Here is a 49,690-nt window from a genome sequence, read left to right on the forward strand (position 1 = left end):
GATGACGAACACCACCGGGCGACGGGAAACGGCGCGGCCGATAAAAGCGAACATGAGGCTCCTTGGTGCAGATTATTTTCCGAGTTGACGTGACGGGCGAGGGCTGGGTGCGGTCCTGATCGATGGCGTGAACCATTGGAGCGAGGGATCAGGATGATGACAGGATGATGATGTGCGCGACCGGGTGATCGGCGCTCCGGCGGGCGGGTCCCGGACCAGTGGCGTGTCCTGACCGGAGACTCGTGTGCACACTGCGGTGAGAGAACTGCTTGCACGCATCGTCATGGGCTTATTCCAAGTTGGCATGTCGGGCCCGCATCATCTCGACGCTCTGGGACATCGCGTCACGCAGCAGCATGACGAGAGCGTCACAGGTGAGCCAGGCCATCTGCTCGAAGAGGGATCCTGAGAACTGTTCGGACACGACGGGCGTGTCGACCTGCTCTGCCAGATGGGTTCTTCCCGGCAGGACGATGCGGTGGGACGCCATTTGGGCTATGGGACCCTGTGGGTTGAGCGTGATCGTTGCGAGTGCGGCGTTCTGGGCGCATGCCTTCTCCGCCATGACACGCAGGCCGGCTGTGGCCCCCGAGCCGGAGATGATGATCAACAGATCGTCGGCTGTGATGGGTGGAGTCGTCGGTTCCCCGACGAACGAGACGTTGATCCCGAGGTGGAGCAGGCGGTTCGACAACGCGCGGGCGACGAACCCCGACCGTCCGGCGCCGCAGACGAAAACGCCTTTTGCGCTCTGACAGGCTTCGCACAACTCGATGACTTGTCCTTGGTCGACATGCGCCGAGGCCCGGGTCAGCTCGTCGATGATGATGGTGAGTTCGGGTAATGGCATGCTGGTGCCTCATGAGGGCGTGTTGACGAGGGCTTCGTGCAGACAGCGGGCTGTCGCCACAGGATCCTTGGAATGGGTGATGCTGGATCCGACGATGATGACTTCCGGTCCGAGCCCGGCGTAGGAGGACACGGTGGCGGGAGAAATTCCACCTGCGACTGCGATCTTGGAGTGTTTGGCGCACTCCGTCAGCACTGCGAGATCTTCGAGGGGGGTGCGTCCCTGCGCTTGTTGATCGACTCCGGTGTGGACTCCCAGACAACGCACTCCGATGTCCTCCAGCTCTGCGACGCGGCCGGGTATGTCGAACTGACAGATCATGTCAACATACACGTGGCGGTGATGTGCTGCCGCGGCTTCGACGCACCCCCTGATGGTGCTGGTGTCCGTGACGCTCAGCACAGTGCAGTAATCGGCCCCCGCCTCGTAGGCGAGGGTCGCCACGTACGCGCCGACGTCCATGATCTTCGTGTCGGCCAGTATTTCAAGATGTGGGAATTCCTTGCGGTAGTGACGCACTGGTTCCAGCCCGTACCTGGTGATCATGGGTGTGCCGACCTCAATGATGTCTATGAACTCCTGAACTGCGGTGATCAGCGCTGTCGCGTCGCCGAAATCCATGTCATCCAATGCGAGCTGGAGCTTCATGATAGTCCTTTCGGGGGTGTTTGACGTATCAGAAGAATACGCAGGTTTCGGTTATCGGTGTAACCGGCAAGTGAACCTACAAGCTGCAATATGAACGCGTCAAGAGGCTTCGCCTGATTTAAAACAAGGGAAAATTGAGGGTTGCGGTAATTCTTCAATAGTGTTACAATGAAGCTTTCCCGAAGTTCCGCGATTGCAAGACTTCTCCCGGGAAGGCGCGTTCGGGCGAGTTTTTGATGATTTTGATGGAAAATTGGTGGAAAAGACGCGGATCATGTTGGGCGGGCCGCCCGGGGAGCCGCATGGGCGAGGAACGGGCACCTGCCGAGGGGGCGCCCTGGGGAGGCTCATGGCCGTCACTAAGGGAAACGTATTAGGGGGGAATCGGGGTCCGGGAGCCGGGCCCGGGTCCTCGGGGGCGCATGGTTGTCGGCTCTTCGCGCTCAGGAGCGCTGGAGCCGATTGTGGGTCCGCCGGTGTGGAGAGGGGGCCGCGGGCGGTGCGGCGTGCCCAGGGAGGAGCCCGCCCCTGTGGCTCCGCCGGGTCCGGGCCTCGTGCGGAGCACGGCGGCGGGTCTTGTCCGAGGCCCCGGACCCGGCGGCCTTGGCGGGACCCGGTGGCAGGTGCACCGGTGCGGGCCATCGGGGTGCAGGCCGCCCCCGCCGCTCACGCCGCCGGGGCCGAACAGGCGCCCTTTCCCAGGGTGACGCGGTCGAAGACGGCCAGCGCCGTCGAGGTGGCGATGAACACGGTGATGGCCGCGTAGGAGCCGGCCAGTGCCGTGTCCCATCCGGTGGACAGCATCGAGTAGAAGATGGCGGTGGTGACCGCGTTGCCGATGGCCGTGGCCATGCGTTCGGTGGTGGACTTCACACCGCCTGCGACGCCACCCTCGGTGGAGGGGATCTCGCTCATGGACAGGGTCTGGTTGCAGCCGGTCATGCAACCACTGCCGAAGCCGATGAGCGTCAGCGGGAGAACCAGCCACCAGAAGCGGGCGTGGGCCGCTTCGATGATGTGGGCGGTGACGGCTGCGCCGATCACGCCGATGGTCATGCACGACAGCCCGGCGATGACGATGTTGCGGCCTCTGGCGAGCGCCATGCGCCCGGTCAGGAGCGAGGTGACCGCCGTGATGACCGCGTAGGGGAAGCCGAGCATGCCGGTCGCCAGGGCCGAGGCGCCCATGCCGTTCTGGAGGAACAGGGCGGCCAGGATGAGCACGGACGTGCTACCGAGGAATTGCGTGCCGCTGATGGCGGTGCCATGGGTGAAGGAGCGGTGGCGGAAGATCGCCAGGTCGACCATGGGCTGGCGTCCGCGGGCCTTGTAGGCGCGCTCCCAGCGCACCCACAGGAGCAACAGGGCGATGGCCAGGACGAGCAGGCCGAACGAGGGGCCCGTCTTGAGGATGAACGGCAGCATGACGCACAGCACGGCGGCCATGAGCAGGACGACGGCCACCGGGTCCAGGTCGAGGCGCTGGGCCCGGGCGGCGCCCGCGCGTCTGTCGCTGGCACGGCGTCGTTCGGTCTCGAAGGGGAACCATCGCGTGGCGAGGGCGACGCCGATGATGCCCAGCGGGAAGGTCCAGATGAAGCTGGCGCGCCAGCCGATGTCCGGTCCCGCTGCGCGGATGATGAGGCCGGTCAGCAGCGGGCCGGCGGTCACCGATGCTGAGATGACCAGGCCGAAGACGCTGAAGGCCTTGGCCCGGGCCTGACCCTTGAAGTACTGCTGGATCATGCCGATCGTCTGCGGGTTGTAGATGCCGGCGCCGAAGCCCTGGACGAGTCGGGCGAGGTTGAGCAGTTGCGGACTGGCGGCCAGGCCGCAGGCCAGTGAGCCGAGGCTGAAGATCGTCATGCCGGTGATCCACACCGACCCGCGTCCCAGCGCGTCGCCGATGCGTCCGGCGGCGACCAGGACCATGCCGAAGGCGAGGGCATAGCCGGAGAGCATCCACTGCACCGAGGCGTTCGAGGCGCCGATCGAGGCCTCGATCGTCGGCAGGGCGACGCTGATGGAGGAGATGGCCATCACGGCCATGGCGAGCGGGACCATCAGCACGGTGAGTACCTTGATGCGGTTGAAGACGCGAGGCTGGCCCTCGACACGGATGAGATTGTTCTCGGTGGTAAGGGTCATGGTTTCCTCCGTCGTGCTGTTGTCGGGGCGCACCGCACCGCTCGGGCCCGCCCGGCTGCCGGCCGAACGGCAAGCGGTCCTCTGGGCCGCAGCGGTACATATTCTTACCGAAGAACAGCCGTGTCTAGGGTGTTCGCAGAATATGGGACGGTCAGTGGAGCCGCCCGTCCCACCATTTCCTGAGTTCGGCGGTGGCGCGCTCGACGCCCAGCGGGCCCTCGTCCATGCGCAGGCCGAGCAGGTGCCTGTAGGCCATGCCGACCTCGCGGCCCGGGCCGATGCCGAGGATCTGCATGATCTGGTTGCCGTTCAGGTCCGGGCGCATCGCGTCGAGCTCCTCCTGAGCGCTCAGCTCGTCGATGCGCGTCTCCAGCTCGTCGTAGGCGCGGCGCAGGCGCTCGGCCTTGCGCCGGTTGCGCGTGGTGCAGTCGCTGCGGGTGAGGATGTGCAGGTGCTCCAGCTGGTCGCCGGCGTCGCGGACGTAGCGGCGCACGGCCGAGTCGGTCCAGGACTGGTCCCCGTAGCCGTGGAAGCGCAGATGCTGTTCGATGAGCTGGCTGACCGCTTGGACCACGTTCTTCGGGTAGCGCAGGGCCCGCAGGCGCTTGCGGGCGAGCTTGGCGCCGACGATGTCGTGGTGGTGGAAGGTGACCTTGCCGTCCTCCAGGGCGCGGGTGGCGGGTTTGCCGATGTCGTGCAGCAGCGCGGCCAGACGGATGACCAGATCGGGTTCGTGGTCCGGGTTGGATCGTCCGTCCTTGCAGTCGCGGGCCTTCTCCAGCGCGATCGCCTGGTCGAGCACGGTCAGGGAGTGCTCGTAGACGTCCTTGTGCCGGAAGTGCTCGTCGCGCTCCAGGCGCATTGCCGGAAGTTCGGGCAGAATGACGTCGGCCAGTCCCGAACCGACGAGCAGGTTCAGGCCCGGGCGGGGAGTATCGGCCAGCAGCAGTCTGCTCAGCTCGTCGCGCACGCGTTCGGCCGAGACGATCGAGATGCGTTCGTGCATGCCGGTCATCGCGTTGAAGGCGGCGGGCTCGATGCTGAAGCCGAGCTGGGCGGCGAAACGGGCCGCGCGCATCATGCGCAGCGGGTCGTCGCTGAAGCTGACCTGCGGGGTACTCGGCGTGCGGAGCACCTTGGCGGCCAGGTCCTGCAGGCCGCCGTGCGGGTCCACGAAGGTCTTGCCCACGACGTCGACGGCCATCGCGTTGACGGTGAAATCGCGGCGGACGAGATCTTCGGCGATGTTGTCGCCGAAGGCCACGACGGGCTTCCGGGACTCCGGGGAGTAGGCGTCGGCCCGGAAGGTGGTGACCTCGACGACCCACTCGCGTCCGTCCGACCTCTTGCTGGCGCCGACGGTACCGAACTCCTTGCCGACCGTCCAGACCGAGTGGCTGAAGGAGCGCAGCAGCTCCTCCGTGCGATCGGGCCCGGCCGAGGTGGTGAAGTCGAGGTCGTGCCCCAGGCGACCGAGCAGCGCGTCGCGTACCGAGCCGCCGACCAGGTAGAGCTCCTCGCCGGCCTTCTCGAAGAGCCGGCCCAGTTCGTCGGTCAGCGGCGTGATGCGCAGCAGCTCGGCGACGGCGTGGCGCTGGGTCTGCGACAGGGCGGCATGGTCGGACACATCGGTCCAGTCTAACCGGGGCGGGCCGCATGGCAGCGGCCGAGGCCAGCCGCGCTCACCGGTGCCGGGGTCCTGACCCTGGTCCTGCTCAGCCGTCGACGCTGTCGACGCGCGGCAGCTGATGGGTCGAGTCGGACTGGCCCGCTCCTGCGGACGCCTGATCGGCCTCCACGGGCGAACCGCTCTGCGCGCCACTGCGGGGGGTCTTCCGTGCGCTGCCCCGAGAAGAGGACGCCTGGGCGGCCGGACGACGGCGGGTGGTCCTGGGGCGGTGCTCGGTCTCCTCGGCGACGGTCGAGGGGTCCAGGGCGATCGTCTTCTCGGCGGCCATGTTGTGGCCGGTGTCGCCGGCCGAGACCCAGCGCACCTGGCTGTTGGCCGAATCCTCCAGCCACTGGCGGGCACGAGCGACGGCCGGTGCGGAAGCGGCAGGGACCTCCTTCTGCTCGGCCTGCCCGGCAGTGGCGGCCGACCCCGGTTCGGCCGGAGGGCGTCCTCCGGTGCGCCGCCCGTCCGTCCCACCGCCCGTACGGGGGGCTGCCATCGCCTGGGCGGCCTGCTCGGCGCGATGGTCGCGGGCGGCCTTGCTGAGCGGGTGGCGCTTCTGCCCGGGCTGGGCCGGCGCGGGCTCCTCGTTCTTGGGCGGCAGCGCCAGGATCGCCTGACGCGGGGTGCGTATGCCGGCGCGTCGCATGGCCGCCAGGATGCGGCTGCGGATCTCGCGTTCGACGGCCCACTGCTTGTTCGCCGGGCAGGAGATGAGGATCTGGTAGAGGGCGGCGTTCTCGTCCAGCGAGTTCAGGCCGAGCACGTTCGGGGCCTCGAGCATCTGGTTGTGCCAGTCGGGCTCGGCGTCCATGCGGGCGCAGGTGCGCCGCAGCAGCTTGATGACGGCCGCCGGGTTCTCGTCGATGCTGACGGGGATGTCGATCGTCGACTTCGAGAAGCCCTGGGAGACATTGCACACGGTGGTGACCTCGCCGTTGCGCAGGTACCAGACTTGGCCGTTGAAATCCTGCACCTCGGTGACGCGGAAGCCGACGGCCCGCACGGTGCCCTTGATGTCGTCGACCTCGATGATGTCGCCCACGCCGTACTGGTCCTCCATGATCATGCAGATGCCGTTGAAGAAGTCCTTGACCAGGCTCTGCGCGCCGAAGGCGATGGCGATGCCGACGACGCCGGCCGACGCGATGGCCGGCATCACGTTGATGTTGATCGAGTTGAGCACCATCAGCACGACCACGATGATGATGAGCACGTCGGTGATCGACTTCAAGACGGTGCCGAGTGTCCTGGCCCGTTGCGCGGCCCGGTTCGTGTTGATGCCGTCGGTGGTGATGTCGTGACCGGCGCGCTCGGACTGCCGTTGGCCCGCATGCTTGATGAACTGGTCGATCAGACGGCGCAGCACGAAGCGGATCACGACCGCCAGCGCGAGGGTGACGGCTATCTCGATGAGAGTGTTCGGCCAGACGAACTCGATGTTCAGCGGCAGCACGCGTGTCCTCCTGAACTGATTGGCTGTGCGCCCGGCGGGTCAGTGGTGCGCCCGCCGGTCCGCAACCATTGTTGCGCGGTCGGCTGCGCACCGATCGCGGAGACTCCAGGACGAGGGGTGAACCCAGGGCGATCTGGGCCCGTGGCGGCAGAGGGGCGGGGTGATTCGCCCGGACCTCGGTGCATCCCGGCCCCGCGAGCCCGGCCCCCTCGAGGCCCCCGGCTGGCTTCCCCGCCGTTGCGCGATGATCGGTGACGGAGCGCTCCGGCAGGCGTTCGGGCTGGACGCGGGTCCGGTCCCGATGCCGTTGGCGTCGTCGTGGCATCGCTGGGCGGGACTCGGCGCGAGGGCGTACGACGTCGTCGATCTGTCAGTATTGACATGACTAAGGGCATAGCTAGATATCAGTAGAAGCGTGTACACGTCTACAAGGTTGCACTGCGACGCGGCAGGGGCCGTGGGCTCGCCGACCGCTGCACGCCCGGGCCCCGCCCGCCGGCTCGGCCCGTGCGGCGGGCCGTTCACCTTGCCAGCCTGCCAGCGATTACCGGCGCCCTCACCGCGGGAGACGACGGCCCCGGACCGACTGCGGACAGGGGCGGGGTGTCATGCCCGCAGCGAACGGCATGGATTCGCCGCACCCGTTCGGCCTGGATCGATCGGGTGCTCCGGTGCGAGCGTGCGGGGTCTCCCGATCGGATGGCCTTCTCGCGTAGGCTTGTACCCATCGGCGCCACGTATGACGTCGGCCCCAACGGTGGGGCCAGATCAACCAGCATGGAGGTCGACAATGAATCAGCAACAGCAGGAGCGCATGGGCAGCGGCCGGGGTTTCATCGCGGCTCTCGACCAGTCGGGCGGCTCCACTCCCAAGGCGCTGCGGCTCTACGGCATCGACGAGAGCGCCTGGGGCACCGAGGAGCAGATGTTCGACCTGGTGCACCAGATGCGCACCCGCATCATCACGAGCCCCTCGTTCACCAGCGAGCACATCCTTGCCGCGATCCTGTTCGAGCGCACCATGGAGAGTGCCGTCGAATCCATTCCGACGGCCCAGTTCCTGTGGGAGCGCAAGGGCATCGTGCCGATCCTCAAGGTGGACAAGGGCCTGGCCGACGAGGCCGACGGTGTGAGGCTCATGAAGCCGATGCCGGAGCTCGACGGACTGCTCGACCGGGCGGTGGCCAACGGGGTCTTCGGCACGAAGATGCGCTCGGTGATCGCCGGATGCAATGAGGCGGGCATCAGGGCCATCGCCGCCCAGCAGTTCCAGATCGCCCAGCAGATCCTGGCCAAGGGCCTGGTGCCCATCATCGAGCCCGAGGCCGACATCCACGCCGAGGACCGCGAGGCCTCCGAGCAGATCCTCCACGACGAGCTGAGGGCCCATCTCGACGACCTGTCCGAAGGCCAGCAGGTGATGTTCAAACTGTCCATCCCCGTCAGGGACGACCTCTACGCCGACCTCATCGCCGACCCGCGCGTGCTGCGCGTCGTCGCGCTGTCGGGCGGCTACACCCGTGAGGAGGCCTGCGAGCATCTGGCCCGTAATACCGGGGTGATCGCCAGCTTCTCGCGCGCCCTGTCCGAGGGCCTGTCGGTGAACGACACCCGGGAGGAGTTCGACGCGAAGCTCAAGGAGTCCATCGAGGAGATCGCGGCCGCTTCGGCCACCTGATACCGGGCTGGGGACCGCCTGATTCTGCTGGGGAACGCACCCTCGGCACGTGGTCAGGTCAGCGCGCTCTGCTGCTGCCAGCTGTCCCAGTCGTAGGTCCAGCAGCCCACGCCGTCACCGGGCTGGAAGGCCAGGTACGAACCACCGGGAGTGGTGCCGTTGAAGACGACCGGGTCGCCGATGTGGGTGATCGTCATGAGCCATGCGGCGTCATCCGGGCTGAGGTTGGTGCAGCCGTGGCTGGTGGGCGTCACGCCCTGGGAGGCGACCGACCAGCTGGCGGCGTGCAGGAACTCACCGCTCCAGGTGACGCGCTGGCAGTTGGGCACCTCGGTCTTGTAGCCCTCGGACGAGTCGGCCGGCACGCCGTAGGTGGACGAGTCCATGGTGAAGGTGTCGTACTTCTGCATGATCACCTTGGTGCCCGAGTAGGTTTCGTGCCCCACCTTGCCAGTGCTCACCGGGCAGGTGCGCAGGAGGGAACCGTCCTGATAGACGTCCATGTGCTGGGTGCCGAGGTCGCAGATCATCTCGACCCTGGTGCCGGCGATACTGATCGAGTAATCGGTGTCATCGGCCAGGTACTGCGAGTCGCCGACCTTGACGCCGGCGAAGGCCAGATGGATGTCGACGGTGGTGCCGGGGGTCCAGTACTCCTGCGGGCGCCACATGAGGATGCGGTTCTCGACCCACCCCCACGAGCCGGTCTGCTCGGGGGTGACGGTCACGCTGGCCTGCTTCTCGATGGCGGCGCGGTGCTCGGCCTGGTCCACCGTGTCGGAGAACTGGATGTACACCGGCATGGCCACGCCGAGGTCGTCCTGGGCGTAGACCGGCTCGTAGACGAGCGTGTCGACGTAGGCGGTGGTGATCGACTGGGTGAGGGTGACAGCCTGGTTCCTCGAGTCGGTGACGTCGACGGCCACCGTGTACTGCGTCTCGGGCCAGAAGGCCCGGTCGCCCTTCCAGGTGGTGCCGTCGAGCTGGCCGGTGTAGACGGCGCCGTCCGAGTCGGTGACCTTGACCGCCACGGGCGTGCCGTTGGTGACGTCGATGGTGAGCGCGTCGTCGGGCAGGACGGCATCGGTGCCGTGCGCGCTGGTGACGGTGACGGTGGGTGAGGCCGTGCCTCCGGCCCCCGCCGATCCGCCCGAGGCGCCGTCCGGGCTGGCGGCGCACGACGACAGGCCGATCGCGCCTGCACCGGCGGCCGCCGCAGCGATGACACCGCGGCGGGTAAGACGCGGATCAGTGTGCTGTGTGGTGGGCATCCGAACTCCGAATCGACGGTCTCCTCGCGCCGCCGGCGTTGCAGCTGGCCGGGCACGGGCGCACCGTGGGATGGGCCACGTGCACCGTCAGTGATGATAACCCGCGGATTTGTCGAGAAAGGCGCGTTCGACCGCAGTTTATTGACCGTTCAGGCAGTGTAAGGGTTTTCCCGCTCGTCGAAGCCATATCCCTCAGCGAAAACTCAGGGTATTTTAAAGAATTTTTAAAGGAGGCGCGACGGCATGTCTCCACCGTTCGAGGGCTCGGCGGGGGACAGCGCGTGGGAGACCCAGCGCGTTCCCGCGGAGTCAACGCGGCCCACGCCCGAGGTGAGCGCGGCGATCGTCCCGATGGTCGTCGTGGTGTCGGCGGGGCAGGCGACGTGCACCGTTGGGCCGGCCGGATCGTCCCAGACGGTATCCAGCACTTCCAGGGTGCCGCGCAGGACGGCCTCCAGACGTCCGGCGTCGGCCGGCGGCAGGTGGACGTCGAGCAGGGCGCGCTGCTCATGGAGGAGCATCGGGGTCAGGCGCAGAGCCTGCGTGACGGCTCCGCCGTAGGCGCGCGTCAGGCCCCCGGCCCCGAGCTTGACGCCGCCGAAGTAGCGCACGACGACGGCCAGGACGTTCGACAGGTCCGCCTGCCCGGTGGCGGTGACGTGGTTCGACAGGGCCTGCATGATCGGTGCTCCGGCCGTTCCGGCGGGCTCGCCGTCATCACTGGAGTGCGCGCTGTCGCGCCCGGCCCCCAGCAGATAGGCGTTGCAGCAGTGCCGGGCGTCGTGGAACTCATGACGCAGATCGCTCAGGCGGACGCGGGCCTGCCCTTCGTCCTCCACGGGGAGGATGCAGGCGATGAACCGCGAGCGCTTGACGCCGACCTCGTGGCGACTGGGGCCGGCGGGGGACACGTAGCGGTCGGCGGGCATGGCCCCAATCCTGCCATCGACCGAGGGGCCGGTTCGTGGCTAACGTGGTGGCATGAACGAAATGACTCCCCTTCTTTCCGGGCGATGGAGCCCGCGGGGCTTCGACCAGACGCATGTGCTGGGTTCCGAGCAGGTCGAGTGCATGCTGCAGGCCGCGCGCTGGGCGCCGTCGGCCATGAACCGTCAGCCATGGGCCTTCGTCGTGGGACGCCGGGGCGAACCGGTCTACGAACGCCTTGAGAAGGTGATCAGGGGCGTGTCCGACTGGGCCCTTGGCGCGTCCGCCCTCGTCCTGGCCGTTTACCGCACGGAGGGCAGTGAGCCCGACTACGCCCTGTACGACCTGGGCGGGGCAGTGGCCCATATGAGCATCCAGGCCGAGGCGATGGGGCTGCACGTGCGCCAGTTCGCCAGCTACGACCACGAGGGGGCGCGCACCGAGTTCGGCATCGGCCGGGATTGGACGCCCGTCACCGTGCTCGCCGTGGGCATCCCGGCGCCGGAGGCGGCTCCGGTCGGGCGCGAACGCAAGGCTGTGGCCGATCTCACGCCCTGGCAGTGAGCCGAGAGCGGCGGACCGGGCATGCACCCGGCCCGCCGCCCGGGGCCGGTCCCGGTCAGGCGTTGTACTGATACAAGTTGTAACTGCTCATGATGTTGATCACCTTCGTGGAGTAGTTCGGATCGGTCGCGTAACCGGCTCTGGCCACCTGACGGATGAACTCGTCGGGGTCCCCGCTGTAGTTGAAGGCGTTCGCGTAGCGACTGTTGTGCGTCAGGAAGTAGCCGTGGTCCAGGAACGAGTCGGTCGCCGAAGTGTAGGTACGGAAGCTGCTCGACAGGATCTGGTACGAGGAATTGATGTACTCGCCGCTGTTCATGTTGACGCAGCCGGCCTGGTACGGACTCGAGGTGCTGCACTTGATGCCGAAGTAGTTGTTGTACCGGCTCGCCAGGGTGCTGCCGCCCCAGCCGGACTCGAGGATCGACTGGCCCAGCGCGACCGAGACCGGCACGTTGTACTGCAGTGACTCGGCGACGGCTGCCGGCAGGGCCGACCGGAGGTAGGACTGTTGCTGATCGTTCAGCCCTGATGGGTTCATGGCAATCGCCTTCGTAACATTGCTCGACGAGCTCCAGACTATGGCCCCGTTCTGGAAAAGCTGATAGGCGCCCGAGCCGGAGGTCAACTCGTCACTGGTGGGGTAGCCCAGGGAACCGTTCTCGAACCCCGTGTTCTGCCACATCCACCGGATGGCGCCGACGCTGATGTGGGCTCCGGTGGCCTGGTTCCAGAGGATGGCTCCGCCCTGGTAGTTCTGGTAGCAGCCGCCGTCCTTGAGGTCGCAGATCTCGTCGGTGGTGGGGTAGCCGAGGCGGCCGTTCTCCCAGCCGGTGGCCTCCCACTCGTCCTTGATCGCGCCATGGGTCGCATGGGCGTTCGTCGCGGTCGACCAGTGGATGGTCCCGCCCTGGAAGCCCTGGTAGCAGCCGCCGTCCTTGAGCGTGCAGACCTCGTTCGAGGTCGGTAGACCCAGGTAGCTGTGTTCATGGCCCAGGGCCGCGTATTCGTATCCGATGCCCCCGTGGACGGTGTAAATGGTGCCGTTGGTCGAGACGTAGATCGAGCCGTGCGCGAAATTCGTCTGGCGTCCGCCCGTGACACCGTGCTCCATCTCGTAGACGACGCCGTAAGCGCCGCTCTCACCACCGGCCGCCCGCCAGGTGTCGTAGATGGTGGAGTACGTCTTGCCGCTGACCCGGGCCGCGACGGCATTGCGGATCTCGGCCATGCGATTGGTCACATTCGTGCCGGGGCACTCGGTGCTCATCACGTCGCCGTGACGGAAGATGACGTTGATCGTCCTGCCACCGAGGCCGACCGTGCCGAGCGGGTTGAGGTAGTTGTTGGCTATCTTCCAGGCGATCAAGTCCTCCAGCGAGTTCAGCATGGAGCTGGAGGGCTGCGCCGTGTTGGAATTCATCATCAGGCTGACGCCGACGGTCTCCCAATTCCAAGTGGTGGCGTGGGCGCCGTGCACAGGATAGGTCGGGCCGCCGCCCTTGCCCTCGAAGATCTGGCCGTACTGGTCGACGAGGAAATTGTAGCCGATGTCGCACCAGCCCAGCGTCACCTCGTGGTAGTACTGGATGCCGCGCACGATGGATGCGGATTGGCCGGCCGTGTAGTCATTGCTTCCAGCAGTGTGGTGCACCGCCACGGCACGGATCGTGTCGGAGTTCGCCTCGCAGCCGTCCTGGGCGATGGCGCCCCACTGGCTGCGGGTGATCATGTTCGGCTGGGACACCGAGCCGTTCGTCGACATGACGGTGTTCCTGGCAGCGCTGCCGGATACCGATGAGGTGCCGACCCTCGTGGTCGGATCGGTGCTCTGGGCGGGTGTGTTGATGAGCACGGCCTCCATGCCCTCGGCTCTGGCGCCGGCCTGGCCCGTCGCCTGGACCTCGACGGCGGTGGAGTCCTCGACGTAGATGGCGCCGGTGGCCTTCTGCTCGGTCTCCTCCTGGTCGGGGGTGATGTCGTACCACTCGCTCCAGCCGTCGGCCGTCAGGGTGCGCACGTGCAGGCCGAGGCCATCGCCGTCCAAGGCGTTCCACGTCACGCCGACCATCGAGAAATCACCTGCACCGCCGGTCCGGATGTCCTCCAGAACGGTGGTGCCATCGGCGGTAGTGGGCGTGGATGAGGCGTTCGGGCCCACTGGGGCCGATGCCGTTCCAGTGGGCCCGGTGGTCGGCTCCGCCGAACCACTGGCAGTGGCGCTCGGGCTCTGGGGGGCTCCGGCCTGGCTTGCGGAGCCCTCGCCGGTGGTCTCGCTCGATGCGTCGGGCGGGGCCGGGGACGAGGAGCTGGTCATGCTGCTCGGGTCCTTGATGGCGATCTCGTCCGAAGGGTTCGCGATGGTTGTCGACGTGACCAGCCCTGAACTGTTCGTCCCGGTGATGACGGCCTCGGCGGTGTCGATGTTCTCCAGCGGCTCCGAGCCCTCGGCCGGGATCTCGCCGGCCTGGCCGGAGACGTCCTCGGCGGTCCCGGTCTGGGAGCCGGGGGATGCGGTTGAATTCTGGTCAGCGGGCGTCGCGGTGGGATCGGCCGATGCCAGTGGTGCGGCCGTCATGGTGACGGCCGCGAACACCGAGAGGGATACCGCCCACCTGCGCCGCAGAGTTGTCCTGCCCGACATGAAACTCCTTGTTCGTGCTTCTTGAGAAGTACGCCCGGCCGGGGGCGGCACCGGGCCAGGGTAGTTTCAGTCAACGAATCAACCTGTGCAAAAGAAGGTCTGAACCCTCACCTGAGGGTTCAGACCCCGTCGGGGCGGTCATCCGCACACGTCCGGCACCGGGGCGCCGGGGCCAGTGGTTCAGACCCCGTCGGGGCGGTCATCCGGGGCCGGCTCAGCCGCAGCCTGTGATGCGGTAGAGGACCGCATGGCCCTCGCGGGCGACGACCTCGAAGCCGGGGCTGTGCGCCAGTGAGCTGAAACCGGGGTATTTCGACGCGAGAGCGCCGTGGTTCACCTCCCGCCTTCCGAAGTCGAGCGCGTAGTCGACACCCAAGTCGTTCAGGGCGGTGCAGACCTCGGGGTCAGTGGCCACCTCGTCCAGGTGCTTGTTGATGACCGTGATGTCAGCGGTCCATGTGTAGGTGATGTGCGTTGTCGTGGTCGTTACGTTCTCCAGCGCATAAGCCATGGAGGCGCCGTTGTACGGCGTGGTGGCGACCACTGCTCCGGGTGGGAGCAGATCGGGCAGGCGCTCGATGAGCGCGAGCTCCTGGGAGTCCACCAGTTGCGCATTGCTCGTCATCTGGTACTGGAGTCTCCCGTGGCCCACGGCCTGTCTCACCGCCGTGCCCGAGCACTGGGTGAGGCCGAACAGGATCGCCACCTCGACGATGATCAAGACCGGTTCGATCCATGTCGTGGGCTGGTGTCCCCGTGCGGTCCACGTCCTGGTGGCCCGGACCACCAGGACGGTGCCGAGCCGTGAGGCGCCGAGGACCGCTAGGGGCAGTGTGGTGACCGGCAGCGTGTCCGCGATGCGGTGGGGATCGCTGTAGAAGCCGCCTACGAGACTGGTGCGCAGGGGGTTCCGTTCCCAGGAGGAGATGACCACCCAGAAGAAGACGACGACCGCGTGCGCGGCGAGCATCCAGACGTGACGCCTGGTTGTGACCACTCGCACCGCACCGGCCACGGCCAACGCCCCGATGACCCATGCCGGAGTCGATCCCAGCGGGGCGGCGAGGAGCGCCTCGCCCAAGGCCTGGGCCGTCGACTGGATGGGCGGCCAGGCGTCGCGATCGGCGGTGGGTTGCAGCAACGGCCACAGCACCACCACCACCGCCGTTGTGACGAGGAAGATCACCGGTGGGGCCCAGATCTCCAGTCTTCTTCGCCCGCGCCATCCGTGCACGACCCGTATCAGCGTCCAGACCAGCATGGCGGGCAGGAGTACGAGGCAGTAGGACAGGAAGGAGCTCGGATGCGTCAGCGCGACGCCGCCGGCGGCGAGCGTGCAGAGCACGACCCCTCGTCCTGCGGGGACCCTCCCGGTCCCCAGGCCGAGCACTTGGATCGTGATCGTTACGGCTCCCGGCAGCAGGGCGATCCCGAAGAAATTCGGGTAGAGGACCCCGAAGCTGATCGGGTCGAACGGGAAGCTGGGGAACCCCGCGCTGATGAAACCGGCGGCAACCACTCCCAGGGAGGAGCAGCGGAGCGCCGCGTTTGCGAGGCACAGGCAGCCGATGATCCATACGACGGCTCCGACCGCCAGGACCGCGGCATTGGTACCGACCTCGACCTCCGAGGAATGCAGGGTGAGCAGCCCCAGGGAGACCGTGTCGTGCCAGGCCATGGGATAGAATGATGGGGCCTGGTCGCCGGACGTCATGGTGATGGTCAGCGACGAGCCATTGAGATGATCGATGATCCACCGGACGGCGTTCAGGTGGAACACGTTGTCATAGGTCTGTGAGAAACTCCTCGGGTTTCCGAGGAGGATCATCAGGTTGACCGTGGTCAGCGCCGCCGCGCCGACGAAGGTGAGGAACCACAGGAGCCGGCGGGAGATCCTCACCCGGCCCAGGAGGACATCCGTCTGCCCGCTGCGGTGCGGGGTCTCAGGGGGCCGCGCGTCGTGCTTCGGCGCCTCATCGGAGGAGGCCCTGCGGGCCCGGAGGCCCCTCAGCCAGTCGTGGCCCCCGAACCCCAGGAGGAGAACGGCGGCGAGGATCGCCGTGAGGATGAGCACCGGGACGGGCCCCCACGCCAACCCCGCCTTGTCGGCGAGGATCGCTGCCAGGCTGATGACGAACGCCGAGATGGGTGCTGCCGCGCTGAGCGCGGGCACCCGCCGCAGCCTCGCGCACCGGCAGATGATGTAGCCGGGCGCGAGCAGCCATGCGATCATGACGGCCGCAAACGGGGCCAAGCCGATCCATCTCATCCGCGACCTCGACTTCCTCTGTTCTCCCGAGCGGCGCCGTGGGCCGGGCGCCCGGCCCTCCCGGCGGCGTGCCCGACCGGTCGGTGCTCATGGATACCATGCCGGACCCGGGGAGGGGCGGCTGGGACACGGGCTGCCGCCGGGATGCAGGGCCCCGCCTCCCCTGCACGGGGAGTCCTCTGCGGATGTCTGCTCCCCGGGGACGAGTGCTGGGCCACGGTCAGTCGGGCTCGGAGTCGAAGAGCTGGTTGGGGTCCGGTGCCCGGGCGATCGCCACGGCCCTGGCGAGCTGGGTGATGTCGCGGTTCTGGCTGATCGCGGTGCGCCGGGCCGCGATCATGTTCCCCACGACGAGCACGACCAGCGCGTAGAGCACCAGATCGGCGCCGCGGCCGATGCCCACCAGATGGGCGATCGCGGTGAGCCATTGGGGCATGATCACGAACACGATGCCCGCGACGAGCAGCAGGACGAGCATGATCCGGCGCACCGCCCGTCCGCGGGTGTTGGGGCGGGGCACCAGCAGCAGCATCGCCAGCAGGGCGAAGGCGAGTAGCAGGATGATTTTGATGACGATCTGACCGGTCATGGAGCTCACCCCAGGAAGAGGTCGAAGAGGATGTTCACGGAATTCCACAGGGACTGGCCCTTGGCCCGCGAGTAATCGGTGTACAGCACGTGCACCGGGTGCTCCCGGTAGACGAGCCCGTGGGCCGCGATCTCGCGCAGGAACTCCGAGCCGTGGGCCATGCGGTTCTGGTGGATGCGGATCGTGCCGGCCGCGTGCCTGTTGAGCGCGCGCAGGCCGTTGTGGGTGTCCGTGACATCGAGTTTCGTGCTGAACCGTTCGAAGAGCACGGCCGTCTTGAGCACGAGCTTCTTCAGCGCGCCCGCCTCGACGTTCTCGTCGAGGAATCGTGAGCCCAGGATGACGTCGAGTTCGGGCTCGGCGCGCATGCGCTCGACCATCGCTGCGGCGTCGGAGACCTGGTGCTGGCCGTCCGAGTCGAAGGTGATGAAATAATTCGCCGCCCGATCGCGCAGTGCGTAGTCCAAGCCGGTTTGCAGGGCGGCGCCCTGGCCGAGGTTGATGGGATGCGAGACGACGACCGCGCCGGCCTCGCGGGCGACCCGGGCGGAGTCGTCGGACGAACCGTCGTCGACGCAGACGATCTTCGGGAAAACCTCGAGGGCACCGCGGATCACGTCGCCGACGACGGAGCCTTCGTTGAACAGAGGCACCACCAGCCAAGCATCATTGAGCACGGTTCTCCTCAATCCAACGGCGTGCGTACGAGCTGGATCCTATCAGCCGGTCCACCGTCAATGCGTGGTATGCCGGGCCGCTCGGGGGACTTGCTGCAATACTTGACGAATGCGGATCCTCATCACCGGCGGCGCCGGCTACATCGGCAGCACGATCGGTTCGGCCGCGCTCGACGCGGGCCACGAGGTCGTGGTCGTCGACGATCTGTCGCAGGGACGCGCCGAGTTCTGCGCCGACCGCGAGTTCATCCAGGGCGACATCGGCGACAGGACCCTGATGGGCAGGATCCTCGACGAGCAGCACATCGACGCGGTAGTCCACTGCGCCGCGCACATCGTCGTGCCCGAGTCGGTGGCCGAACCGTTGCGCTACTACGAGAACAATGTCGGCAAGACCCTTGATCTGCTCGAGGTCATGGGCGCCCACGGCGTCAACGACCTCGTCTTCAGCTCCTCGGCCTCGGTCTACGCCGATCCCACCGACGGTTTCGCCGTCACCGAGGACGATCCCACCGCCGCCGACTGCCCCTACGCCTGGACCAAGCTCATGATGGAGCAGATGCTCGAGGACGTCTCGGCGGCCTCGGCGCTGCGCCCGGTCATCCTGCGCTACTTCAACCCTCTCGGTGCCGATCCCTCGCTGCGCAGCGGCCAGCAGCGTCCGCACCCCACCAATGTGCTGGGCAGGATGATGGACGCCTGGGCCGAGGGCGGCACCTTCACCATCACCGGCTGCGACTGGGGCACCCACGACGGCACCGGGATCCGCGACTACATCCATGTCTGGGATCTGGCGCAGGCCCACGTGGCGGCCCTGGAGAAGCTGCACGGGCTCGTCGACGACGAGCACCCCTATCGGGTGATCAACATCGGCACCGGGCGGCCGATGAGCGTGCGCGAACTCGCCGGCGCCTTCCAGCAGGCCACCGGTACCCCGCTGGACATCGTCGAGGGTCCGCCGCGTCCGGGTGATGTCATCGGTGCCTACGCCCGTACTGATAGGGCCGCGCGGCTGCTCGGCTGGCGTTCGCGGTTGAGCGTGGCCGACGGCATCCGCGACGCCTTGGCCTGGCTGCCTAAGCGCAGGGAGCTGCTCGGCTACTGAGAGCGCACCCGTGTGAACCGGCCGCCACCGCCGCCTGGCGGGCCGACTCCCTCAGGCCGCCCTGCGGAGCCCGAGCAGGTGGACCGAGGCCCCGATCAGGGGGCCGAGGAGTAGCGCGATGCACACGCGCACCGGCAGGGTGAAAGGCAGGAGGAGCAGCAGCGTCGAGGTCAGGGCGGCCAGCAGCCAGCCAGCGCTGAACCACGCGTGAGCGCTCACGGCCACCGTCGCAGTGCCCGTCAGCGTGATGACGGCCAGCGGCACCGCTGCCAGCGTGAGACCGGCAAAGGTGGCGCCGGTGGCGATGATCGAGGGATCGTAGAGGACACGTAGTACCCACGGACCGACGAAGAACATGAGCGCCGCGCAGACAGCGCCGAGCGCCACGATCAGCATGAGCGGCCTGGCCAGGGCCTTCATCAGGCTTCCTTGGTGGTTGAGGAAGGCGGTGATGGCCACGCCCTGGAAGGCCTGCAGCGGGATCATGATCGGCGAGCGGGTGAGCGAGATCGCCGTGATCGTGCCAGCCAGGAGCCCCGCCTCCTCGTGGGGGGAGGTCAGCTTGATGATCGTCGGGAAGGCCGTGATAAGGATGGCCGTTGAGGTGGACGAGAGCATCGACAGCAGGCAGTTGTGGACGAAACGGCCCCAGCCGACATCGGCATGCGCGCCCAGGATGCGCCGGCCCCTGCGAGTGGGGGCGAGCAGCAGGATCCAAGTGAGGCTGGCCAGCACGCAGGCCGTTTCGGCGCCGAGCAGACCCGTGCCGATGACGGCCGCCGTGATGACGAGCCCCAGCCGGCTCATGGCATCCAGGATCATGAGCCAGGAGAACTTGGGCCACTCGTTGAGGCCCGAGGCGGCGCCCAGCCAGGTCTGGTAGAGGCCGTAGAGGATGAGTCCGACGGCCACCAGGTAGATGACGTGGGGCATCGAGTCATCCACGAGGCGCGGGCCCCACCACGGTGAGGCGAGGCAGACCATCAGCGCGGTGCACGCTGACAGGACCAGCCCGGCCCTGAACACCGGGACGCCGGGCCTCGAGGAGGGATCCGCAGTTAGGGCCGACTCGTGGGAGTTCACGGCTCTAGTGGTCTCGTTCTGCATCCCGTTGACGATGCCGTAGACGCCGAACAGGAGCGCCCAGAAGACCATGAACGATGCATAGGACCCAGCGTCGCCGTCGCGCACGAGACTGCGCGCGGCGATGATCGTGATGAGCAGGGTCGAGACGGCAGCCGAGGCGGAGGCCACCAGGATCCCGGTCGTCCGGCCCCTGCTCAGGCCGATACCCTCGTCGGGCTGTGCTTCGGGGCCATCGGGCATGACTGGCATCCTAGTGCACGCCCATGAACGCTCCAGCGCGTCGGTTCTTGTAGGTTTGGTCTTGTAGGTTTAGAGCGCCTAGCTCCTCCACGCCCAGCTCCTCCAAGAAGGGTTCTCTCATGACCGTTGATGTCCTGTTCCCGTACTACGGCGATGTCGAACTCATGAAACTCGCCGTACGCAGCGTTCTGCGCCAGACCTACACGGACTTCAGACTGATCGTCGTTGATGACGGGTACCCGGACGAATCGATCCCCGGTTGGTTCGCCTCGCTTGACGATCCGCGCATCAGTTATGAGCGCAACGAGCACAACTTAGGCGCCAACGCGAACTACCGCAAGTGCGTCGACAAAGCCACCAACGAACTCATGGTGATGATGGGCGCTGATGACGTCATGTTGCCCAATTATCTCGACTGGCTCGTCTCGCGGGCGGAGGAGCATCCCGAGGTGACGATCTTCCAGCCCGGCGTCGTCGTGATCGACCAGAACGGCGCTTCCGGTCGCGGTCTCGTCGACACCCTGAAGGACGCCTACCGTCCGCGCGGCTCCGGCGTGCGGGTGCTCTCGGGCGAGACACTAGCCGTCTCGCTGCTCCGCGGGAACTGGATGTACTTCCCGTCACTGGGCTGGCGCGCCAGCATGGTGCGGAAGACCGGATTCCGCCAAGGCTACGACGTCGTCCAAGACTTGTGCTTGGCGCTCGACGTGGTCATGGAGGGCGGCAGCCTGCTTCTCGATGACGAATTCGCATTCATGTACCGCCGTTTCTCCGGATCGGATTCCTCGGTGCGCGCCCTCTCGGGCACCCGCTTCGGCGAAGAGCGCCGCTTCTTCGAGGCCATGGGCGACGAGATGGCCGCACTCGGTTGGGGGCGGGCTGCCCGTGCCGCTCGCCTGCACCTGTCCTCCCGCCTGCATGCCGGTGCCCTGTTGCCGAAGGCCGTGCTCAAGGGCAACAGGGAGGGCGTGCGCAATTTTATTGATCACCTAGTGAGGTAGGCCGGGGCGTCACGGTCGTGAGCAGATCAGGACATTCTGGCTGGAGAACAGCACCTCGCCGGTGCATCGGATGTCCGAGCCATCCGCCAAGGGGGTGCGAAAATCGCGTGCATCTTCGGTGCCCAGGAGGATCATCGCCATGTGCGAGGTCATCACGTCGACCGTGGGGGGCCCGACGCCCGGTGTGTTCATGGTCGGGACATCAGAGAGGATCAGGATCTCCGGTACGTGCCACATGCCGTAGTTCGGGATCGACGGGGTGACACCGGAGTCGTCGAGATAAGCGGCGGCCGCCCGCTGGTCGATGAGCCGTTGGCGCTCCGTCGTCGATGCGGCTTCGTGCATGCCCTGCCAGGCCGCGAACGCGACCATCAACAGACAGAAGATCTTCTCGGCCCAGAACCAGAACCGCGCCCAGGCCGTGGTGGAGCGACGGAGTGACTGGAAGGCGGCGAACATCGCCATGACCATGATCGGGAGCCCCAGCATGATAGTCGGCATGCCTTGGCGCGGGCTGTCCTGGGTTGATTTCATGATCCACGTGTAGAGCAGCGTCCCGGCCCCCAGCAGCACGCCGCCGAACAGCGCGGTCAGAATGGCCCGCTGCTCGCGCTCGGCGGCCCTGGCGCCGCCCACCATGGCGAGTGTCACAAGGAGGATGATGGCTAGACCGAGGACGAGATAGCCGCCGAGGGACATGATCGATCCCAGACCGCCGAATCGTGCGAGGTGGGGGGAGGCGGCGGTGCTTTGCGAGCTCACGAACTCCAGCAGCTCGTCGAGATTCCTCCGCCATGCTGTGTACGAGCCCAGGCTGACCAAGACGTAGACCTCGAACAGCACAGTGGGCAGGATCGCCCCCAGGACACCCAGCAGTGCCTTCCTCAGGGGGAATCTGCGATCAATAGTCCACCGGGCCACCAGCCAGGAAAGCATGACGGTGAAGCCGACTTCGACGAAGTTCGCCTTCGTCTGCACGGCCAGCCCGGCCATCAGTCCGGCGAGGAAGGTCCGATCCTTCGAGGAGAGCGCGAGCACGGCCGCGAAGATGAATGTGACGGCGGTGAACTCACCGACGAAGCGTCCGACGGTGAGCGACTGAGTGAGCAGGTCGTTCGCCATCGCCACGTGGATGAGCAGCGGTGAGCAGAGGGTTGCCAGGGCCGCCCAGCGGTTGAGGTTCCTATAGGCCAGCCGCCAGATGGAGAACAGGAACAGGGAGAAGTAGCTCAGCGGGACCAGGCGGACGAACCACAGCGTGCCGTTGCTGATTCTCCAGAGGAGACCGGCGGGCAGGAGGAGGCTCGGGCCGGTGGTGATGAATGGGTCGAACGGGCACAGGGTCGTGCCCGTCCGCCAGCCGTAGGTGGCATAGCCATCGCCAGCGGCCAGGTTCCTGGCGACTTCCAGGTTGTAGGCCTCGTCGAACTCGAGGCCCGAGCGGGCCTCGTGGACGAAGAGAACGACGTAGACAGCGAGCACGATCGTCAGGAGTGCGCCGTGGATGATCGGTAGGGTCCAAGCGGGAGCGTTGGCGGCGGAGAATCTCGAGTTCTTCCTGCCCGTCCCCTCGATGGTGCGGAAACTCCAGAACCGGTTCGCCAGGAATTGGAACAGGACGACAGGGGGCATGGTGATCAGCTTGGCGATTATTGGGTCCATGCCGGCGCCATGCGTGAGAATGGCCAGTAAGGATGTCGACAATGCCAACCCGCTGAGCCCGACGGTGAAGAATCGGACGCCTCTCTTGAAGATGTTATCCCGCGTCCTGAAAGTGATGCGAGAATTGAGCAGGAAGCTCACCAGAATTCCGGTCAGGACCGAAATCATGTTCGCGGCGACCGGCACATGTGACAATGGTGTGAAATGCACCATACCGGTGTAAATCAGAAAGTCTGAGATGGCACCCAAGCCCCCGAGGAGACCATAACTTATGAGTTGTCTGAGAAAACGCCACCATGCGGAGAGGGGCTTTCCGAGAATCAATCGGTCCGGCGAAGATGAGGTAGCCCCGTCGGGTGCGGGCGCATTGCTCATTGATGCTTCTCCGGGCCGGGGGCGAACCACTGCCTGGCGGCGTCCGCGCAGAAGCGGACGAAGCGTCTCGTGGGCAGGTTTCTGCGTCTCTGGCCCCATGTGGTGCCATTAGTGGTCTCACCGCGCCGGTCGAGGGACTCGACCGGCGCCTCGATGATGGTGAATCGTCTCCTCCGGCTCTGGGCCGAGATGATGAGATTCGGGGTCATCGCGTTGTCAGGCAGCAGGTCGAGCATGGTGCGCAGGGCCTCGGGACGATAGGCGCGAAGGGGCGTATTCGCGTCGTGCGGGCTGCGATGCGAGCGCAGGCGCACGAGAACGCGGGTCGCGGCCGAGGTCGCGCGGCGGAACAGGGGATCGTCGCGGTGGGTGCGCATGCCCTCGACTACGTCGGCGCGGCTGACGGACAGGATGTTGCACAGCTCAAGCATCTCGCTCGCCCGGAACTGGCCATCGCCGTTGACGGCTAGGATGATGTCCCTGCCGGTTCCCAGACCTGCTCTGAGGGCTTTGATAGTGGTGGGGCCATGACCCGCGTTCGGTGTCGACCGGATGACACGGGTGTGGGAGGATGCATCGGTACCCCAGTCGTCAATGATGTCAGCGGTACCGTCCGAGGAACAGTCATCCACGACGATGACCTCGTGATCAACGTCAGCAAAAACATCCCGGATCTCCTCGAGGAAAATAAGAATACCATCAGATTCATTGTACTCTGGCATGACGATGGCGATGGAATCAGAGTGCATGCGGTGCATTATACGTCGTCACCGGTGCTGCGAGCCATGGGTCGGCGGGGCGGAGGTGCCCGGTCCGAGGCTTTGCGGCCGGCAGGGTCGTTGCCGTCGACGCGCACCGGCTGACCCGCGCCATCCGGCTGGGTTGTCACGGATCGTTCGGCGGCTGGCCGGCGCTAGCCCGTGGATCGTGCGCCCTCTACTGGGAAAACGCGCAGCTGGCACATAATTCTGTGAATGGGCTTTGCCGTTCCCGGGGTGGACGGGGCGTCCGGATTCAGGCATTCCGCGGGGTGGTGAATTCTTTGGAGCGCTCCGAGGCGGCGGGTCCTGCGATTCCGGGGCGGTCACCGGTCACGGACGCTCACCCGCGCTGTGACCCGGGCTCACTGCCCCCGCGCCGCGCAGCTGGCCTCGACCGCCGCCTTCTGCGGACGCCACCAGTCCTCGTTGGCCCGGTACCAATCGATCGTCGCCGTCAGGCCCGCGTCGAAGTCCCGGTAAACCGGTTCCCAGCCGAGTTCAGCGCGCAGCCTCGTCGCGTCGATCGCGTAACGCATGTCGTGGCCGGGACGGTCATTGACGTGCTCGTAGTCACCGGCATCGCGGCCCATCGCTACGAGGATCTTCTCGATCACCGTCCTGTTGTCGAGCTCCCCGTCGGCGCCGATGAGGTAGGTCTGGCCGATGCGCCCCGCCTCGAGGATGCGCAGCACCGCCGCATTGTGGTCGTCGACGTGGATCCAGTCGCGCACATTGAGACCGGTCCCGTAGAGCTTGGGGCGGATGCCGTCGATGATGTTCGTGATCTGGCGGGGGATGAACTTCTCGACGTGCTGGCGCGGGCCGTAGTTGTTCGAGCAGTTGCTGATGGTGGCCCGCACCCCGAAGCTGCGCACCCAGGCGCGCACGAGCAGGTCGGAGCCGGCCTTGCTCGACGAGTAGGGGCTCGACGGGTTGTAGGGGCGCTCGGGGGTGAACCTCTCCGGGTCGTCGAGTTCGAGGTCGCCGTAGACCTCGTCGGTGGAGATGTGGTGGTAGCGCACGTCGTGGGCGCGCACGGCCTCGAGCAGGCTGAAGGTGCCCACCAGGTTCGTCCGGACGAAGGGCTCGGGGTCGTTGAGGGAGTTGTCGTTGTGCGACTCGGCGGCGAAGTGCACCACCGCGTCGGCCCTCGAGACGAGCGCGTCGACGAGCCCGCGGTCGCAGATGTCGCCGGTGGCGAGTTCGAAGCGGTCCGCGGGCAGGCCGGCCAGCGAGGCGGGATTGCCGGCGTAGGTGAGCTTGTCCAGCACGGTGACCGTGTGGTCGGTGCGCTCCAGCGCGTGGTGGACGAAGTTCGATCCGATGAAACCGGCGCCGCCGGTCACGAGCAGATGAGCCATGAGGCCAACCTTAGGGTCGGATGCTGGCCGGGAGCCGCGGCCGGCTCCGGAGTGCGTGTTCCTGTCCGGGCCCTGCATCCCCCTGAGCTCCCGGGTCCCGACTCGGTGTGCTGCGCGTTGCGGGAGCGCCTCGGCTATGTTTGGGGGAGAAATCTGTCGGGAAGGCCGTGTACCGTGTCCTGTCGGGTGCGGCCCGGGCGGGTCCCATGTCAGTCGCGATGTCTACAGGATCGGAGTACAGAGCCGTGCAAGCAGATTTGGTGATCGTCGGTGCGGGCCTGTTCGGCCTGACTATCGCGGAACGGGCCGCTGACGAACTCGGCCTGAAGGTGGCCGTCATCGACCGGCGCGGCCACATCGGCGGCAACGCCTACACCGAGCGCGAGGCCCGGACCGGCATCGAGGTGCACCGCTACGGCGCCCACCTGTTCCACACCTCCAACGAGAAGGTGTGGGCCTACGTCAACCGGTTCACCGGCTTCACCGCTTACGTGCACCACGTCTACACCACCCACAACGGCGAGGTCTTCCCGATGCCCATCAACCTGGGCACCATCAACCAGTTCCTGCACGCGGCGCTCACCCCCCGGCAGGCACGCGACTGGGTGACCGAGCAGGCCGGCGAACTCGCCGGAACCGACCCCGAGAACCTCAACGACAAGGGCATCCAGCTCATCGGCCGCCCCCTCTACGAGGCCTTCATCAAGTACTACACCGGCAAGCAGTGGCAGACCGACCCCAAGGACCTGTCCGCCTCGATCATCAGCCGCCTGCCGGTGCGCTACACCTACGACAACCGCTACTTCAGCGACACCCATGAGGGCCTTCCCGTTGACGGCTACACCGCCTGGTTCGAGCGCATGGTCGACAGTCCGAACATCGAGGTGCACCTGAACGCCGACTTCTTCGACGACGGCGGGCTCGGCAAGGCGGCCACCGTCGGGTCCGTGCCGGTCGTCTACACCGGGCCCGTCGACCGCTACTTCGACTACGTCGAGGGCGAGCTCGGCTGGCGCACCATCGACCTGGAGGAGGAGGTCCTGCCGATCGAGGACTTCCAGGGCTGCGCGGTGATGAACTACCCCGACCCCGACGTCAGGTTCACCCGCATCCACGAGTTCCGCCACTTCCACCCCGAACGCGACTACACCAAGGACGCCACCGTCATCATGCGCGAGTACTCGCGCTTCGCCGGCCGTGACGACGAGCCCTACTACCCTGTGAACACGGCCGAGGACCGGGCCAAGATCCTCAAGTACCGTGAACGCGTCAAGGCCGAGAGGCAGATCCTGTTCGGCGGGCGTCTCGGCGGCTACAAGTACTTCGACATGCACATGGCCATCGGCTCGGCCCTGAGCATGTACGAGAACAAACTCAAGCCGCACTTCGCATCCGGCGAGGCGCTGGTCTCCGGAGGAGTTGACGAGTGAGTACGGAAACCATGAACAGCGCACAGGTCTGGACCACCGCCGTCAGGGTCGTTCTGCCCGAGAGCAACGACGAGGACAAGCTGCCGCTGTACGTCGACTTCGGACGCCGCGGCCCGGCCGAGGTCGACGAGGCATCCAAGGGCTCCAAGCAGGGAACCAGCCGGGCAGCGTTGTTGCAACCCGTCGGTGAGAGCCACAGTGACCTCGTGCAGTCCAGACGCCGGATTTCCCTCCCGAAGGGCCTGCGCGTCTCATTCGCCACGATCCTCAACGGCTTCCCCGCCAGCTACTGGCGCCAGTGGACCGACATCAAGCGGGTGCGTCTGCGCTTGGTGATCGCCGGCGCCGTCTCGGTGATGATCTACCGCTCGAACTCGCAGGGCCGCGCCCAGCGGGTCGACACCGTCAAGACCGGCGGCGACGGGCAGGAAGAGGTCATCTATGACCTCAAGCTATCGACCTTCGCCGACGGCGGCTGGTACTGGTTCGACCTGATCGCCGATTCCGACGACGTCCAGCTCGTCGAGGGCGAATGGCTGGTCGCAGGCGAATCGGTTCGTCCCGGATCGCTCTCCATCGGCATCACTACGTTCAACCGCCCCGACTACTGCGCCGAGACCCTGCAGGCCCTCGGCAACGCCAGTGATCTCATCGGTCACGTCGACCGGGTGTACGTGGTCGACCAAGGCAACAAGAACGTCAAGGACGACGAGGGCTTCCCCAGGGCCCAAGAGCTCCTCGGGGACAAGCTCCGCATGATTTACCAGGGCAACATGGGTGGTTCCGGCGGATTCTCACGTGGCATGTACGAGTCCGTGATGGCAGACGAGAGCACCTACCACCTCGTCCTCGACGATGACGTCCAGATCGAGCCCGAGGGGATCGAGCGCGCTCTGATCTTCGCCACCTTCTGCCGCAAACCCACCATCGTGGGCGGCATGATGTTCGACCTGCTCAATAAGTCGGTGCTGCACACCTGGGGTGAGCGCCTGGACCGCTACCAGTGGTTCTGGGGCCCCGCCGATGGTTACCCCCAAGGCGTCGACGTCACGACGAATCCGCTGCGCGCCACCCCGTGGATGCACCAGCGCCTCGACGTCGACTACAACGGCTGGTGGATGTGCCTCATCCCTGTCGAGACCTTGCGCCGACTCGGCCTGTCGATCCCCGTCTTCATCAAATGGGATGACGCCGAGTACGGCCTGCGCGCCCAGCGCACCGGTGTGTCGACCGTTACGCTTCCGGGGGCCGCCGTGTGGCACATGTCGTGGACCGACAAGGACGACACGATCGACTGGCAGGCCTACTTCCACGAGCGCAACCGGATCCTCACGGCCCTGCTCTACTCGCCGTACCCCCTGGGCGGCCGCCTGCCGTGGAACCTGGTCGCACGGGACATGAAACACGCCGTCAGCTCCGAGTACTACGCGCAGGAGATGCGGATTCTCGCCCTGAAGGACATCCTCTCGGGGCCCGACCACCTGCACGAGACCATCACGACGCGCCTACCGGAGCTGCGTGCCGCGGCCAAGGAGTTCGCGCAGTCGCGCTTCGAGTCCGACCCGGCGGCGTTCCCGGAGGTGGACCGGAACAAGCCATGGCACCGCGGACGCCTGCCCAAACGACCGTCAGCCGTCACGCTGCTGCCGTGGACCTTCAAGACGGCCCTCAAGCACCTGCTGCCGGTTTCCGAGGACGCCCGGAAACGCCCGCAGGCGGCCCTGCCACACTCGAAGGCATCCTTCTGGATGCTAGCGAATTTCGATTCCGTGCTCGTCAGCAAGGCTGATGGCACGGGCACGGCATGGTACAAGCGCGATCCGAAGCTCTTCCGCGACCAGGTCGCCCGCGAGGCAGTGCTCCGCGCCCAGCTTGTGAGCAAGTGGAACACGCTCTCCACGCAATACCGTGCGGCTGCTCCCGACTTCACGTCGTTCGACACGTGGGCCAAGACCTTTGGCATCGCTGGTCAGGGGGAAAACTGATTCCGTGAGTTCTTCGTTGCAGAGCCCAGTGTCCACGCCGCGGCTTGAGTTCCACGCCCCCGGACGGGGGCGTGGGCTCAGGGATGTGTTCGCGAACCAGTTCCTCCTCAAGCGCATCGTCAACAAGGAGATCCAAGTTCGGTACCGGGCCTCGGTGCTCGGCCTGGTCTGGAGCTACATCAAGCCGGCCATCCAGTTCGCCGTCTACTTCGTCGCGATGGGCGTCTTCCTGGGCCTGAACAAGGGCCTGCCGAACTACGCGATCTACATGTTCAGCGGCATCGTCGTGATGAACCTGTTCACCGAGGTCTTCGGCAACTCGGCGCGCATCATCGTGGGCAACGGCGACCTGATCAAGAAGATCTACCTGCCCCGCGAGCTGTTCCCCGTCTCGAGCCTGTGGGTGGCGTGGATCCACTTCTTCCCGCAGGTGGCGATCCTGCTGGTCGTCGACCTCATCGTCGGCTGGCACCCCACGCTCATGCAGATCCTGGCCTTCTTCGTCGGCTTCGTCGTCGTCTCGGTGTTCGCCCTGGCCCTCGGCCTGGTCTTCGGCACGGCCAACGTCTTCTTCCGCGACTCGGAGAACTTCGTCGACCTCATCAACATGGTCGTCACCTGGCTGTCCCCGGTGCTCTACATGTGGGTGCTGGTCGCCAACACGCTGCCGCACTGGGCCGTGACGCTCTACAAGTTCAATCCGCTGACGACGGCCGTCGAGCTCTTCCACGACGCCTTCTGGGCCTCGACGGTCAACGGAGAGATCCCCTACGAGGTCTGGCACGTCATGCCCCACCTGTTCTCCTACTGGACCCCCATTGCCCTGGTGCTCAGCTTCGGCATGCTGCTCGTGGGCGACCTGCTGTTCCGCCACTTCGAGGGCGAGTTCGCCCAGGAGCTGTGATGGCCAAGAAGATCCCACTGGAATCGCGCGATGAACGCATCGTCGTCACCGCCCAGCACGTCACCAAGACCTTCCTGCTGCGCCACACGCGTTCCATCAAGGAGGCCTTCGTCTGGTTGCTCAGGGGCCGCAGGAAGGACATCACCAACGAGTTCCAGGCCATGGACGACGTCAGCTTCGACATCGCCGACGGCGAGTCGGTGGCCCTCATGGGTTTCAACGGCTCGGGCAAGTCCACCACCCTGAAGCTCATCAGCGGCGTCATGCATCCCGACGGCGGCGCGGTCGGCATCAAGGGCAAGGTCGCCGGCCTCATCGAGGTCGGCGCCGGTTTCCACCCTGACCTGACCGGGCACGACAACGTCTATCTCAACGGCGCCATCCTCGGCATGACCAGGGAGGAGATCGACGCCGCCTACGACGACATCCTCGAGTTCGCCGACATCGGCGATTTCATCGACACGGAGGTGAAGTTCTACTCCTCCGGCATGTACCTGCGCCTGGCCTTCTCGGTCGCGGTGCACACCGACCCGGACGTCTTCCTCGTCGACGAGATCCTCGCCGTCGGGGACGAGCCCTTCCAGAACAAGTGCAAGGCGCTCATCCGCAGCATGGTCCGCGACGGCAAGACGATCGTCATCGTCAGCCACGATCTCGACATGGTCGAGAAGTTCTGCAAGCGCGGCCTGGTCATGGAGCGCGGCCGGCTCGTCTTCGACGGCCCGTGCGACCAGGCCGTGCGTTTCCTGCGCGGCAGGGCCCTCGACGGCAGCGAGGATCCGGAGCGCCGCCCGCTCACCGAGGAGGAGAGGGCCAACCGCCTGTTCACCGACGCCGAGCGCGAGGCCGTTCCGGTGCGCGTGCGCATCGGCGGCCCTCCGCAGAGCGCGGTCGAACGGGTCTGAGCTTTCAGCGAGCCGGCCCCGAGTCAAAAGATCATCGGGCGGGTCGCGGCGGTTCTGGCATCGGACGATCCAGTACCGGCAGGGCCATCGCCGTCGCGGGGACGAACGGGAACCGTGATGGCGTGGCGCGGAGCCGGCTCAGGCCCCGCTCCTGCCCCGCCTCACCATGATCCGGTAGGCCGGCCTGCGGATCCACGTCGGGATGAGCCGGTAGAGCCCGCGCACGACGATGTTGCGCAGACCCTGGCCGCGGCCGATGAACCCCGATCTCATGAGGGCCCGCTGCAGCTCGATCTCGCTGCGCAGCATCTCGCTGCCGCCGCGGCGCTGGTAGGCGCCGGCGCCGATCCGGTAGAGCACCAGCGGCTCGGCCAGGTTCGCGACCCGCGAGCCGGTCTGCAGCATGCGGACGAACAGCCAGTAGTCCTCCATCCTGGCGAGCTTGCGGTAGCCGCCGGCCCGGGCCACGGCGGCCTTGCGGTAGATCACGGACGGGTGGTTGAAGGGGTCGCGGAAGCGCGCCAGTCGCCTGATCTGCTCGCGGTCGGTGGGCAGAGGGCGCACCATGCCCCTCGGGCCCGATTCGGACTCGAACTCCTGGATGGCCGCTCCGAGCAGGTCGAGCGGCTCTCCTGCGTCCTCGCCCACGACGAGCGGGATCTGGGTGGCGAAACGCTCGGGCAGTGAGATGTCGTCGGCGTCGGCGCGGGCCACGATCTCGTATCGGCAGGCCTTCAGGCCCTCGTCGAGAGCGTCGGCCAGGCCGCGATTGTGGCCGATGCGCACGACGGTGACGGGAACGTCACCGGTGGCCGTGCCTTTGATGGCGGCATCGAGGACGGCCTCGATCTCGTCGCTGACCTCGCCATCGCGGACGATGACGATCTCATCCGGCCGGAGCGTCTGATCGGTGCTCACCGAGCGCAGGGCCCGGGTGAAGAACACCGGGTCGTCGCCGGCGTAGACGGGCAGCAGGACGCTGAAGGCGGTCATCGGTCCCCCTCGACGGCGATGATGTCGGCCTCGACCGGGGTGCCGGCTAGCACCTTGGCGTTGCTGCGCGGACCGCGGCACAAGCCGTCGCGCAGGCCTTCTGCCAGCCCCTTGCGCAGTGTGGCGCGGTCGGGCGAGGCCCTGAAGGTCGCGGCCCAGCGCCGCAGCGTCGAGCCGCCGTAGAGCAGACGCTCCCAGCCGGCCAGCGCGGACGAGCGGGTGAACATCCAGACCTTGTTGCGCACCTCCTGGTAGAAGCGCGGGCCCGGGTCGGCGCTCGTGTCGCCGAAACGCTTCGTCAGGTGCTGGACGCGACTGGCCGGTACGTACAGGCCCTCGCGGAAGCGCAGCAGGCGCGTCGTGTACTCGAAATCGTCGTTCCACAGGAAGTAGTCGCTGATCGGCAGGCCTTCGTCGTGAATGGCTCGGGCGTCGATCAGGATCGAGACGAACGAGGCCGAACGGATCGGGCGGCAGCCGATGCGGGCGGCGCCGCGCCGCTGCTCGCGTCTCGCGCCGATGCGTGCGCGCGGTGTGTTCATGGGGTGCTCGCGGCCGTCGTGCCAGTCGGCCCGGCTGGCCAGGATCGCGACGGGCCGTGGATAGCGGTCGCGGGCCGCCAGCAGCGCCTGCAGGGCGCTCGGGGCCGGGACGGTGTCGTCGTCCATGATCCAGACCAGGTCGGCGCCGTGACGGTTGCAGGCCACGGCGATGCCCGACGCGAAGCCGCCGGCGCCGCCGGTGTTCGTCGGCAGGGTGATGACCTCGGTGACCGCCCTGTGGTCTGCGGCGACGCGCGGCGACTCGTCGGTGGAGGCGTTGTCGATGACGACCAGCGCGTCGGGCCGGCGCATCTGCGCGCCCAGCGCGTCGAGGCAGCGCTCCAAGAGCTCGGCACGGTTCCACGCCACGACGACCACGACGACGCGGGGTGCGGGGGGGCCGCCGTCGGCGGTGGAGGGATCAGCCATGCCCCAAGGTTATCGGTGGGGTGCGGATCTGCGGCCATGGGCGTGCCGGTCTGCGATGACTCAGCTGATTCTCAGCGTCCTGACATCTTGAACAAATATCCTTCCAAAGGATTTCTAAGGGTTTATCCTATTCGTTCCCGGATGGGTTTCCTGTTCGGGTACGCATCGGCGGACTCTGCCGACCCTTGTTCGCCCCGCAGCGCCGGTGATCGGGCGCTGCGCCCCGGTGCCCCCATCGGAACCCGCCGATGGCGGAGGAACGTGGGACGCTGCTGCGACCCCATGAGAGAGGAACCGAACTCCGAATGACGAACCGACGCAAGACGATCCGTGCGCCGCCGGCGGCCTGACGGGCAGCTACGGCGCCCCTGTGAGGAACGCGAGTTGCAAGTCGTCCGGTACTTGCACCCAGATCTTCGAGCACGGCACGATCACGCAGTAGGCCGGGACGCGCGGCCGCATGGGCCCGTGCGGGTTCGGCGGCCCCGGTGCGTCGGACCCGCAAGCGGCACGGGGCGTACCCCCTGCGGAGGTCCTAGCCGTCCCTGCTCTTCCTCTCGTCGGATCTGCGCGCCCGCTCGATGGCCGCCAAATGCATCATCTCGGCCTGAGTGGGCATGCCGTAGGCCCTCGCCACGCCGTCGTGCATCTCGATGATCTTGCGGCGCACGCGTTCGGAGAACTCGTGGGCTATCTCGCCCGGTGCGGCGGTCATCGGGGCGCCGTAGACGACGTGCACGTCGGGGCGTCCGGGCACCCAGCGCTTCTCGGTGGGAGGCCATGCCGCCCACGAGCCCACTATCGCGACCGGAAGGATCGGCACGTTGTGCGCGATGGCCAGGGCGGCCGTGCCCGGCTTGAAGCGTCCCATGCCGCCGGTGCGCGAGCGGGTGCCCTCCGGGAAGATGAGCAGTGAGACGCCCGCGTCGAGCAGTTCGCCTGACATGCCGCGGTGGCTCTTGCTCCTGTTGCGCGCCCGATCGACGGGGAAGGCGTTCATGAGCAGCTGGGTCCCCATCGCCGTGTACCACTTGTTGAAGAAGTAGTCGGCCGCTGCGCCGGTGGCCAGCTGCCTCGTGAGCCTGTTCGGCATGGTCAGGACGACGAGGGGCCCGTCGAAGTGGCCGGAGTGGTTCGGGGTGACCAGGAAGGGGGCTCGCAGGTCGTCGAGGTGGTCCCGTCCGTGCACATGCAGCTTGACGGCGCGACTCATCACCGGTTTGATCAGGCCGTAGCGCACCGAGTCGCGTGCGATGGCGGCCATCGTCGACCTGTAAAGACGCGGATCGCGTCCGAAGTCCATCAGCGGGCCCCCTGCCTGTCGTGACCGCTGCGCACCCTGTCCGCCACGAGACGGGCCAGCCCGGCCGGGCCGTGGCGCAGCATCCAGGCGGCCGCCTTCCAGACGGCCTTCGGTGTGGTCTGGGTCCTGCCCCGCGCGACGGCGCCGAGCGCCTCGGCGGCCACCTGATCCGGCTCGACCCAGGCCCAGCCGGGCAGGTGCGGGCGGCGCATGCCGGCGGCGGCGTGGTAATTGGTCCTGACCCAGCCGGGCAGGACGGCAGTGGCGTGCACCCCGGTGCCGGCCAACCGCCCGGCCAGCGCCTCGGTGTAGCTGATCACCCAGCGTTTGGTGGCCGAGTAGACGTCGGCGTCGATGAGGGCGTTCACCGAGGCGACATTGATGATCTCGCCGGTCCCGCGCCCGATCATCTGACGGGCTGCCGCCCCGGACAGGACGAGTACCGCCAGGGCCATCGCGTTGAGCGCCTCGGCCTGGCCGGACCAGTCGGCGTCCAGCAGGTCGGTGTGGGCTGCGAAACCGGCGTTGTTGACGAGGGTGCCGATCTCGTGGGCGTCGACGAGGGCCTCGACCGTGCGGATGCCGTCCTGATCGGCCAGATCGGCCGAGAGGGTCTCGACGGCGACCCCGTGCCGGGCCCGCAGCTGCTGCGCCGCCGCCTCGAGCCTCGACTCGTCGCGGGCCACGAGCACCAGATCGTCCCCACGGGCGGCCAGGGCATGAGCGAATGCGAGTCCGATGCCACTGCTTCCCCCGGTGACGAGTGCGGATGACATGGCCCCAATCTAGTCGTTCGCCAGTTCCTGCTCCACCGATACGCACCGGACCGGGACAACCGCCCGCTGGGCAGGGCGGATGCGTCTGATCGCGGTGACTGCCCCGGGACCGTGCGGTTCGCCGGGCACCCCCGCCGCGTCCCCTGGAGAGCGCCCCCGGAGCGGACCCGGTCCGCTCGCTCCGGGGGCGCTCTCAGCCTGCCAGCAGACCCGCCGCCTGCTGGGCCATGGCGAGCTCCTCATTGGTCGCGATGACCAGGACCCTGACCTTCGAGGAGGGCGCTGAGATCAGGTGCGGGGCCTTGTCGCGCCTGGCGTTCAGCTCCTCGTCGAGGACGACGCCGACGCCGACCAGCTTCTTGCAGACCTCCCTGCGCACGAACGACGAGTTCTCGCCTATGCCGGCTGTGAAGGTGATCGCGTCGAGGCCGCCGAGCAGATTGGCGTAGCCGCCGATGTAGAACGCCAGACGGTGCGCGTACACGTTCAGGGCGATGATCGTGTCGGCGTCGCCCGCCTCGAACTGGGCCTCGACGTCGCGCATGTCGGTGACGCCCGACAGGCCGAGCATGCCCGAGCTCTTGTTGAGCTCGGCGTCGATGCGGTCGACGTCCCAGCCCTCGGCGCGGTGCAGGTAGGCGAAGAGGCCCGGGTCGATGTCGCCGCAGCGGGTGCCCATGACCAGGCCGGCCAGCGGGGTCAGGCCCATCGAGGTCTCGATGGGCCGTCCGCCCTTGACGGCCGAGATCGAGGCCCCGTTGCCGAGATGGCAGACGATCTGGCGCAGCCGCCCGGGGTCGGCGCCCAGCACGCCCGGCACCAGGCCGGCGATGTACTGGTGACTGGTGCCGTGGAAGCCGTACTTGCGGATCGAGTGCCTCTCGGCCAGGCCGCGGTCGATGGCGTAGGTGTGGGCCTCGTCCGGCAGGTTGACGAAGAACGCCGTGTCGAAGATGCCGACGTGCGGCACGCCCGGCAGCAGCTCGAGGGCCGCCCTGATGCCCTTGATGCCGGCCGGGTTGTGCAGCGGCGCCAGCGGGACGAGCTCCTCGAGGGTCTCCAGCACCTCGTCGGTGATGACCGTCGGGGCGGCGAAGCGGTCGCCGCCGTGCACCGTGCGGTGGGCGACGGCCGCGACCTCGCCGAGCGAGGGGCCGTGGTCGGCGAACATCGTGAAGACGGCCTTGAGGGCCGCCGTGTGGTCGGGCAGTCTCGGGGTGACGGTGAACTCCTCGTCGCCGACCTCGTGGGCGACGACGCCGTCGCTCGTGTCGCCGATCCGCTCCACCAGGCCCTTGGCCAGCACGGCCTCGGATGAGGGGTCGATCAACTGGTACTTGAGGGAGCTGGAGCCGCAGTTCAGCACCAGAATGGGCTTGGCCATGTCTCTCCTTGTCAGGTCAGGGTCTCAGGCGAGCGGACCGCTCGTGCCCTGAGCCTGGATGGCGGTCATGATGATGGTGCTGACGATGTCGTCGACGAGGGCGCCGCGCGACAGGTCGTTGACGGGCCGGCGCAGGCCCTGCAGCAGCGGGCCGACGGCCACGGCACCGGCGGTGCGCTGACAGATCTTGTAGCCGATGTTGCCGGCCTCGAGGTCGGGGAACACGAACACGGTCGCGCTGCCGGCCACCTCGGAGTCGGGCATCTTCTTCCTGCCGACGACGGGGTCGATGGCGGCGTCGAACTGGATCGGGCCGGCGATCCTCTCACCCGGGGCGCGCGAGACGGCGTCCTCGTAGCCGGCGCGGACCCTGTCGACGTCCGGGCCGCTGCCGGAGGTGCCCGTGGAATAGGTCAGCATGGCCACCCTGGGGTCGATGTTGAACATGCGGGCGGTCTGTGCGCTGGCCACGGCGATGTCGGCGAGCTGGGCCGGCTCCGGGTTCGGGGTGACGGCGCAGTCGGCGAACAGCAGCACGCGGTCGGCCAGGCTCATCAGGAAGGCGCCCGAGACGGTCTTCATGCCCGGGTCGGTCTTGATGACCTGCAGGGCCGGACGGATGGTGTTGGCCGTGGTGTGGTTGGCGCCCGACACGAGACCGTCGGCGCCGCCCATGTAGACCATCATCGTGCCGAAGCAGGCGCCGTCGGCCATGGCCTGGCGGGCCTGCTCGAGGGTGACGCCCTTCTTGGCGCGCAGCTCGGCGAACTTGGCGGCGTAGGACTCGATCAGCTCCGGACTGTTCATCGAGACGATCTCGACGCCGTCCAGGTCGAGGCCCAGCCCGGCCGCGTCGGCCCTGACCCGGTCGGCCTCGCCGAGCAGTACGATCTTGGCGGCGCCGCGGGCGGCGACGATCGAGGCGGCCTCGAGGACGCGGGGGTCCTCGCTCTCGGGCAGGACGATGGTCTTCAGCTCGGACCTGGCCTGGGCCATGAGTTCGTAGCTGAAGCGGGCCGGGGTGCGGGTGGCGATCTCGACGTCGGCGGCCGCCAGCACGGCCGACAGATCGTCGCCGAGGACGGCGGCGGGCACGCCGAGCGAGGCCAGGACGGTACGCGTGGCGTCGGTGTGCGAGGGATCGGTGGCAATGATGGCCACGACGGTGGCGTGCTGCCCGGCCAGGCCGTCGAGCGCGACGCGGGCCAGGCCCAGGGCACGATCGGGGCCCTGGGAGGCGTCGACGGCCAGCACGACCGGGGCCGCCAGGTCGGCGGCCAGACGGCCGTTGAGGGCCAGCTCGGTGGGGGCGGTGACGCCGGAGTAGTCGGTGCCCACGGCGACGACGGGTCCCCTGGCGGCGAGGGCCTCGAAGCGCTCGATGATGCCGGCCTCGGCCTCATCGGTGTTCTTGGCGAACTCGTCGAAGGTCGCGCCGGCGAGGCCATTGGAGGAGACCTGTGTGGACAGCGGGCGGAAGACTGCGACGGGACTGGACTGGCGGCCCGCGGCCTCGGCGATGGCCTGGGCGGCGCCGCTCAGGTTGGCCTTGGCATCGGGGGACGCAACATATATACGTGTGCTCACGTGAGCAAAGCTACGCCACCGGTCGGCGCGGCGCCGAACCGGAGACCCCGGTGCGGGCGGTCGGCGCGCCCGGCGGCACCCGGTCGCTCAGCCCGGCATGCCGTCCCTGAACCGGGGCACGGCGAGAGCGATGATCGAGCCGAGCATGACCGCCGTCCCGACGATCATGGCCGCCAGCGGCAGGGCGTACGCCAGCGCCGCGACGAGCACGCCGCCGAGCACAAGAGCCGCGGTGATGACGGTGATGACTCTGCGGGCCCTCACAGGCTGCACTGAACAGATCACCGCCAGGCCGCCGAGGATGGCGGCCATCCCGTAGGAGGCCAGCTGCGGCAGCTGCGGACCCCTGCCCGTGCACATGTCGACGATACCGATGTGCAGTGCGAGGAGGAGAGCCGAGAGCGTCGCCAGGATCGTGGACCACACCGTGGTGGACTCGTGCCTGCCCAGGCCCGGGCGCAGCGGCGTGGCACCGACCAGGCGGTTCCACAGCGGCATGAGCATCAGCAGCAGCGTGCAGAGCAGCAGCGCGACGGGCATCGTCACTGCCGAGACACCGCGCGGGACGACCGAGGCGCCATGACGCCCGGCCGCCTGGCGGGTGACGACCTGCGCGGGCATGTCATCCCAGCGCAGCAGGCTGTAGCAGACCATGCCGGCCAGGGCGACGGCGGCGATGGCGTGGCCGATGACGGGGAATGTGGTGCGTGAACCCATGATGGGCCTCCTTCGTCGTCCTGCCACGATGATGCTCAGTGGCGGCGTGGAGGGCATCGGCCATTGGTGCACTCAATACCTCGTACTTTGGTCGGTGTCAGCTGGTGGTGGGTTCCTCTCCGGTGCGCTGGGGGAGCACGGCCTCGACGAGCCAGCCGTCCCCGTGGGGGCCGGCCGCCAGCTGGCCGCCGAGTAGTTCGCAGCGCATGCGCATGCCCTGGACTCCTGTGCCGGAACCGCTGATCCCGGGGTCGGGTCCGGTCGGTGCGGCGTTGGCCACGGTCAGCCTCACCCGTCCGTCGGCCGCCGCGAGTGCCACATCGATGCGTGCCCCGGGGGCGTAGCGGTGGGCGTTGGTCAACGACTCCTGGACGACCCGGTACAACGCCATCCCCACAGCGGGCGAGACGTCCGGTCTGGTGCCCATGGCGAAGGTGACGTCCGGGTTGATGCTCTTCGCCCTGCCGAGCAGCTCGGGCAGATCGTCGAGGGACGGCTGGGGGCTCGTCGATGCCCGGTCCCCGGCGGTGAGCAGGGCGACGACCTCGTGCAGGCTCCATTGCGGCGGCCTCAGTCGCTGACGTGGGGCGCCGAGGCCACGTCTTCGACCTCGACGGTGCGCCATACGCCACCGGGGCAGGGTGCCGGTGGTTCCTCGACGTGACCACGGCCGTGACCGATGATCCCGGCCGGACCATCCTTATCCGCATGCTGGGCCTCGTCGACACCCCGTGCCGGGCTGGACATCCCCATTGAGCCCGAATGGTGTCGAGCTCCCACCCAGCGCGCAGCTCCCTGATGCCGACCAAGTGACGTGCCACCGTGCACGAGTCGTAGCCGCGGTCCCTGAGCGCGGTGGCGATGGCCCGCTGCGCGTCGTCGCGTTCGGCCATCGTGAGGGCACTGTCCACGGCATGGGAGAAGATCCTGGGGGGTCACCTGCCATGTTCTTCGGTCGGCGAGGCCGGCGCGGGTGAGTTCGTCCATGGCATCCTGGTAGCCCGCCAGGTCGTGGTGCGGGAGGAAGGGCGCGGCGAGCAGATAGGGGCCCTCTCACCGCCTGCCAGTGCCAGGAGCCGGAGCGCGCGGGATACCGTGACCGGGTTCTGCCAGTGACTGGCGAGCACGGTGTCCACGAGATCCGTTGCGGGCCCCGCCGTGGACACCGTGGACCACAGGGTCCCGGGATCGTCGGGCCTGGCCGCCAGGGCGTGCTGCAGGCAGAACCACACGAAGAGGTGATTGCCGGCCGTCCACTCGGCGACCAAGCGCCCGAATCCCGAGAACCCGTGATGTCCGAATGCCTCCTCGATCTCGTCCACGGACAACGGGGCCAAGTGCTCCGCACGACGCGGCCCTGCGCGTCAGCGGGGTCCTGCCGCATCGACGACGGTGCGACGGGCCGGGTCCCAGCTGACAACGATTCGCGCCGCGGGTTCCTCGACGAGCTCGGTCAGCTCCGCCTGAACCGCTGCGGGCATGAGATCAGCGTCGTCGACGAGCACGAGAGCGTCCCTCGACCGCCTGTGGAGGATGCCGAGATCCGAGTCCGTCGCGCTGACCCAGCGCACGGTCATCCCCGAGCCGACCGCCATCGCGGCGATGGCCTTCATCATGGGGCTCTTCCCGCTGCCCATTCGGCCTGCGATGCCCAAGGGCACCGCAGACAGGAAGGACGCGGACCCGGGCGAGGACAGCGCCGCGGCTCGCCGTGCCATGACCCTGCCCAGACCATCGTCATGGGGCGGCAGGGCGGGGCCGTCGAGCACGGGGCTTTCGGGCGAAGGAACTCCTTCCCGAGAGGTGGTCGAAGGGCTCTATATGACTCAAGTCTTCTGAGGATCAGTCTGCTGAGATATGAAAACGTCTGTTGGCAAGGGAGCATATCAATGAGATTCGTGCGCCGGGAGGCCCGCGTGGAGGGCGAACTGTCGGATCTGGCGACCCGGGGTCTGTTCTGGGCCTGGGTCGCCAATGACCTCGAGGAACTGATCACCATGGGGCCGTGGTCGAGGAGACACGGCTCCGAGCTCGCGAGCGAACTGGCCGGGCGGCTGCCCGTCAGGGCACCCCGGTGGGTGGGCGGCGGCCTGAGCGAGAAGCACGTCCGGGTGTCGATATCCGTCATGGGCTGCCTCATGCTCGCCCTCGCCGAGCGGGGCAGGGCCACGGAAGGCAGCTCCCGGCTCTTCCAGGCGGGGCTGCTCGGGTTCGGGATCCACGGCTTCACCCATCTGCTCAACTCGGCCGCGTGGCGCGGCTACACGCCCGGGGTCGCCACCGCGCCGACCGTCGTCATCCCGTTCTCGGCCTGGGCCGTCCGGGAGCTGGCGCGCCACGGGGTGCTGCGCCTCGACGGCAGGACGGTCGCGACGGCGCTCGTCGGCCTGCCCATCACGATCCTTGGCATCCATGGCCTGACCGCGCGCCTCGTCGATCCCCGGGATGCCCCGGGAGACGTCGCCTCAGGGAGCACCGCCCCTGGGAGCTGAGCAGTGGAGGGCTGAGCTCCCAGGGCCGGGCCGCGGGGGACCTGGCCTGAGGCCGGCGCGCCTGGGCCGTCCCCGGGGTACCGGGCCGATGGGCCCGAGTCCCGGACGGCCCCGGCGCCCACGGCCGCGCTCAGGCCAGCAGGCCGCGGATGTCGTCGAGGGTCAGGGCACCGCTGCTCAGCGCCTCGTCGCCGACCACTTGGTCGAACAGGTCGCGCTTGCGCTGCTGGAGCTCCACGACCTTCTCCTCGATGGTGTCGGCCGACACCATCCGGTAGACCATCACCTGCTTGTCCTGGCCGATGCGGTGGGTGCGGTCGATGGCCTGGCGCTCGGCGGCCGGGTTCCACCACGGGTCGAGGACGAAGACGTAGTCGGCCTCGGTCAGCGTCAGCCCGAAACCGCCGGCCTTCAACGAGATGAGGAACGCCGTGGCGTCGCCCTCCTTGAAGGCGCGCACCCGCTCCTCGCGCCGGCGGGTGCGCCCGTCCAGGTACTCCCAGCCGATCCTCTCCTCGGTGAGGCGCTCGCGCACCAGCTTGAGGAAGCCCGTGAACTGGCTGAACACGAGTGCGCGGTGCCCGGCTCCGGCCAGCGAGTGCAGCTGTTCGACCAGCGAGTCGATCTTCGCCGAGCCGACGGCCGTGTCCGCCTCCTCCAGCAGGCCCGGGTGCAGGCTGAGCTGGCGCAGGCGGGTGAGGGCGGCGAGGATCTCGACGCGGTGGGTGCGCGAATTGTCGTCGAGCAGGCCCAGTACGCGCATGCGGGCGGCGGCCAGCTCGCGGTCGTAGATGCGGCGGTGGGCGCGGCTCAGCGCGACCGGCATGACGAACTCCTGCTTGGGCGGCAGCTCGGCCGCCACCTGCTCCTTGGTGCGGCGCAGCATGAGCGGACGGGTGCGCCGGTGCAGCAGGTCCAGGCGGTTCGGGTCGTCCCCCGACTCGATCGGGCGGGCGAAGGCGGCCTGGAAGCGTTTCGGATCGGGGAACAGGCCCGGCGCGGCGATCGACAGCAGGCTCCACAGGTCCATCAGGGAGTTCTCCAGCGGCGTGCCGGTGATGACCAGCCGTATGCGCGCCAGCAGGCGTCGTACGACGGAGTACGTCTTGGCGGCGTGGTTCTTGACGAACTGCGCCTCGTCGAGCACCAGCAGGCTCCACTGCAGTGAGGTGAAGCTCGTCTCGTCCAGCCTTACGAGCGTGTACGAGGCCACGACGACGTCGGCGCCCTCGACGGCCCGGGCGAGCGGGACGCCGGACTTGGTGGCCGTCTGGTCGATGACGACGATTCGCAGCGAGGGGGCGAACTTGCGGGCCTCGCCCGTCCACGCGGCCATCACCGAGGTGGGGGCGATGACCAGCGCCGGGCGCGTCGACTCGCCGTCCTGCCGGGCCCGCGCGATGAGCGCCAGGGTCTGCAGCGTCTTGCCCAGTCCCATGTCGTCGGCGAGGATGCCGCCGAGGCCGGCCGTCCACAGCGCGGCGAGCCACCGGTAGCCCTCGACCTGGTAGGGGCGCAGCTCGGCCCTGATGGTGCCGGGTACGGCGGCGGGCCCGGTCTCGTCCAGACTCAGCAGCGCGGCGACCGAGCGCTGCCAGCGGGCCGAGGCCGCGGTGATCGCGCCGGAGGCCTGCAGGTCCTGCCAGGCGCCCAGGTCCCACCGGCTCAGGCGCATCCGGCCGGTCCCCGGGTCGATGAGGCGCGACGCCTCGGAGACGAGATGACGCAGCGGGTCGAGTCCGGGCTGCTCGAGGTCGATCCAGGAGCCGTCGCCGAGCATGACGTGGTCATCGCCGGCGGCCATGGCGGCCAGCAACTGCGCCACGGGCACCTGCCGGTCGCCGACCCCGACGGTGACCGACAGGCCGAACCAGTCGGTCGAACGGGCCAGCGCGGCGTCCTCGACGGCCGTGGTGGCCCCGGTGCCGTCGTCGGCGTCGGGATCCTCGTCGAGGACCTCGATGCTCAACTGGGGGGCGGCGGTGAGCTCGGTGTAGGCGGGGCGCGCGCCGATGGACTCGACGAGCACCCCGGGATCGGTCTCCAGACCCGGCAGTTCGCGTCCGACGAAGTCGAGCAGTGCGCGCCCGGACAGTTCCGCGGGCAGGCCGCCGACGAGGCCGCGCATGCGTTCCAGGAGGAGGCGCGTCCTCTCGCCGATGAGGTCGGCGGGACATCGCTCCAGCTCGAGCCTGGTGCTGTGGCCGGCCGAGGTGAGGGTGACCCCGTAGCGCAGGACGGCCCGATCGACCCGGCTGAAATCGATCTGCACCCACATGCCGCTGGCCGGCGGCTCGTTGACGTCGACGTCCGCCTCGCTGCTCGTCAGACGCATGCGGCCGCGCAACTGCGGGGCGTACAGGCTCAGGAAGCGCGGCAGGTCGTCGGCCGGCAGCGCCAGCGAGGGGGCCGCGTCGAGCAGCGGGCGCAGGGACTGGTCGACGGAGCGGTCGAGCTCGGTCAGGCGCAGCTCGCCGCGGGGCTCGGTGCGCAGGATCCCGTGGGCGGGCTCGCCCAGCAGCGTCCAGCCCGGACGGAAGGGCTCGGTCCGCCCTGCGCGGATCAACTGCACCCGGAGCTCGTAGTCGTCGCCGACTGCGGCGAGGTCGAGGCCGAGCGAGGCCTTCTCCCGGTCCAGGTGGACGAGCGCGTGGCGGCGGTCGCCCAGATCGTGCAGCAGCTCGACGCCCGCGCCGACGGCTCTGCGCAGCTGCGCCCAGATCTCGGCGGGCAGCGACTCGAGCGTCACCCGGTTCATCGTGTGGGTGTCGTCGCTCATCAGCTGCGCCAGGCCCAGGACGGCGCCCCGCTGGTCGGGGCGGGCCTGGACCATGTCGGGGTGCTCCACGAGATCGCGCCAGCGCACGCGCCTGCCGACCCAGTCGCCGTCCACTCCGGTGCGCAGCAGGTGCAGATGCCATCGGCCGGAAGCGGCGTAGTCGTAGCCGGCGATGCCGCTGCTCTCGAAGACGACGGCGAGTCTGCGCGTGCCGCCCCGCTCAGGGGCCAGCCGGGCCATCGCGCGCTCCCACGAGCTGGTCGGCACGGGCGCGGAGGCGGTGGCCCTGCCCTCGAGGACGAGTTGCGCGGCCGAGCGGGCGCTCATGAGCAGCGCGGCGGCGTGCTTGCAGTCCTTGCCCTTGGGGCAGGTGCACGAATCGGACCAGGTGATGACGCGCTGGTCGGCGCAGATGAAGCGGATCGAGGTGTCGTACGGGGACGACAGGGTGCCCCGCACACGGCCCGACAGGGCGTCGGGCCCCAGATGCACGTCGGTGACGATCCCGGCCCGGCCGGCGTAGGCGGCGCCCCGCTCGACGGAGCGCTGCGGGTAGTGGTTGAGCAGGATCTCATCGTTCAGTCGTGCCAGCCAGCGCAGTTGGACCGATGCCGCCGGATCGTGGTCGAGGTGCGCGTTCATCCGGGCAAGTCTAGGCGCGACGCGCCGGTGGGGCGAATGGGCGGGACCGGTCGCCGGGATCCGCGCGATCGTCACGGTCCGGCGGATCCGCCGGGGCTGCAAGCGCCGCGTTCCCGTCCCGGCGCCGCGGACGTGTGCGCGGCGTCCGCACGAAGGCGCGATGCTCGCGGCCCCGCGACCGGTCCGGGCCATCCGGTCCTCTTGCGATCGGACCCCGGGGCCGCCCGATCCCCGCCCGGAGGGGGACCGCATCCCCCGCAAGTCCCTCCTTCTCCACGGCCTCTCAGGGCGGGCGGCGACAGCGCTCCCGGGGACAACTAGGCTCGCCGTATGTCAGTGCTGATCGGTTCCCACGTCGACGAGAAAGACCCCATCGGCGAGGCCGCCGCGCGCGGTGCCGAGATCGTTCAGATCAGCCTCGGCGACCCGCAGAGCTGGAAGGGCCCCTTCCTCGACTACGAGGGCGGCCCGCGGGCGCTGCGGCGGGCGGCCGCCGATGCCGGTCTGACGCTCGTCGTCCACGCCCCCTTCGTCATCAACGTTGCCAGCACCAACAACCGCATCCGGGTGCCCAGCCGCCGCCTGCTGCAGAAGCACGTCGACATGGCCGCCGAACTCGGCGCGATCGGCGTCGTCGTCCACGGCGGGCACGTCACCGCGAAGGACGACCCCGAGGCCGGCCGGGCGAACTGGGCCAAGGCCGTGGACGGGCTGGACGCCGAGGTGCCGGTCCTCATCGAGAACACCGCCGGCGGCCGGCACGCCATGGCCCGCAGCCTCGAGGCGATCGACAGGCTGTGGACGGCGCTCGGCGGCGTCGACTCGGCCGGCAAGTTCGGCCTCTGCCTCGACACCTGCCACGCCCACGGCGCGGGACTCGGCCTGGACGGCCTGGTCGACCGGGTGAGGGCCATTACCGGGCGCATCGACCTGGTGCACGCCAACGACTCGCGCGACGAGGCGGGCACCGGGGCCGACCGCCATGCCAATCTCGGCCAGGGGCGCGCCGATGCGGGGGCCATCGCCCGCATCGTCGCCGCGGCGGGCGCACCCACCGTCGTCGAGACACCCGGCGGCGCCCAGGGGCAGGGCGCCGACATCGCCTGGCTGCGCGAGAGGATCTGACATGTCCCACCGCCGGCCCCTGCACTACGCGCAGGACAATGTCGCCCTCATGTTCAAGGCCGCGGCCGCCCGCTACAGCCACCGGCCGGCGACCCGGGTGCGCGTCGACGGGGAGGACCCGGCCTGGGACGTCGCCACCTACCGCGAGCTCGACGAGCGCGCCGGCCGGATCGCCTGCGCGCTCGTGGCCGAGGGCATCCAGCGGGGCGACCGGGTGGGCATCTACGCCCGCAACCGTCCCGAATGGACGCAGACCGACCTGGCCTGCCAGTACGTCGGCGCCGTGCCGGTGCCGGTCTACGCGACGAGCACGTCGGCGCAGATCGCCCGCATCGCCGACGACTGCCAGATGGCCGCCGCCTTCGCCGGCAGCGGGCGGGAGACCTCCACCATGGTCGAGGCGGCCGGGCTGTCGCCGAGCCTGCGCCTGGTGGTCTCGATGGACCCCTGCGACATCGAGGGCTCCCTCCCCCTGGCCGAGTTCGCACCCGCCGGGGAGCCCCCCGACGAGGAACTCGCCGCCGAGGTCGACGCCCGCCTGGACCGGGCCGGCGGGGACGATCTGTACAGCATCATCTACACGTCGGGGACCACCGGCGAGCCCAAGGGCGTCATGCTCGCCCACCGCGCGCTGATCGCCGAGTTCAGGGCCCTCGACGAGATGTTCGACCTCGACCCCGCCGACCACTCGCTCAGCTTCCTGCCGTTGTCGCACGCCCTCGAACGCGCCTGGTCCGCCTACCTGTGGTCGCACGGCTGCATGACCACCTACGTCACCGACACCCGCAGGATCGCCGAGATGCTGGCGCTGGCGCGCCCCACGGTGATGGTCGCCGTACCCAAGCTCTACGAGACGGTGATGAGCACGGCCCGCGCCAGGGCGGCCGGCTCGGGGCTGCGCAAGCGCCTCTTCGACTGGTCGATCGGCGTCGGCGCCAGGGTGCAGGCCGCCTGCAACAGAGGCGAGCGGCCCTCGCCGGGCGACCGCGTGAGGCTCCGGGCGGCCGACGCGCTGGTCCTGGGGAGGATCCGCAGGGCCGTCGGCGGGCGGAAGAAAATGCTCGTCAGCGGTGGCGCGCCGCTGACGAGCGAGGTCTCGCTGTTCTTCGGCGCGGCCGGCCTGCAGATCCTCGACGGCTACGGCATGACCGAGGCGGCCCCGCTCATCGCCTTCAACTCGCACTCGCACTGGCAGCCCGGCAGCGTCGGACGGGTCATGGCGGGCGGGCGGCTGCGCCTCGGCGAGGAGAACGAGATCCTCTACCGCGGCCCCAACCTCATGGACGGCTACTGGGGCAACGAGCAGGCCACTGACGAGGCCTTCTGGGTGGATGAGGACGGCGCTCGTTGGCTGCGCACCGGCGATGCCGGCAGGATCGACCGCAAGGGCTATCTGTTCATCACCGACCGGTTGAAGGACATCATCGTCACCAAGGGCGGCAAGAACATCGCGCCCCAGCCCATCGAGGCGCTGCTGCAGGCCGACCCGCTGTTCGAGCAGGCGGTCATCGTCGGCAACGACCGGCCCTGTCTGACGCTGCTGGTGAGGCCCTCGCTGCCCACGATGGGCGAGATCGCCGAGCACCTGCAGGTCCGGTACAACCACATCAGCGAGCTGTTCACCGACCAGCGCGTCCACGAGGAGATCAGGGCCCGTGCCGCGAGGCTCACCGGGTCGCTGCCCAAGTACGAGCAGTTCAGGGCGATGCACCTCTCCCCCGAGGAGTTCTCGATCGCGAATGGCCTTCTCACGCCGACACTGAAGGTGAAACGCCGTGAGGTCGAGCGTCGTTTCGCCGATGTCATCGAGGAGATGTACGCCCGCCTCACCGAGCAGCGCGGCAGGCGCATCGGAGCGGGCCCGGGGCGCGGCGGGAGGACCGCCCCCGACGTCGGCGCGGTCGCCCGCAGCGGGCCCTGAGACCGCCCGCTGCGCGGTCCGGCACGCACCGGCCGCCCAGCGGCCGGCGACCGGTGCGACTGCGGGGGCGAGCCGCGCCCGGTGAGCACAGGCGCCCGTGCGAGGATGCAGCCATGAGCTCTCTGGTCGCTGTCCGTCATGTCGCCTTCGAGGACCTGGGCGTCCTCGAACCCGTGCTGCGCGCCTGGGGCTACTCGATCACGATGCTCCAGGGCGGGGTGGACGACCTGTCGGCGCTGGATGACGCCGATGTCGCGGTCATCCTCGGCGGGCCGGTCGGCGCCTACGAGACCGATGCCTACCCGTGGCTGGCCTCCGAGCGGCGCACGATCCTGCAGCGCCTGATCGGGCGGCGCCCCACGCTGGGCGTCTGCCTCGGCGCCCAGCTCATGGCCGCCGCGCTCGGCGGCCCGGTCGTGGCCGCCGACGACAAGGAGATCGGGTTCGTGCCCATCAGGCTCACCGAGGCCGGCCGCGCCTCGGTGCTGGCCCCGCTGGACGGCGAGCCCGTCCTGCACTGGCACGGCGACCGCTTCGAGATGCCCGCCGGTGCCCGGCTCCTGGCCACGAGCCCGGCCTGCGCCCAGCAGGCTTTCAGCCTCGGACCGAACGTGCTCGGCCTGCAGTTCCACATCGAAGCCGATCCGGCCCTCATGGAGCGCTGGCTCATCGGCCATGCCTGCGAGCTCGCGGGCGCCGGCATCGACCCGCGCGCCCTCCGTGCCGACGCCGCCCGCCTGGGCCCGCGCCTGGCCGGTCTGGCGGTGCAGGTGCTGGAGCGCTGGCTGGACGGGCTGGAGCTCTGAACCCCCCTGCGGCAAGGCCTCCGCCCTGGTCGGTTGGCATGGGCGGCCGGGGGCGGCGCTGCGTAGACTGATGCCGTGCCCGAACAGCCCCGAAGCATCCGCAGCCGCCAGGCGATCATCGAGGCGACCGCTGATCTCATCGGCCAGCAGGGTGTCGGCGGCACGTCCGTGTCGGACATCATCAGGGCCTCGGGCACGAGCGCCGGGGCGATCTACCACCACTTCGACAACAAGCAGGCGATCATCGTCGAGACCGCCCGTCAGGCGCTGCACTGGCCGATGACGGCCATCACCGAGTACTTCGGGAATCCCGCGTCCCCGGCCGACCTGTTCGGCTTCGCGGTCGAGGCCCTGCGCTTCGGCCCCGAGCTCGGCGAGCTGCTCGTCCAGCTGGGCGCCGGCGCCCTGAGCGACGACGAACTGGGCCGTGCCCTGCGCGCCGAGTTCAGCCAGTTGCGCGACGGCCTGGACCTGACGCTCGGCTCGTGGGCCCGCAACCGCGGCGTGCCGCAGCAGCGCGTGCGGGGCCTGGCGCAGATGCTCGTCGGCCTCATCCTCGGCTTCGCGGCCCAGCGCGCCCTCGTCGACGACTTCGACGAGGAGGCCTACGAGGCCCAGGGCCGCGCGATGCTCACCGCCGCGGTGGCGGGCTGACGGCCGTCACGCCGGCCGCGGGCCCAGCAGCGCACGGATCCGGTCGCGCGCGTCGACCATGCCGGGGCCGTACCAGACGACCGGCCGCTCGGGCAGGATCCGCACGTCGCGGCCGGGGAAGCACTCGGGCCCGTCGTCCGGTGCGAAGGGGTAGGGGGCGTCGAGGAGCACGATGGTGCGGGTCCCGCAGCCCCGGATCGTGTCGGGGGACACGGCCGGGTAGCGCTCGGTGGGCCAACCGGGCACGTCGAGCGGCTCCAACGGGAAACCGCAGCGGCGCAGCAGGTCGGCGGAGTAGGTGCGCGGGCCGATGACCATCCACGGGTCACGCCAGACGCACACGACGACCGGGGCGACGACGGGCTCGTCGGGGGTCTGCCAGGCGCGGCGGGCCGCCACCAGCCAGCCGGGCGGCCCGGGCAGTCCGAGCGCGGCCCGGAACAGCCTGCCCATGCTCGCCAGGGCCTCATCGACGGTGTTCATGTCGGTGACCCACACGGGCACGCCGGACGAGCGCAGGGCCTCGACGTCCTCGCGGCGGTTCTCCTCCTTGTTGGCGACGACCAGGTCGGGCGCCAGGGCGGTGATGGCCGCCAGGTCGGGGTTCTTCGGGCCGGCCACCCGGAGGACCCGGTGCCCGGCCCGCTCGGCCAGGTCGGCGGGCCGGACGCAGAACTCGGTGGCCCCGACGATGCGTTCGGGACGGCTCAGGGCCAGGGCCTCGGTGATCGAGGGCACGAGGCTGACCACGCGCCGCGGCGGGGCGGCCAGCGCGACCGGATGCCCGAGGTCGTCGGATGCCATCGTCTGCCTCCTGCCGGCGGGCGCGGATGAAGTGCTCCACGTTCTCCGGACACCGGTGAAGGGCGGTGTCCGGTTCCAGTACACGAAGTGGGATCTGATCATGCCGGCACAGAGGTGCGGTGTCGAGTCCGGGGAGCGGAACAAGTCGTCCCCGAGGTCGTTCAGCGGTCCCGGCCGATGGCTCGGACCGGGCACGACGTTCTGCGACCGGTCCGGCCCGCGGCACCCTCACCCCGCGCGGCGAACCGGGCCTCGACCGACCTCGCGGGCCGCGTCGAGACCTCTGCGCCCCGATCCTCGACGGCGGGCCCGTTCCCGATGCCCGGGCCGAGGCCGGCAGTCCGGGCCGTCGCGGCCGGGTCTCAGCGCACCGCCTCGACGACGACGGCCGTGCCCTGGCCGCCGCCGATGGCGATGGCGGCCAGCCCGTGCCGTCCCCGGCCCTGCCTGACCAGCTGGCTGAACAGTCGGGTCATGAGCACGGCGCCCGTGGCCGCCCACGGGTGCCCCAGCGCGATGGCGCCGCCC

General features: G+C 68.6%; 40 protein-coding genes. 13 read left to right on the plus strand and 27 right to left on the minus strand.

The features are described from left to right. Window positions 1-289: 289 nt before the first annotated feature. The 5 genes from hxlB to R2N01_RS03300 all read right to left on the minus strand — a co-directional run bounded on the left by hxlB (window position 290) and on the right by R2N01_RS03300 (window position 6,774). The gene (gene hxlB, locus R2N01_RS03280; RefSeq protein WP_316668434.1) at window positions 290-850 is read right to left on the minus strand and encodes a 6-phospho-3-hexuloisomerase; all 561 of its coding nucleotides are present in this window, start codon (window positions 848-850) and stop codon (window positions 290-292) included. A gap of 9 nt (window positions 851-859) precedes the next feature. Then, window positions 860-1,498, minus strand: coding sequence for a 3-hexulose-6-phosphate synthase (gene hxlA, locus R2N01_RS03285; protein ID WP_316668436.1), 639 nt, complete (start codon window positions 1,496-1,498; stop codon window positions 860-862). Between the two features lie 666 nt (window positions 1,499-2,164). Further along, window positions 2,165-3,646 (minus strand): MFS transporter, encoded by a 1,482-nt coding sequence (locus R2N01_RS03290; RefSeq protein WP_316668438.1) that lies wholly within the window; start codon window positions 3,644-3,646, stop codon window positions 2,165-2,167. Between the two features lie 151 nt (window positions 3,647-3,797). Continuing rightward, the gene (locus tag R2N01_RS03295; RefSeq protein WP_316668439.1) at window positions 3,798-5,273 is read right to left on the minus strand and encodes a CCA tRNA nucleotidyltransferase; all 1,476 of its coding nucleotides are present in this window, start codon (window positions 5,271-5,273) and stop codon (window positions 3,798-3,800) included. 88 nt (window positions 5,274-5,361) lie between these two features. Further along, window positions 5,362-6,774 (minus strand): mechanosensitive ion channel family protein, encoded by a 1,413-nt coding sequence (locus R2N01_RS03300; protein WP_316668441.1) that lies wholly within the window; start codon window positions 6,772-6,774, stop codon window positions 5,362-5,364. 790 nt (window positions 6,775-7,564) lie between these two features. Here R2N01_RS03300 and R2N01_RS03305 point away from each other — a divergent pair. Next, window positions 7,565-8,452: a fructose bisphosphate aldolase gene (locus R2N01_RS03305; protein WP_316668442.1), complete on the plus strand. Its 888-nt coding sequence runs from the start codon at window positions 7,565-7,567 to the stop codon at window positions 8,450-8,452. Window positions 8,453-8,505: 53 nt separating this feature from the next. Here the strand turns inward: R2N01_RS03305 and R2N01_RS03310 are convergent, their stop codons facing one another. Together R2N01_RS03310 and R2N01_RS03315 are read right to left on the minus strand one after the other, a co-directional pair. Then, on the minus strand, window positions 8,506-9,723 hold the full coding sequence (locus R2N01_RS03310) for an Ig-like domain-containing protein (protein ID WP_316668444.1): 1,218 nt from the start codon (window positions 9,721-9,723) through the stop codon (window positions 8,506-8,508). Between the two features lie 224 nt (window positions 9,724-9,947). Continuing rightward, complete coding sequence (locus R2N01_RS03315) at window positions 9,948-10,652, minus strand: YigZ family protein (RefSeq protein WP_316668445.1); 705 nt, start codon at window positions 10,650-10,652, stop codon at window positions 9,948-9,950. 52 nt (window positions 10,653-10,704) lie between these two features. Between R2N01_RS03315 and R2N01_RS03320 the strand changes: the two genes are divergently transcribed. Continuing rightward, window positions 10,705-11,214 carry a nitroreductase family protein gene (locus R2N01_RS03320; protein ID WP_316668447.1) on the plus strand — a complete coding sequence of 170 codons (510 nt, stop codon included), beginning with the start codon at window positions 10,705-10,707 and terminating at the stop codon, window positions 11,212-11,214. A 55-nt stretch (window positions 11,215-11,269) separates the two neighbouring features. Here R2N01_RS03320 and R2N01_RS03325 read toward each other — a convergent pair whose 3' ends face one another. From R2N01_RS03325 to R2N01_RS03340, 4 genes are all read right to left on the minus strand, one after another. After that, window positions 11,270-13,858: a glucosaminidase domain-containing protein gene (locus R2N01_RS03325; protein ID WP_316668450.1), complete on the minus strand. Its 2,589-nt coding sequence runs from the start codon at window positions 13,856-13,858 to the stop codon at window positions 11,270-11,272. A 214-nt stretch (window positions 13,859-14,072) separates the two neighbouring features. Further along, window positions 14,073-16,112 carry a DUF6541 family protein gene (locus tag R2N01_RS03330; protein ID WP_316668452.1) on the minus strand — a complete coding sequence of 680 codons (2,040 nt, stop codon included), beginning with the start codon at window positions 16,110-16,112 and terminating at the stop codon, window positions 14,073-14,075. 235 nt (window positions 16,113-16,347) lie between these two features. Next, a complete protein-coding gene (locus R2N01_RS03335) occupies window positions 16,348-16,716 on the minus strand; it encodes a DUF2304 domain-containing protein (protein WP_316668454.1) in 369 nt (122 codons plus the stop codon). A 5-nt stretch (window positions 16,717-16,721) separates the two neighbouring features. Continuing rightward, window positions 16,722-17,393 carry a glycosyltransferase family 2 protein gene (locus R2N01_RS03340; RefSeq protein WP_316668455.1) on the minus strand — a complete coding sequence of 224 codons (672 nt, stop codon included), beginning with the start codon at window positions 17,391-17,393 and terminating at the stop codon, window positions 16,722-16,724. Between the two features lie 109 nt (window positions 17,394-17,502). Here R2N01_RS03340 and galE point away from each other — a divergent pair, with 109 nt between their 5' ends. Next, entirely contained in the window at window positions 17,503-18,498 is a 996-nt protein-coding gene (gene galE, locus R2N01_RS03345; RefSeq protein ID WP_316668457.1) for a UDP-glucose 4-epimerase GalE, read from the plus strand. A 51-nt stretch (window positions 18,499-18,549) separates the two neighbouring features. Here galE and R2N01_RS03350 read toward each other — a convergent pair whose 3' ends face one another. Beyond that, window positions 18,550-19,824 (minus strand): hypothetical protein, encoded by a 1,275-nt coding sequence (locus R2N01_RS03350; protein WP_316668459.1) that lies wholly within the window; start codon window positions 19,822-19,824, stop codon window positions 18,550-18,552. Between the two features lie 119 nt (window positions 19,825-19,943). On the opposite strand from R2N01_RS03350, the gene R2N01_RS03355 reads away from it, so the two are divergent. Further along, complete coding sequence (locus tag R2N01_RS03355) at window positions 19,944-20,825, plus strand: glycosyltransferase family A protein (RefSeq protein ID WP_316668461.1); 882 nt, start codon at window positions 19,944-19,946, stop codon at window positions 20,823-20,825. A gap of 9 nt (window positions 20,826-20,834) precedes the next feature. Here the strand turns inward: R2N01_RS03355 and R2N01_RS03360 are convergent, their stop codons facing one another. The 3 genes from R2N01_RS03360 to rfbB form a co-directional block, all read right to left on the minus strand. Further along, window positions 20,835-22,862, minus strand: a complete 2,028-nt coding sequence (locus tag R2N01_RS03360; protein WP_316668462.1) for a GtrA family protein — start codon at window positions 22,860-22,862, stop codon at window positions 20,835-20,837. Beyond that, on the minus strand, window positions 22,859-23,611 hold the full coding sequence (locus tag R2N01_RS03365; RefSeq protein WP_316668463.1) for a glycosyltransferase family 2 protein: 753 nt from the start codon (window positions 23,609-23,611) through the stop codon (window positions 22,859-22,861). The genes R2N01_RS03360 and R2N01_RS03365 overlap by 4 nt, the downstream gene beginning before the upstream one ends. 374 nt (window positions 23,612-23,985) lie before the next feature. Next, entirely contained in the window at window positions 23,986-24,984 is a 999-nt protein-coding gene (rfbB, locus tag R2N01_RS03370; protein WP_316668464.1) for a dTDP-glucose 4,6-dehydratase, read from the minus strand. A gap of 245 nt (window positions 24,985-25,229) precedes the next feature. Between rfbB and glf the strand changes: the two genes are divergently transcribed. The 4 genes from glf (at window position 25,230) to R2N01_RS03390 (ending at window position 30,208) form a co-directional block, all read left to right on the plus strand. After that, entirely contained in the window at window positions 25,230-26,414 is a 1,185-nt protein-coding gene (glf, locus tag R2N01_RS03375; protein WP_316668465.1) for a UDP-galactopyranose mutase, read from the plus strand. Further along, window positions 26,411-28,399, plus strand: coding sequence for a glycosyltransferase (locus tag R2N01_RS03380; protein WP_316668467.1), 1,989 nt, complete (start codon window positions 26,411-26,413; stop codon window positions 28,397-28,399). The genes glf and R2N01_RS03380 overlap by 4 nt, the downstream gene beginning before the upstream one ends. An 85-nt stretch (window positions 28,400-28,484) precedes the next feature. Continuing rightward, entirely contained in the window at window positions 28,485-29,303 is an 819-nt protein-coding gene (locus R2N01_RS03385; protein ID WP_316668469.1) for an ABC transporter permease, read from the plus strand. Continuing rightward, window positions 29,303-30,208 carry an ABC transporter ATP-binding protein gene (locus R2N01_RS03390; protein ID WP_316668472.1) on the plus strand — a complete coding sequence of 302 codons (906 nt, stop codon included), beginning with the start codon at window positions 29,303-29,305 and terminating at the stop codon, window positions 30,206-30,208. Before R2N01_RS03385 ends, R2N01_RS03390 begins: the two co-directional genes overlap by 1 nt. Window positions 30,209-30,346: 138 nt before the next feature. Here R2N01_RS03390 and R2N01_RS03395 read toward each other — a convergent pair whose 3' ends face one another. The 9 genes from R2N01_RS03395 to R2N01_RS03435 form a co-directional block, all read right to left on the minus strand. After that, entirely contained in the window at window positions 30,347-31,201 is an 855-nt protein-coding gene (locus R2N01_RS03395) for a glycosyltransferase (RefSeq protein WP_316668474.1), read from the minus strand. Further along, window positions 31,198-32,172 (minus strand): glycosyltransferase, encoded by a 975-nt coding sequence (locus R2N01_RS03400; protein WP_316668476.1) that lies wholly within the window; start codon window positions 32,170-32,172, stop codon window positions 31,198-31,200. Before R2N01_RS03400 ends, R2N01_RS03395 begins: the two co-directional genes overlap by 4 nt. Window positions 32,173-32,707: 535 nt before the next feature. Next, entirely contained in the window at window positions 32,708-33,436 is a 729-nt protein-coding gene (locus R2N01_RS03405; protein WP_316668477.1) for a lysophospholipid acyltransferase family protein, read from the minus strand. 38 nt (window positions 33,437-33,474) lie between these two features. Further along, complete coding sequence (locus tag R2N01_RS03410) at window positions 33,475-34,251, minus strand: SDR family NAD(P)-dependent oxidoreductase (protein WP_316668480.1); 777 nt, start codon at window positions 34,249-34,251, stop codon at window positions 33,475-33,477. Between the two features lie 193 nt (window positions 34,252-34,444). After that, the gene (locus R2N01_RS03415) at window positions 34,445-35,635 is read right to left on the minus strand and encodes an acetate kinase (RefSeq protein WP_316668482.1); all 1,191 of its coding nucleotides are present in this window, start codon (window positions 35,633-35,635) and stop codon (window positions 34,445-34,447) included. Window positions 35,636-35,659: 24 nt separating this feature from the next. Beyond that, complete coding sequence (pta, locus tag R2N01_RS03420; RefSeq protein WP_316668484.1) at window positions 35,660-37,222, minus strand: phosphate acetyltransferase; 1,563 nt, start codon at window positions 37,220-37,222, stop codon at window positions 35,660-35,662. Between the two features lie 87 nt (window positions 37,223-37,309). Beyond that, window positions 37,310-37,939: a hypothetical protein gene (locus R2N01_RS03425; RefSeq protein WP_316668485.1), complete on the minus strand. Its 630-nt coding sequence runs from the start codon at window positions 37,937-37,939 to the stop codon at window positions 37,310-37,312. A gap of 97 nt (window positions 37,940-38,036) precedes the next feature. Further along, window positions 38,037-38,564 carry an ATP-binding protein gene (locus R2N01_RS03430; protein WP_316668487.1) on the minus strand — a complete coding sequence of 176 codons (528 nt, stop codon included), beginning with the start codon at window positions 38,562-38,564 and terminating at the stop codon, window positions 38,037-38,039. Window positions 38,565-39,303: 739 nt separating this feature from the next. Next, the gene (locus tag R2N01_RS03435) at window positions 39,304-39,555 is read right to left on the minus strand and encodes a hypothetical protein (protein ID WP_316668489.1); all 252 of its coding nucleotides are present in this window, start codon (window positions 39,553-39,555) and stop codon (window positions 39,304-39,306) included. Window positions 39,556-39,828: 273 nt separating this feature from the next. Here R2N01_RS03435 and R2N01_RS03440 point away from each other — a divergent pair, with 273 nt between their 5' ends. Beyond that, window positions 39,829-40,431: an HXXEE domain-containing protein gene (locus tag R2N01_RS03440; RefSeq protein ID WP_316668491.1), complete on the plus strand. Its 603-nt coding sequence runs from the start codon at window positions 39,829-39,831 to the stop codon at window positions 40,429-40,431. A 130-nt stretch (window positions 40,432-40,561) separates the two neighbouring features. Here R2N01_RS03440 and R2N01_RS03445 read toward each other — a convergent pair whose 3' ends face one another. Further along, on the minus strand, window positions 40,562-43,852 hold the full coding sequence (locus R2N01_RS03445; protein WP_316668494.1) for a DEAD/DEAH box helicase: 3,291 nt from the start codon (window positions 43,850-43,852) through the stop codon (window positions 40,562-40,564). A 330-nt stretch (window positions 43,853-44,182) separates the two neighbouring features. Here R2N01_RS03445 and R2N01_RS03450 point away from each other — a divergent pair, with 330 nt between their 5' ends. The 4 genes from R2N01_RS03450 (at window position 44,183) to R2N01_RS03465 (ending at window position 48,358) form a co-directional block, all read left to right on the plus strand. Next, window positions 44,183-44,977, plus strand: a complete 795-nt coding sequence (locus R2N01_RS03450; protein ID WP_316668496.1) for a deoxyribonuclease IV — start codon at window positions 44,183-44,185, stop codon at window positions 44,975-44,977. A gap of 1 nt (window position 44,978) precedes the next feature. Beyond that, window positions 44,979-46,898, plus strand: coding sequence for a long-chain fatty acid--CoA ligase (locus R2N01_RS03455; protein WP_316668498.1), 1,920 nt, complete (start codon window positions 44,979-44,981; stop codon window positions 46,896-46,898). Between the two features lie 113 nt (window positions 46,899-47,011). Further along, on the plus strand, window positions 47,012-47,704 hold the full coding sequence (locus tag R2N01_RS03460; RefSeq protein WP_316668500.1) for a glutamine amidotransferase: 693 nt from the start codon (window positions 47,012-47,014) through the stop codon (window positions 47,702-47,704). 75 nt (window positions 47,705-47,779) lie between these two features. Beyond that, window positions 47,780-48,358: a TetR/AcrR family transcriptional regulator gene (locus tag R2N01_RS03465; protein ID WP_316668501.1), complete on the plus strand. Its 579-nt coding sequence runs from the start codon at window positions 47,780-47,782 to the stop codon at window positions 48,356-48,358. Between the two features lie 6 nt (window positions 48,359-48,364). On the opposite strand, the gene R2N01_RS03470 is transcribed toward R2N01_RS03465, so the two are convergent. After that, window positions 48,365-49,162: a helical backbone metal receptor gene (locus tag R2N01_RS03470; RefSeq protein WP_316668503.1), complete on the minus strand. Its 798-nt coding sequence runs from the start codon at window positions 49,160-49,162 to the stop codon at window positions 48,365-48,367. Between the two features lie 362 nt (window positions 49,163-49,524). Then, complete coding sequence (locus tag R2N01_RS03475; protein ID WP_316668505.1) at window positions 49,525-49,680, minus strand: hypothetical protein; 156 nt, start codon at window positions 49,678-49,680, stop codon at window positions 49,525-49,527. Window positions 49,681-49,690 lie beyond the last annotated feature (10 nt).

Origin of the sequence: uncultured Propionibacterium sp. (assembly GCF_963539965.1) — a bacterium.
Taxonomy (GTDB): domain Bacteria; phylum Actinomycetota; class Actinomycetes; order Propionibacteriales; family Propionibacteriaceae; genus Propionibacterium.

Bases quoted from the DNA above. Each gene is read 5' to 3' on its own strand.
- R2N01_RS03355 (WP_316668461.1), top strand. From the start codon at position 19,944: ATGACCGTTGATGTCCTGTTCCCGTACTACGGCGATGTCGAACTCATG.
- R2N01_RS03450 (WP_316668496.1), top strand. From the start codon at position 44,183: ATGTCAGTGCTGATCGGTTCCCACGTCGACGAGAAAGACCCCATCGGC.
- R2N01_RS03360 (WP_316668462.1), bottom strand. From the start codon at position 22,862: ATGAGCAATGCGCCCGCACCCGACGGGGCTACCTCATCTTCGCCGGAC.
- R2N01_RS03305 (WP_316668442.1), top strand. From the start codon at position 7,565: ATGAATCAGCAACAGCAGGAGCGCATGGGCAGCGGCCGGGGTTTCATC.
- R2N01_RS03410 (WP_316668480.1), bottom strand. From the start codon at position 34,251: ATGTCATCCGCACTCGTCACCGGGGGAAGCAGTGGCATCGGACTCGCA.
- R2N01_RS03460 (WP_316668500.1), top strand. From the start codon at position 47,012: ATGAGCTCTCTGGTCGCTGTCCGTCATGTCGCCTTCGAGGACCTGGGC.
- R2N01_RS03290 (WP_316668438.1), bottom strand. From the start codon at position 3,646: ATGACCCTTACCACCGAGAACAATCTCATCCGTGTCGAGGGCCAGCCT.
- R2N01_RS03390 (WP_316668472.1), top strand. From the start codon at position 29,303: ATGGCCAAGAAGATCCCACTGGAATCGCGCGATGAACGCATCGTCGTC.
- R2N01_RS03350 (WP_316668459.1), bottom strand. From the start codon at position 19,824: ATGCCCGATGGCCCCGAAGCACAGCCCGACGAGGGTATCGGCCTGAGC.
- R2N01_RS03315 (WP_316668445.1), bottom strand. From the start codon at position 10,652: ATGCCCGCCGACCGCTACGTGTCCCCCGCCGGCCCCAGTCGCCACGAG.
- R2N01_RS03425 (WP_316668485.1), bottom strand. From the start codon at position 37,939: ATGGGTTCACGCACCACATTCCCCGTCATCGGCCACGCCATCGCCGCC.
- hxlA (WP_316668436.1), bottom strand. From the start codon at position 1,498: ATGAAGCTCCAGCTCGCATTGGATGACATGGATTTCGGCGACGCGACA.
- R2N01_RS03335 (WP_316668454.1), bottom strand. From the start codon at position 16,716: ATGACCGGTCAGATCGTCATCAAAATCATCCTGCTACTCGCCTTCGCC.
- R2N01_RS03405 (WP_316668477.1), bottom strand. From the start codon at position 33,436: ATGGCCGCCATCGCACGCGACTCGGTGCGCTACGGCCTGATCAAACCG.
- galE (WP_316668457.1), top strand. From the start codon at position 17,503: ATGCGGATCCTCATCACCGGCGGCGCCGGCTACATCGGCAGCACGATC.
- R2N01_RS03400 (WP_316668476.1), bottom strand. From the start codon at position 32,172: ATGGCTGATCCCTCCACCGCCGACGGCGGCCCCCCCGCACCCCGCGTC.
- R2N01_RS03365 (WP_316668463.1), bottom strand. From the start codon at position 23,611: ATGCACTCTGATTCCATCGCCATCGTCATGCCAGAGTACAATGAATCT.
- R2N01_RS03310 (WP_316668444.1), bottom strand. From the start codon at position 9,723: ATGCCCACCACACAGCACACTGATCCGCGTCTTACCCGCCGCGGTGTC.
- R2N01_RS03435 (WP_316668489.1), bottom strand. From the start codon at position 39,555: ATGATGAAGGCCATCGCCGCGATGGCGGTCGGCTCGGGGATGACCGTG.
- R2N01_RS03430 (WP_316668487.1), bottom strand. From the start codon at position 38,564: ATGGCGCACCGTCGAGGTCGAAGACGTGGCCTCGGCGCCCCACGTCAG.
- R2N01_RS03445 (WP_316668494.1), bottom strand. From the start codon at position 43,852: ATGAACGCGCACCTCGACCACGATCCGGCGGCATCGGTCCAACTGCGC.
- R2N01_RS03395 (WP_316668474.1), bottom strand. From the start codon at position 31,201: ATGACCGCCTTCAGCGTCCTGCTGCCCGTCTACGCCGGCGACGACCCG.
- R2N01_RS03325 (WP_316668450.1), bottom strand. From the start codon at position 13,858: ATGTCGGGCAGGACAACTCTGCGGCGCAGGTGGGCGGTATCCCTCTCG.
- hxlB (WP_316668434.1), bottom strand. From the start codon at position 850: ATGCCATTACCCGAACTCACCATCATCATCGACGAGCTGACCCGGGCC.
- R2N01_RS03470 (WP_316668503.1), bottom strand. From the start codon at position 49,162: ATGGCATCCGACGACCTCGGGCATCCGGTCGCGCTGGCCGCCCCGCCG.
- rfbB (WP_316668464.1), bottom strand. From the start codon at position 24,984: ATGGCTCATCTGCTCGTGACCGGCGGCGCCGGTTTCATCGGATCGAAC.
- R2N01_RS03440 (WP_316668491.1), top strand. From the start codon at position 39,829: ATGAGATTCGTGCGCCGGGAGGCCCGCGTGGAGGGCGAACTGTCGGAT.
- R2N01_RS03415 (WP_316668482.1), bottom strand. From the start codon at position 35,635: ATGGCCAAGCCCATTCTGGTGCTGAACTGCGGCTCCAGCTCCCTCAAG.
- R2N01_RS03320 (WP_316668447.1), top strand. From the start codon at position 10,705: ATGAACGAAATGACTCCCCTTCTTTCCGGGCGATGGAGCCCGCGGGGC.
- R2N01_RS03455 (WP_316668498.1), top strand. From the start codon at position 44,979: ATGTCCCACCGCCGGCCCCTGCACTACGCGCAGGACAATGTCGCCCTC.